At 50.3% G+C, this 57,671-nt stretch carries 53 protein-coding genes and 1 pseudogene (1 of these 54 running past the window's edge); 17 read left to right on the top strand and 37 right to left on the bottom strand.

What is annotated here, in order from left to right; all coding sequences use genetic code 11:
• A protein-coding gene (locus RCO25_RS04900) for an IclR family transcriptional regulator (RefSeq protein ID WP_308995016.1) crosses the window boundary here: on the bottom strand, nucleotides 1–49 show its 5' portion. The gene continues 695 nt to the left of window position 1, outside the view; 49 of the gene's 744 nt are visible here — the first part of the coding sequence; its start codon is at nucleotides 47–49; its stop codon lies beyond the left edge, outside the window.
• A gap of 264 nt (nucleotides 50–313) precedes the next feature.
• On the opposite strand from RCO25_RS04900, the gene RCO25_RS04895 reads away from it, so the two are divergent.
• A complete protein-coding gene (locus RCO25_RS04895) occupies nucleotides 314–1,369 on the top strand; it encodes an alpha/beta hydrolase (RefSeq protein ID WP_308995015.1) in 1,056 nt (351 codons plus the stop codon).
• Between the two features lie 81 nt (nucleotides 1,370–1,450).
• Nucleotides 1,451–2,536, top strand: coding sequence for a Fe-Mn family superoxide dismutase (locus tag RCO25_RS04890; RefSeq protein ID WP_308995014.1), 1,086 nt, complete (start codon nucleotides 1,451–1,453; stop codon nucleotides 2,534–2,536).
• Between the two features lie 166 nt (nucleotides 2,537–2,702).
• Here RCO25_RS04890 and folE read toward each other — a convergent pair whose 3' ends face one another.
• The 8 genes from folE to RCO25_RS04850 form a co-directional block, all read right to left on the bottom strand.
• Nucleotides 2,703–3,296 carry a GTP cyclohydrolase I FolE gene (gene folE, locus RCO25_RS04885; RefSeq protein ID WP_308995013.1) on the bottom strand — a complete coding sequence of 198 codons (594 nt, stop codon included), beginning with the start codon at nucleotides 3,294–3,296 and terminating at the stop codon, nucleotides 2,703–2,705.
• 38 nt (nucleotides 3,297–3,334) lie between these two features.
• On the bottom strand, nucleotides 3,335–3,556 hold the full coding sequence (locus RCO25_RS04880; RefSeq protein ID WP_169085972.1) for a YneF family protein: 222 nt from the start codon (nucleotides 3,554–3,556) through the stop codon (nucleotides 3,335–3,337).
• A 130-nt stretch (nucleotides 3,557–3,686) separates the two neighbouring features.
• Nucleotides 3,687–4,217, bottom strand: a complete 531-nt coding sequence (locus RCO25_RS04875) for a methylated-DNA--[protein]-cysteine S-methyltransferase (protein ID WP_308995012.1) — start codon at nucleotides 4,215–4,217, stop codon at nucleotides 3,687–3,689.
• Nucleotides 4,210–5,397, bottom strand: a complete 1,188-nt coding sequence (gene queG, locus RCO25_RS04870; RefSeq protein ID WP_308995011.1) for a tRNA epoxyqueuosine(34) reductase QueG — start codon at nucleotides 5,395–5,397, stop codon at nucleotides 4,210–4,212. The genes RCO25_RS04875 and queG overlap by 8 nt, the downstream gene beginning before the upstream one ends.
• Nucleotides 5,398–5,400: 3 nt before the next feature.
• Nucleotides 5,401–5,835, bottom strand: coding sequence for a ribonuclease HI (gene rnhA, locus RCO25_RS04865; RefSeq protein WP_308995010.1), 435 nt, complete (start codon nucleotides 5,833–5,835; stop codon nucleotides 5,401–5,403).
• Between the two features lie 13 nt (nucleotides 5,836–5,848).
• Nucleotides 5,849–6,466: a signal peptidase I gene (gene lepB / locus RCO25_RS04860; RefSeq protein WP_308995009.1), complete on the bottom strand. Its 618-nt coding sequence runs from the start codon at nucleotides 6,464–6,466 to the stop codon at nucleotides 5,849–5,851.
• Nucleotides 6,463–7,020 carry a DUF402 domain-containing protein gene (locus RCO25_RS04855; protein WP_308995008.1) on the bottom strand — a complete coding sequence of 186 codons (558 nt, stop codon included), beginning with the start codon at nucleotides 7,018–7,020 and terminating at the stop codon, nucleotides 6,463–6,465. Before RCO25_RS04855 ends, lepB begins: the two co-directional genes overlap by 4 nt.
• Nucleotides 7,021–7,130: 110 nt before the next feature.
• Nucleotides 7,131–7,553: a GNAT family N-acetyltransferase gene (locus RCO25_RS04850; protein WP_308995007.1), complete on the bottom strand. Its 423-nt coding sequence runs from the start codon at nucleotides 7,551–7,553 to the stop codon at nucleotides 7,131–7,133.
• A gap of 459 nt (nucleotides 7,554–8,012) precedes the next feature.
• On the opposite strand from RCO25_RS04850, the gene RCO25_RS04845 reads away from it, so the two are divergent.
• Together RCO25_RS04845 and RCO25_RS04840 are read left to right on the top strand one after the other, a co-directional pair.
• Complete coding sequence (locus tag RCO25_RS04845; protein ID WP_308995006.1) at nucleotides 8,013–8,624, top strand: superoxide dismutase; 612 nt, start codon at nucleotides 8,013–8,015, stop codon at nucleotides 8,622–8,624.
• A 168-nt stretch (nucleotides 8,625–8,792) separates the two neighbouring features.
• Nucleotides 8,793–9,740, top strand: a complete 948-nt coding sequence (locus RCO25_RS04840) for a hypothetical protein (protein ID WP_308995005.1) — start codon at nucleotides 8,793–8,795, stop codon at nucleotides 9,738–9,740.
• Nucleotides 9,741–9,849: 109 nt separating this feature from the next.
• On the opposite strand, the gene RCO25_RS04835 is transcribed toward RCO25_RS04840, so the two are convergent.
• The 8 genes from RCO25_RS04835 to RCO25_RS04800 all read right to left on the bottom strand — a co-directional run bounded on the left by RCO25_RS04835 (nucleotide 9,850) and on the right by RCO25_RS04800 (nucleotide 19,460).
• On the bottom strand, nucleotides 9,850–10,968 hold the full coding sequence (locus tag RCO25_RS04835) for a S1C family serine protease (RefSeq protein ID WP_308995004.1): 1,119 nt from the start codon (nucleotides 10,966–10,968) through the stop codon (nucleotides 9,850–9,852).
• A gap of 12 nt (nucleotides 10,969–10,980) precedes the next feature.
• Nucleotides 10,981–12,234: an FxLYD domain-containing protein gene (locus RCO25_RS04830; protein WP_308995003.1), complete on the bottom strand. Its 1,254-nt coding sequence runs from the start codon at nucleotides 12,232–12,234 to the stop codon at nucleotides 10,981–10,983.
• Nucleotides 12,235–12,581: 347 nt separating this feature from the next.
• Nucleotides 12,582–14,252 carry a ribulokinase gene (locus RCO25_RS04825; protein WP_308995002.1) on the bottom strand — a complete coding sequence of 557 codons (1,671 nt, stop codon included), beginning with the start codon at nucleotides 14,250–14,252 and terminating at the stop codon, nucleotides 12,582–12,584.
• A 14-nt stretch (nucleotides 14,253–14,266) separates the two neighbouring features.
• Nucleotides 14,267–14,962: an L-ribulose-5-phosphate 4-epimerase gene (gene araD, locus RCO25_RS04820; RefSeq protein ID WP_308995001.1), complete on the bottom strand. Its 696-nt coding sequence runs from the start codon at nucleotides 14,960–14,962 to the stop codon at nucleotides 14,267–14,269.
• A 164-nt stretch (nucleotides 14,963–15,126) separates the two neighbouring features.
• Nucleotides 15,127–16,233 carry a GntR family transcriptional regulator gene (locus RCO25_RS04815; RefSeq protein ID WP_308995000.1) on the bottom strand — a complete coding sequence of 369 codons (1,107 nt, stop codon included), beginning with the start codon at nucleotides 16,231–16,233 and terminating at the stop codon, nucleotides 15,127–15,129.
• 165 nt (nucleotides 16,234–16,398) lie between these two features.
• Nucleotides 16,399–17,277 (bottom strand): UTP--glucose-1-phosphate uridylyltransferase GalU, encoded by an 879-nt coding sequence (gene galU, locus RCO25_RS04810; protein WP_308994999.1) that lies wholly within the window; start codon nucleotides 17,275–17,277, stop codon nucleotides 16,399–16,401.
• A gap of 120 nt (nucleotides 17,278–17,397) precedes the next feature.
• Nucleotides 17,398–18,789, bottom strand: a complete 1,392-nt coding sequence (locus RCO25_RS04805) for a sensor histidine kinase (protein ID WP_308994998.1) — start codon at nucleotides 18,787–18,789, stop codon at nucleotides 17,398–17,400.
• A complete protein-coding gene (locus RCO25_RS04800; protein WP_308994997.1) occupies nucleotides 18,786–19,460 on the bottom strand; it encodes a response regulator transcription factor in 675 nt (224 codons plus the stop codon). The genes RCO25_RS04805 and RCO25_RS04800 overlap by 4 nt, the downstream gene beginning before the upstream one ends.
• Before the next feature lie 158 nt (nucleotides 19,461–19,618).
• Here RCO25_RS04800 and trxB point away from each other — a divergent pair, with 158 nt between their 5' ends.
• The 3 genes from trxB (at nucleotide 19,619) to RCO25_RS04785 (ending at nucleotide 23,876) form a co-directional block, all read left to right on the top strand.
• On the top strand, nucleotides 19,619–20,563 hold the full coding sequence (gene trxB, locus RCO25_RS04795; protein ID WP_308994996.1) for a thioredoxin-disulfide reductase: 945 nt from the start codon (nucleotides 19,619–19,621) through the stop codon (nucleotides 20,561–20,563).
• Nucleotides 20,564–20,795: 232 nt separating this feature from the next.
• Nucleotides 20,796–22,760: a glycoside hydrolase family 13 protein gene (locus RCO25_RS04790; RefSeq protein ID WP_308994995.1), complete on the top strand. Its 1,965-nt coding sequence runs from the start codon at nucleotides 20,796–20,798 to the stop codon at nucleotides 22,758–22,760.
• Nucleotides 22,761–22,967: 207 nt separating this feature from the next.
• Entirely contained in the window at nucleotides 22,968–23,876 is a 909-nt protein-coding gene (locus RCO25_RS04785; protein ID WP_308994994.1) for an AraC family transcriptional regulator, read from the top strand.
• Between the two features lie 36 nt (nucleotides 23,877–23,912).
• Here RCO25_RS04785 and RCO25_RS04780 read toward each other — a convergent pair whose 3' ends face one another.
• Nucleotides 23,913–25,610, bottom strand: a complete 1,698-nt coding sequence (locus tag RCO25_RS04780; RefSeq protein WP_308994993.1) for a hypothetical protein — start codon at nucleotides 25,608–25,610, stop codon at nucleotides 23,913–23,915.
• Nucleotides 25,603–26,655, bottom strand: coding sequence for a glycoside hydrolase family 88/105 protein (locus RCO25_RS04775; RefSeq protein ID WP_374992062.1), 1,053 nt, complete (start codon nucleotides 26,653–26,655; stop codon nucleotides 25,603–25,605). The genes RCO25_RS04780 and RCO25_RS04775 overlap by 8 nt, the downstream gene beginning before the upstream one ends.
• A gap of 307 nt (nucleotides 26,656–26,962) precedes the next feature.
• On the opposite strand from RCO25_RS04775, the gene RCO25_RS04770 reads away from it, so the two are divergent.
• The gene (locus RCO25_RS04770; protein WP_308995157.1) at nucleotides 26,963–27,886 is read left to right on the top strand and encodes a LacI family DNA-binding transcriptional regulator; all 924 of its coding nucleotides are present in this window, start codon (nucleotides 26,963–26,965) and stop codon (nucleotides 27,884–27,886) included.
• A 206-nt stretch (nucleotides 27,887–28,092) separates the two neighbouring features.
• On the top strand, nucleotides 28,093–29,373 hold the full coding sequence (locus RCO25_RS04765) for an MFS transporter (RefSeq protein ID WP_308994991.1): 1,281 nt from the start codon (nucleotides 28,093–28,095) through the stop codon (nucleotides 29,371–29,373).
• A gap of 90 nt (nucleotides 29,374–29,463) precedes the next feature.
• Here the strand turns inward: RCO25_RS04765 and RCO25_RS04760 are convergent, their stop codons facing one another.
• Nucleotides 29,464–29,706 (bottom strand): ABC transporter permease family protein, encoded by a 243-nt coding sequence (locus RCO25_RS04760; protein WP_308994990.1) that lies wholly within the window; start codon nucleotides 29,704–29,706, stop codon nucleotides 29,464–29,466.
• 21 nt (nucleotides 29,707–29,727) lie between these two features.
• Nucleotides 29,728–29,946, bottom strand: a complete 219-nt coding sequence (locus tag RCO25_RS04755) for a hypothetical protein (RefSeq protein ID WP_308994989.1) — start codon at nucleotides 29,944–29,946, stop codon at nucleotides 29,728–29,730.
• On the opposite strand from RCO25_RS04755, the gene RCO25_RS04750 reads away from it, so the two are divergent.
• Nucleotides 29,936–30,115 (top strand): helix-turn-helix domain-containing protein, encoded by a 180-nt coding sequence (locus RCO25_RS04750; protein ID WP_374992061.1) that lies wholly within the window; start codon nucleotides 29,936–29,938, stop codon nucleotides 30,113–30,115. The two genes, RCO25_RS04755 and RCO25_RS04750, sit on opposite strands and share 11 nt — an antisense overlap.
• Nucleotides 30,116–30,170: 55 nt before the next feature.
• Here RCO25_RS04750 and RCO25_RS04745 read toward each other — a convergent pair whose 3' ends face one another.
• The 4 genes from RCO25_RS04745 to RCO25_RS04730 all read right to left on the bottom strand — a co-directional run bounded on the left by RCO25_RS04745 (nucleotide 30,171) and on the right by RCO25_RS04730 (nucleotide 35,438).
• Nucleotides 30,171–31,847, bottom strand: a complete 1,677-nt coding sequence (locus tag RCO25_RS04745; protein WP_308994988.1) for an alpha-amylase family glycosyl hydrolase — start codon at nucleotides 31,845–31,847, stop codon at nucleotides 30,171–30,173.
• A gap of 5 nt (nucleotides 31,848–31,852) precedes the next feature.
• Complete coding sequence (locus tag RCO25_RS04740) at nucleotides 31,853–32,692, bottom strand: sugar ABC transporter permease (RefSeq protein WP_308995155.1); 840 nt, start codon at nucleotides 32,690–32,692, stop codon at nucleotides 31,853–31,855.
• Between the two features lie 2 nt (nucleotides 32,693–32,694).
• On the bottom strand, nucleotides 32,695–34,008 hold the full coding sequence (locus tag RCO25_RS04735) for a carbohydrate ABC transporter permease (RefSeq protein WP_308994987.1): 1,314 nt from the start codon (nucleotides 34,006–34,008) through the stop codon (nucleotides 32,695–32,697).
• A gap of 104 nt (nucleotides 34,009–34,112) precedes the next feature.
• Nucleotides 34,113–35,438, bottom strand: coding sequence for a sugar ABC transporter substrate-binding protein (locus RCO25_RS04730; RefSeq protein WP_308994986.1), 1,326 nt, complete (start codon nucleotides 35,436–35,438; stop codon nucleotides 34,113–34,115).
• Nucleotides 35,439–35,931: 493 nt separating this feature from the next.
• On the opposite strand from RCO25_RS04730, the gene RCO25_RS04725 reads away from it, so the two are divergent.
• From RCO25_RS04725 to RCO25_RS04715, 3 genes and pseudogenes are all read left to right on the top strand, one after another.
• Nucleotides 35,932–36,960 carry a LacI family DNA-binding transcriptional regulator gene (locus RCO25_RS04725; RefSeq protein WP_308994985.1) on the top strand — a complete coding sequence of 343 codons (1,029 nt, stop codon included), beginning with the start codon at nucleotides 35,932–35,934 and terminating at the stop codon, nucleotides 36,958–36,960.
• Nucleotides 36,961–36,964: 4 nt separating this feature from the next.
• Nucleotides 36,965–38,944: a glycoside hydrolase family 15 protein gene (locus RCO25_RS04720; RefSeq protein WP_308994984.1), complete on the top strand. Its 1,980-nt coding sequence runs from the start codon at nucleotides 36,965–36,967 to the stop codon at nucleotides 38,942–38,944.
• A gap of 1,591 nt (nucleotides 38,945–40,535) precedes the next feature.
• A pseudogene (locus RCO25_RS04715) lies at nucleotides 40,536–40,721 on the top strand (Dps family protein); the annotation flags it as partial.
• Here RCO25_RS04715 and RCO25_RS04710 read toward each other — a convergent pair.
• The 6 genes from RCO25_RS04710 to RCO25_RS04685 form a co-directional block, all read right to left on the bottom strand.
• Nucleotides 40,655–42,229 carry an ABC transporter permease gene (locus RCO25_RS04710; protein ID WP_308995154.1) on the bottom strand — a complete coding sequence of 525 codons (1,575 nt, stop codon included), beginning with the start codon at nucleotides 42,227–42,229 and terminating at the stop codon, nucleotides 40,655–40,657. The pseudogene RCO25_RS04715 and the gene RCO25_RS04710 overlap by 67 nt on opposite strands.
• A gap of 809 nt (nucleotides 42,230–43,038) precedes the next feature.
• A complete protein-coding gene (locus tag RCO25_RS04705; RefSeq protein ID WP_308994983.1) occupies nucleotides 43,039–43,722 on the bottom strand; it encodes an ABC transporter ATP-binding protein in 684 nt (227 codons plus the stop codon).
• 96 nt (nucleotides 43,723–43,818) lie between these two features.
• Complete coding sequence (locus RCO25_RS04700) at nucleotides 43,819–45,135, bottom strand: sensor histidine kinase (protein ID WP_308994982.1); 1,317 nt, start codon at nucleotides 45,133–45,135, stop codon at nucleotides 43,819–43,821.
• Nucleotides 45,132–45,839, bottom strand: coding sequence for a response regulator transcription factor (locus tag RCO25_RS04695; protein ID WP_308994981.1), 708 nt, complete (start codon nucleotides 45,837–45,839; stop codon nucleotides 45,132–45,134). The genes RCO25_RS04700 and RCO25_RS04695 overlap by 4 nt, the downstream gene beginning before the upstream one ends.
• A 208-nt stretch (nucleotides 45,840–46,047) precedes the next feature.
• The gene (locus RCO25_RS04690) at nucleotides 46,048–46,680 is read right to left on the bottom strand and encodes a fumarylacetoacetate hydrolase family protein (protein WP_308994980.1); all 633 of its coding nucleotides are present in this window, start codon (nucleotides 46,678–46,680) and stop codon (nucleotides 46,048–46,050) included.
• 43 nt (nucleotides 46,681–46,723) lie between these two features.
• Nucleotides 46,724–48,658 carry an ABC-F family ATP-binding cassette domain-containing protein gene (locus tag RCO25_RS04685; protein WP_308994979.1) on the bottom strand — a complete coding sequence of 645 codons (1,935 nt, stop codon included), beginning with the start codon at nucleotides 48,656–48,658 and terminating at the stop codon, nucleotides 46,724–46,726.
• Nucleotides 48,659–48,839: 181 nt separating this feature from the next.
• Here RCO25_RS04685 and RCO25_RS04680 point away from each other — a divergent pair, with 181 nt between their 5' ends.
• A complete protein-coding gene (locus RCO25_RS04680) occupies nucleotides 48,840–49,403 on the top strand; it encodes a guanylate kinase (RefSeq protein WP_308994978.1) in 564 nt (187 codons plus the stop codon).
• Nucleotides 49,404–49,584: 181 nt separating this feature from the next.
• Here the strand turns inward: RCO25_RS04680 and fumC are convergent, their stop codons facing one another.
• The 4 genes from fumC to RCO25_RS04660 form a co-directional block, all read right to left on the bottom strand.
• Nucleotides 49,585–50,970 (bottom strand): class II fumarate hydratase, encoded by a 1,386-nt coding sequence (fumC, locus tag RCO25_RS04675; protein WP_308994977.1) that lies wholly within the window; start codon nucleotides 50,968–50,970, stop codon nucleotides 49,585–49,587.
• A 138-nt stretch (nucleotides 50,971–51,108) separates the two neighbouring features.
• Nucleotides 51,109–51,984, bottom strand: coding sequence for a glycoside hydrolase family 43 protein (locus RCO25_RS04670; protein WP_308994976.1), 876 nt, complete (start codon nucleotides 51,982–51,984; stop codon nucleotides 51,109–51,111).
• Between the two features lie 94 nt (nucleotides 51,985–52,078).
• A complete protein-coding gene (locus tag RCO25_RS04665) occupies nucleotides 52,079–52,747 on the bottom strand; it encodes a bifunctional 2-keto-4-hydroxyglutarate aldolase/2-keto-3-deoxy-6-phosphogluconate aldolase (protein ID WP_308994975.1) in 669 nt (222 codons plus the stop codon).
• A 98-nt stretch (nucleotides 52,748–52,845) separates the two neighbouring features.
• A complete protein-coding gene (locus tag RCO25_RS04660) occupies nucleotides 52,846–53,157 on the bottom strand; it encodes a Dabb family protein (RefSeq protein ID WP_308994974.1) in 312 nt (103 codons plus the stop codon).
• A gap of 196 nt (nucleotides 53,158–53,353) precedes the next feature.
• Here RCO25_RS04660 and RCO25_RS04655 point away from each other — a divergent pair, with 196 nt between their 5' ends.
• Together RCO25_RS04655 and RCO25_RS04650 are read left to right on the top strand one after the other, a co-directional pair.
• Nucleotides 53,354–54,256: a manganese catalase family protein gene (locus RCO25_RS04655; RefSeq protein WP_308994973.1), complete on the top strand. Its 903-nt coding sequence runs from the start codon at nucleotides 53,354–53,356 to the stop codon at nucleotides 54,254–54,256.
• 322 nt (nucleotides 54,257–54,578) lie between these two features.
• A complete protein-coding gene (locus RCO25_RS04650; protein WP_308994972.1) occupies nucleotides 54,579–55,247 on the top strand; it encodes a hypothetical protein in 669 nt (222 codons plus the stop codon).
• A gap of 687 nt (nucleotides 55,248–55,934) precedes the next feature.
• On the opposite strand, the gene RCO25_RS04645 is transcribed toward RCO25_RS04650, so the two are convergent.
• Nucleotides 55,935–56,144 carry a hypothetical protein gene (locus RCO25_RS04645; RefSeq protein ID WP_308994971.1) on the bottom strand — a complete coding sequence of 70 codons (210 nt, stop codon included), beginning with the start codon at nucleotides 56,142–56,144 and terminating at the stop codon, nucleotides 55,935–55,937.
• Nucleotides 56,145–56,908: 764 nt separating this feature from the next.
• A complete protein-coding gene (locus RCO25_RS04640; RefSeq protein ID WP_308994970.1) occupies nucleotides 56,909–57,112 on the bottom strand; it encodes a hypothetical protein in 204 nt (67 codons plus the stop codon).
• Between the two features lie 80 nt (nucleotides 57,113–57,192).
• On the opposite strand from RCO25_RS04640, the gene RCO25_RS04635 reads away from it, so the two are divergent.
• Nucleotides 57,193–57,671, top strand: a 479-nt coding sequence (locus tag RCO25_RS04635; protein ID WP_308994969.1) for a transposase, incomplete at its 3' end; no start/stop codon positions are given.

The raw sequence follows: 57,671 nt of genomic DNA, 5'->3' as shown, positions 1-57,671 counted from the left end.
TATCAAGCGCGCGATCCACTGCCCGCACCGTCGATTTTCCATCTTCCATGCAGCCGCACCTCCCACATTCTTATCATTCCAAAAAGTTTCATCCAATGAAACCGATTCTCATTCAGTATAACTCATCGCTTCCAATAAGGTAAAGAAGAGTTCTTTACATTACAGTAACATTACAGATGATTAACAATACCTCGACATCGATTGACAGGCTTATAGGACCGGACTACGATGAAAGTACTAGAAATAAAAAGCGCTTACAACCATTGGAAAAACGAGTCCAATAGACGTTTGCTTACAGAGGGAGGACAACGACATGAGCACGACCATTATGACACCATTGCCGCTTGAAGGCGGGTTTCCGCAAAGCCTTCAACCCTTCCCGCTGGGAGATTCCGATAATCCTTTCCTGCTGCGTAAAACCAGAAGCCGAGGCAAACATCTGCTGGTTGCTTCGGTCGCATCCCTTACGGCGATGTGTCTGCTTGCTGTTATTATTTTTCATGGCTATGTCGCTTGGATGCTTGCTTATCCTTACGTTGCTCCGCTTTCCTCTAATCCACAAGCGGCTATTGGCCTAGATTACGAAGATGTCATTTTCCCGAGTAAAAGCGGAAACACGACAGTCAGCGGCTGGTTTATCCCTGCTGATACCGATGCCATCGAGTCTGCTCCCTCAGCGCGGACGGTTGTGTTCAGCCATGGCTATGGCGCTAATCGCGAAGAATCATGGGTCCCGATGTATGAGCTGTCCAAGCTGCTGCACGGGCTGAATTATAATATATTGTTGTTTGATTACGGCTACGCCTCCAAAGAATATAAGGCGCCGGCTACTGGAGGACTTGAGGAATCGCAGCAGCTGCTTGCTGCCGTAGACTATGCCAAATCCCGCGGTGCCGAGGATATCGTCGTTTGGGGCTTCTCCATGGGTGCGGGAACAGCTTTGCAGGCTGCCTTGCAGACCGATGAGATTGATGCCATGATACTCGACAGCTTGTTCATTCCAAGTTCAGAGGCCTTGTTCGACAACTTGAATCAGTTTGTTTCCTTACCGCAATTTTCGCTGCCGCTTATCGAAACCATGATTCCGTTGTGGACAGGGACGAGCTTTGGCTCCATTCCGGCAAGCGAAGTCATATCCAATGTCTACGATATTCCGATGTTCATTATTCACGGCACAAACGATGTAAAAGCGCCTTACGAAACGGCTGAAGCGATTGCTGATGGACAAGGCAATGTCCTCTCCCGCTCCTGGATCGTGCAGGATGGCAAGCATGAGCTGCTGTTTCAAGTTCATCCGAGTGAATACATTCAGAGAGCCGCTCTATTTCTCAGCCAAGTCGACCAACAGCTCCAAGCAGAGCGAATATAATCAACAAGCACGACATAAGCCCGTTTCACAACGAATACATCTAACATAGATGCACTTGTTGCGACAAAGGAGGCGATGGTCGTGCTTTTTGTTTACGGAACGCTCATGCCCGTTCGCGTGATCGAGTTGATTCGTCATTGGAAGCTGCAGGAAAAAGAACATGCGGCTGTTATATTGCAAGCTTCCCCCGAAATGGAGCGTCAATATGTCCAGCTGCTCCAATCCTGGGAGCCCGTCTTCACGCAAACCGCCCACTATACGAATCAATGGTTGGAAGAATGGCTGCCTTACCCCACTCGTTTGCCTTCTTATGTGGAGCAAACGGTCGAAGCGCTTGTTGATGCTGCGCTGGAGCAGTCACGCACTTATGTGGACCAGCTGTCGCAGCTTATCGAGCGGACCGCTTCCATTTCTTCTCCCATCACAAAGACCGTCATCCTCCATTCCATCAGAGAATCGAATTACTATATCGGTTTAATGAGCGCTTACCGCCAGGCTGTGAACAGCCCTGGCAACAGCGAGCAGCGCGCTCCGCTCCAGCAAGTGCCGATAGGCGGGCATACGCTGCCTCCGCTGCCTTATCCATATGATGCGCTGGAGCCTTACATTGATGAGCAGACCATGCGGATACATCATGATATCCATCATCAATCCTATGTCGATGGCTTAAATAAAGCAGAGCTCCAGCTGCAAGAGGCGCGTGATACCGGCAGCTTTGATCTCGTGAAGCACTGGGAGCGAGAGCTTGCCTTTAACGGCGCAGGACATTATTTGCATACGCTGTTCTGGAGCGTTCTCTCGCCTTATGGCGGCGAAGAGCCTATCGGTCTGCTAAGTCAGCAGATCCGAAACGATTTTGGCAGCTTCACTGCCTTTAAGAAACAGTTTAGCGAAGCGGCCGTGAAGGTAGAAGGCGGCGGCTGGGCCATTCTCGTATGGGGCCCGCGCAGCAGGCGGCTTGAAATTTTGACGGCTGAGAAGCATCAAAACCTATCGCAATGGGATGTTATTCCGCTGCTTCCGCTCGACGTTTGGGAGCATGCCTATTATTTGAAGCATCAGAGCAGACGGGCGGACTATGTACAGGACTGGTGGAACGTGGTTATTTGGCCGTTTGTGAATGAACGGTTCGAGGAAGCACGCAAGCTCGTGTGGGCGCCATTCTAATTGACTGTACAAGCGTATATCGCTGTCGCCGTCTTTTGGCAACGAAAAAAGTCGTTTCGCGGAGATCTATAAGCGGATTTTTAATTGAAAACTTATAAACTCTGATCTATTAAAAAAAGTCGGACAGGAGGTTTCCCTTGTCCGACTTTCTACCGAGCATACCGGCTTATTGCTTCAATAATGTAAGAAACTCAGAACGAAGCGCTGAACTGGTGCGGAATTCGCCTCTTACGGCGGAGGTCACCGTCTTGCTGCCCGGCTTCTTCACACCGCGTGCGCACATGCATAAATGTTCGCCTTCGACAACGACCATCACGCCATGAGGCTCCAGCTCCTCAGCAAGAATATCTGCGATTTGCGATGTAATCCGCTCTTGTACCTGCAGTCGGCGTGTAACCGCCTCTACGAGTCTTGCAAGCTTGCTAAGCCCCGCGATTTTGCCGCTTGGGATATAACCGATATGCGCTTTCCCGAAGAACGGCGCCATATGATGCTCGCATTGGCTGTAATAAACAATGTCCTTCACGATAACGAGCTCCTCATGCTGCTCGTCAAACGTGACACCGAGCACCTCTCTCGGATCAACCTCGTAGCCTGCAAAAATTTCTTCGTACATGCGAGTTACGCGTGCAGGCGTTTCCAGCAGTCCTTCACGCTCTACATCTTCACCAACCAGCTTCAAAATTTCTCTTATATGATGTTCAATCTGCTCCCGGTTGCTCGTTACACTCGAATTGACGTAGTCTTTCCTACCCGCCATTTCTGAACTCTCCTTCCGGCTCCGCCTCGGGCTTATGTTTATCTGCGAGGCATTTTTTGATTTTTCATCATGTGCTGCGCTTTTTGCATTTGTTGTTTATTCAGGTTATAGCCCATTTGCTTAGCCATTTTCTGAATCATTTCCGGATCGTTTTGCATTTTCTCAAGCTGCTTCCGCAGATAGAATACGCCAACAAAAAAGCCCCCTACAGCTCCTGCTAGTAATGTTACGATTGGCACTACAATGTTTACCCAAGACATACCTGTCACCCGACCCTTTCTAAATCTCCTGCTGTGTATAATGTTCCCATGATAGCATGTTCGTCCCGTGTTCGCAATGAACGGTTTACCGCCCCGCGCAACCTTTTTGTGACAGCTTATATCGCTTGTCTCATGCTCTCTTCTCTAAGTCTAGCAGCGCTATTTTTATCGGCAAGCCGCCGCCATACCCGATCATTTGCCCGCTTGCGCCTATAACGCGGTGGCAGGGCACAATAATGGATAACGGATTGCGGTTATTCGCCCCGCCAACAGCACGCATCGCGCCTGGCTGGCCCAGCATAACGGCAATATCCTTATAGGTTCGCGTTTCCCCATATGGGATTTGCTGCAAGGCTGCCCACACTTTCTGCTGAAACGGCGTGCCGTACATTTGAACAGGGAGCTCGAACTGTTGAAGCTGTCCGTCAAAATAAAGCTTGAGCTGCCTATCCGCTTCCTTCAGCTGAGGATGGGCGGACGACTCGATGAGCGGAATTTCCGCGGCATGCGGACCAATATGACGTGCCGCCCACTGCTGAAGGCTATCCGAGACCGCATCATATGGAGCGAAATCTAAATGGCATAAGCCTTTATCGCTCGCCGTCAGCGTCATTGTCCCGATAGGTGAATCAATCAGAGCCGCATATAGCTGTTCAATCATTTGTTCCACCTGCTTCCGTATTCTGCCCATCGAAGTTAGCCGCGCGATTGATTTGTTCGAGCGCATTCGCAATCGCCTGCTGCGCTTCCTCATCGCTTTCTTTGTCTGCAGCCGCAAGCAATGCCGTCCTTGCTTGCTCGCCGCCAATACGCGCAAGCGACCAAGCAGCCGTCCCGCGCAGTACCGGCCGCGTATCCTGCTCAAGCACGCGAATCAGATCCGGCACGGCGCCCGCCTCCTTGAAGTTTCCAAGCGCGATGACCGCGTTGCGCTGAATCGGCTTCTTTCCGCGCCATGCCGAGGAGGTGCGCCCGTACCTTGCTTGAAACTCTTTGTTCCCGATTGTCAGCAGGGGAACCAGTAATGGCTTCACAAGCTCCATATCGGGCTGCAGCTCCTGCTGATGCGTCCAGTTTTTGCCCCGGTTAACCGGACATACGGTCTGGCATGTATCGCAGCCGTAAAGCCGATTACCGATTTTGCGCATAAACTCATCCGTTAGCATACCTTTAGTCTGCGTAACGAAAGAGATGCAGCGGCTGGAATTCAATTGACCAGGCCCAACCAGCGCATCAGTCGGACAAGCATCAATACATTTTGTGCAGCTCCCGCAGCTCTCGGTAACCGGCTCATCCGGCGTAAACGGCAGGTTGGTGATCATCTCGCCAAGGTAAATCCATGATCCTAGCTCAGGCGATATGATGGAGCAGTTTTTCGCGCTCCAGCCAATGCCTGCGCGCTCTGCCACGGCCCTATCCGACAAAGCGCCCGTATCTACCATGCTTTCTACTCGCAGCTCGGGCACCCGCTCCCTCAGCCAAGCCTCCAGCTTAGCTAATCGGTCACGCAATACCTTATGGTAATCGTCCCCCCAAGCCGAGCGGGACATAATGCCCCGTCTTGCCCCCGGCTCCGATTTTGGCGGGTCCTTCAGCTTCGCGGGATACGCCACCGCAATCGCGATGATCGACTGGGGATTATCGAATAATAGCGCTGGATTCGTCCGCTTCTCGATATCCGGCTCTTCGAAGCCGGATTCCCGTCCGAGCTCGCGATGCTTCAGCAAAATTTGCTTTAAGGATACGAACGGATCTGCGGAGGCGATTCCAATTTTATCTATGCCAAGGCTCTGTGCAGCCTCTTTCATCTCTGCCTTCAGCTTTTCCCATCTGTCTGTCATTCGCTATAACCTTTTTATTGCTTCACGAGCAAGCTCGTCACAGCGATTATTCCATTCATTGTCGCTATGGCCTTTTACCTTTACGTATTCTACTTTGTGCTTTTTCATGAGTTCCCAAAGCGCTTTCCACAGCTCTTGGTTCTCCACCGGCTCCTTCTTGCTGTTCTTCCATCCATTACGCAGCCAGCCGTTAATCCAGCCCTTCTGAAAGCAATTGACAACATACGCGGAATCGCTATATACCTTTACCTGACATGGCTCCTTCAACAGACTCAGACCCTCGATTACCGCCTGAATTTCCATGCGGTTATTCGTCGTGTGCTTCTCGCCGCCTGAGATTTCCTTCTGGTGAACGCCAAAAAAGAGCACCGCTCCCCAGCCGCCCGGTCCCGGGTTGCCGGAGCAGGCTCCGTCCGTATAGATCATAACGTCCTTCATTGTCGAATCCTCCTTAAAGCGCTCTTATCTCTTTGTAAGGCCATAAAATAAACTCGGCTCTGCCCCGAATCAGCTTTTCCGGAACCGCATGGAACGACCTGCTGTCAAGGCTCGCTCTCGCGTGACGGTTATCCCCCATGACAAAATAATGTCCTTCGTTAATGACCTCCGGTCCGTAGCTCATATCTTCTATGAGAGAATCCGTGTACGGCTCGTCCACCAGCTTGCCGTTTCGGTACAAGTGCTGATCATGAACCTCGATACGATCGCCCGGCAGGCCGACTATTCTTTTGACAAGAAACTTCTTCTCGCCTATACCACTGCCAGGTTCCTTCAAAATAACCACATCGCCGACTTTCGGCTTGCCAACTATATATATAATCTTGTTAACGAACAGCCACTCGTGCTCCGTTAAGGTCGGCTCCATGGAATGACCTTCGACTTTGGAGAGGTTAAAAACAAAAAAATGCAAAAGCAGCACCACGGCAAAAGCAAGCACGAATGTTTTGATCCAGTCCAGCAGCTCAACAAGCCAGATCGGACGATTGCTTGCGGCAGCAGTCAGCAACGGTTCAGCCTCATTCCCTGCGTTGTTATTCTCAAGCTTATGGTTCGGATCTATCTGGCTCATTTCTCCACCTCATCGCTGCGCTTCAGCCAAGCCTCGTAATAAGTCGTCACTAACTGATCATGGAAAGGAGTATGCCCTTGATCGATACGGAGCAATAGCGCCGCAAGACCCTCCTGCACCTTGTCGTCGACCATTTTCGGATAATGGTAGGCCGCTTTATGCATCTCATACTCATCTTGATCGACAACGAACCTTTCGCCTTCTACCGTACGGATGACATCCAAATCATAATCGATATAGGTGAGCACATCCCCTTGCAAATAAGGCGGTGAGGCAATATTACAGTAATAGCGCACGCCTCCCTCTTCTAATAAAGCAACAACGTTGAACCACTGCCCAGGTATAAAAAAGGAGACTGCGGGAACGCGGCTAACCCATATCTTACCGTCTGACTCTTGAATCGGCGTTTGGCTGTTTATGAGCACCTTTATCCCTTCCGTTTTATGCTCGCTCGCAAGCAGCTCTTCGGGAACAAGCCAATTCTGCTGCCATGTACGGTGAATGTGACCGTTATGTTTGAAGCTTTTGATGACACAGTGCCGATATGGTTCCATCCCGTTCTCCTTATAAAAGTATATAGTAATAAGAAAAGCATATCTCACCGCCAAAAGCAATGGCGATGCAGATATGCCCTGCGTACAACATACATGCAGTAAAGTTCGCGTTAACCGGCTACAATGCTCAGTTTCTGAAATGATCTGATAAAATCGTTGGCAACGTACCCCATCGATTCATACAGCGGCAAAACCGGCTCATTGTGCTCGTCCGCGGTAATTAGTATCTTTGTAACATGGCGCTGTTCGAAACGCTGGCGCAATGCCTGGATGAGCGTTTTACCGATTCCTTTCCGTTGGTGGAGAGGAGAGACGGCAATTCGATAATAATAACCTTTGTTATTATCAATCGTACCGATAATCATTCCCACAATTTCGGAATTTTCGACAGCGACTAGAACTAAATCACTATCCCATGACAACTGGCGGGCAAAAGCTTCCATCGTTTGTTCGTAGCACTCTTCGGTAAGAACATCCTCAAGCAGTGCTGTAATTGGTCGGTAATCGGACAACTGGAAGGAACGAACATTCATTTAAATTACACCTTCTATACCATGTCATAGTACTGCATTTAGAATATATTACGACAAAATTTAACGAAATCCTGCTTGTATCTTTAATATTCCTTAAAAAAATTAAACAAATCATCGATTATCTCTTGAAAACGCTTTATATTAAGCGCTTACACTCATTTAATCGTTTTTTTTGTTAATGAAGCCCTTCCATACTCCTAGTTCGTATAATTTCGATAGGACGGAGATACCCTATTGCAGTGTAAAAGGATTTATAAGTTTTCGCTTATAAATGTTCTTCTATATCGCCACATAGCGACTGCTTTCGCAGCAGAGGACGGCGGCGGCACTCGCCTCAAAATTAAGTTAGGTTTGCCCCTTTGCCTCCTTTCGACTTTTGAAACAATAATGTTGATTTATTCGATCGGATAAGGGATAATGGACTTGGATAACTACATATAATTAGGAGGCTGTAAAAAAATGGCACATCAACTACCAGCTTTGCCTTACGCGCACAACGCACTTGAGCCGCATATCGATGCGACAACAATGGAAATTCACCACGGCCGTCACCATAATGCTTACGTGACAAACCTTAACGTTGCATTGGAGTCTGCTCCAGAATTGCAAAGCAAATCGATCGACGAATTGATCGCTGACCTTGCAAGCGTTCCTGAAGGTATCCGTACTGCTGTTCGCAACAATGGCGGCGGACACGCAAACCACAGCTTGTTCTGGGAAACAATCGCTCCAAACGCTGGCGGAGCACCAACTGGCGCTCTTGCAGCAGCAATCGAAAGCGAGCTTGGCGGCTTTGAAGCTTTCAAAGCAGACTTCGCAAAAGCTGCAACAACTCGTTTCGGCAGCGGCTGGGCATTCCTTGCAGTGGCTAACGGCAAATTGAAAGTATACAGCTTGCCTAACCAAGACAGCCCGATCATGGAAGGCGAAACGCCAATCCTTGGTCTTGATGTATGGGAGCACGCTTACTACCTGAACTACCAAAACAAACGCCCTGATTATATCGCAGCGTTCTGGAACGTAGTAAACTGGGATGAAGTTAGCAAACGTTACGAAGCAGCTGTAAAATAATAGGTTATAAGTACGGCGCTTGCCTCATTTATGGGGCGGCGCCGTTTTTGCGTCTTAAGGCACGATTTATTTCATCCTCCTGCATCAGTACACCGGATAGGCATCTGCCGCATACGATACATAAGGATAGATGCCTAATCTGTTTCGTAAAGGAGTATGAGTGCTTGCATGGATTATACTTACAATAACGAGCAACAATTTTACGCGAATGCGCGGCAAGCGGTTCAAGCAGGCAGTGACTGCGGCTGTGGCGGACCGCGTACCATCATGCCACCGCCTCCGCCTGGCGGCTTCGGACCGGGCGGACCGGGTGGACCAGGGATGTTCCCTCCTGGACCAGGGCTGTTCCCTCCCGGACCAGGGCCGTTCCCTCCCGGACCAGGGCCGTTCCCTCCCGGATCAGGGCCGTTCCCTCCCGGACCAGGGCCGTTCCCTCCCGGACCAGGGCCGTTCCCTCCCGGACCAGGGCCGTTCCCTCCCGGACCAGGGCCGTTCCCTCCCGGACCAGGGCCGTTCCCTCCTGGACCAGGACCGTTTCCTCCTGGACCAGGGCCGTTCCCTCCCGGACCAGGGCCGTTTCCTCCTGGACCAGGGCCGTTCCCTCCTGGACCAGGGCCGTTCCCTCCTGGACCCGGACCGTTCCCTCCTGGACCAGGGCCGTTTCCTCCTGGACCCGGGCCGTTCCCTCCTGGACCATGGCCGTTCCCGTTTCCGTTCCCTTTTCCATTCCCGATTCCTTTCCCGTTCCCTCCAGGGCCGCAAAATACGGTTACGGTTGTCATTAACGGCGGAAGGACGTTCCCTAACGTTACGCAAGCCTACCGTGTGCGTTTCCGTCCCGGCTTGACGATCTATCAAGCGCTTGCGGAAACAGGCGTCGTGCGCTTTAATTTTAGAGGCCAAATCATTTCCGTCAGCGGCGTTCCGATCGGCGGCAATATCAGCTATCAGCTTCAGCTTAACGGACGCGTCATTCCTGCATCGCTGCTTAACTTCCCGGTTCAACGAAATGACTCCGTCGCTCTTCAGCTTATTTATAATCCTTTTCAACGCGAGGATGAAGCCGATGAATTCATAGAAGAAACGGAAACCTCCGACTCTGCGATTGAATACTAAAACAAAAAAGCAATCCGATCACAAAAAAGAGCTAGAGAAAGCCGTCCCCCCTGGACGATTTTTTCTAGCTCTTTCTTTTTTATGAGCTTCAACGTAACCTGCACAGCCTTTATTTTATGGCTTTGCCTTTACCATTAATCAGCTTTAATTGGTCGTTTTCATAGCCTACCTCGTAGGTTACCTGATACTTGCTTAACACATATTTCCCGTCAACACGCTCGTCTACAGAAATAACAGCGATAACCGTTGCCCTATCTTCTTTGCTGTCCTTCACATGCATATCATCGATAACGACATTTAGCGTCCCTAAATAGCCTTCACGGAATTTCTCGTAGCTGGTTCCTTCCTTCCAATTGCCTCCGAGCAGCGAGTAAGCATAAACGTAATCCGCGTTATTTAGACTGTCATAGAAATGCGTTACCAGATATCCGGCGAACTCTTCTACCTCAGCATCTTCCTCTAGACTGGCAGACCCGTCGGCAATCTCCAGCTCAGGCAGCTCTTTCATCGGCTCTTCTGACCAGTCTTCCGCAATCTCGATAACGTTCGAAATCGGAATACTGAAGCCGATCGAGCCTTGCTCATAGCCCGCCGAGTTAATGCCGAGCACGGCGCCAGACGTCTGATCGACAAGCGGTCCTCCGCTGTTGCCAGGCGCAATCGGCGCCGAAATTTGATACAAATCGGAATATAAATACGGTTCGATCTCGAAGCTTCTGCCTATGCCGCTGATGATGCCGGTCGTAACCGTATTTTGAAAGCCGAGCGGACTGCCTACAGCCAGCACCTCATCGCCGACCTCCGCTTTCCCGTCACGCACCACCTGCAGCGGCTCGGTGCCAGCCAAGGCTTCGACTCGGACGACGGCGATATCCGTCTCCGTGCTGATGCCGATAACCTCGCCGTCCAGCTCGCGTGCGTCGGCCGTTTTAATTTTCACCTTTTTGGCGCCTGCGACAACATGCGCATTCGTGATCAGATCACCTTCTTTATTATAAAGAAAGCCGGAGCCTTGGGAGCCGTCCTCCGTTTCAATCATGACGACCAGCTTCTGCGTTTCAAAAATAATATCCTTCAGTGTCTTCTTCTTTCCGATTTCCGCAACGGCTAACAGCGGCTTCCCCTGCAGCTTGCCGGGCATCTCGGAATGAATGGCTAACGCGGCAGCCATTCCTCCACAAGCAATAAGGGTGGATGCGATGGCGCTGATCCATGCTCGTTTACTCATCTCATCGCCCCCTTAATCCAAATACCAAGTCGCATGGTCAACGACGACGGTTGTATTCTCTACATAAACACCGTATACGGTGCTGTTAAAGATTATTTTCTCGCCGGGCTGGGCATAATCAGGCGCGGCCGTTGCCGTGCCCGAGCCTACCTCGTTGCCACCCGCATCATAGACAATAAATTTCACAGTGATCGAATAGATCGGACGCGTAGCCGCGTTTTTAAGCTCGCCTGCGATATTCAAATCACCGAATTCATCAAGCGTGGAATCGATATGTACAACCTCAACAGCTGCCGTTTGGTTCTTTAAATCCTCGGCCGCCGCTTGCTGCATCGCTTGCTCCAACCGCTGCTGCTCGTCCTTCTCGTAATCTGCCTGGGCCTCCGTAATTTGTTTCTCCAGCTTCGTTAATTTCTCATTATCCTTAGCGTAGGTCAGCCCCTTCGCGGTAACCTCCAGTGCGCCCGAATAGCTTTTCTTCTTAAGAAGCGATTCCGCTTCCTTCAAGCTGATATCTACGATTTTCGCTACGATCTGCTCCTGAACCGCAGCTGCTTCTTCACCCTCTAAATGATTAGCGACATTAAGCTTTGCCGCTAGCTCATCCACTGTTTTCAGATCGGCGAGCTCTTCGGTCAGCTTCATTACGCCAAGCTTCACCGTAAAGGTGTTCAACTGCTCCTTAACCATCGTAAAGATGGGCTCGGTATGACCGTTCAGCTCATTTCCCGCTTTCTCCAGCGTCTTCTCCGCTTCGGCAAGCTTCTGCTCCTCCAGCTGCTTGCCCGCGGCAGTAACCGAGCTCGACAAAACACCTGCAAGAGCGACGATCTCTGCATCCTTCTGCACTGCAGCAAATGAAGGACGCGCATCTGCAGCCTCTTGGAGCAGCGCCTGCGCTTCCTCATACCTGCCTGCCAGCGCCGCCGACTTCGCTTTCGCCTGAAGCTTGATCACTCTATCATTAATTCCTGCTTGATATATATAGTAGCTAAAGACAGAACCCGCCGTAACGAGTGCTAGAATAATAGGCATCAGCCATGCCCACAGCGATCCCCTAGCGCCACGCTTCCGAGCGATAATTGGTATAGCTGTCTGTCTGTTTCCCCGATCTGTCTCTATAGAAGCGGCAGTCTCCAAAATGACTAACGTCCGTTCAGCGCTTCCCTTTGCTGCGGCGTCCTCATCATCTGCAAGCAATCTTCCGCACTGACTGCAATAAACCGCATCATCTGTCCGCTTCTTTCCGCAATGATGGCAATACACTTCCGTTCATCCCCCAGCCCATGATTCTCTCTATACACATTTATCTATTCTATCTCAAAAAGTAAATGATCTCCATTTTTTATTAAAGGAATTTTTTGGGCAATATCACCAACTTACTTCCAATCCAAATCGTTTTCTTTTACGCTAACCGTTTACACAAGCGTAAACGGCTGACGCCGTCCTTGCGGCAAAAGCTCGTTTCGCGGTGAAATATAAGCATCGTATAAGATTGAAATTTATACTCTCTTATATTTAAAAAAAAGACAGGGCTTCCTCACAAGCAGCGTCACTGCTTGGAGGAAAGTCCTGTCTTTGGCCGAGTAGGCCGAACGCTCTATAGGAAAAGCTTACGCCTGCTCTTCTTTGATTGCTTTAAGGCGTTTCATAACATCGTTTGAACCACGGCCATAATAGTCATGAAGCAGATTGTATTCCGCATACAGCTTCTCGTAAACCGCCACGTTCTCCGGAATCGGCTTGAACGTCTCTTCACGTACGCGAGCCATGCTTTGAGCCGCTTCAACGATGCTGTCAAAGCCGCCCTTCTCAGCGCCTGCCGCTACTGCACCGAACATTGCCGCGCCTAGCGCCGGCGTTTGCTTCGAAGCCGCAACCTTGATCTCGCGATTCGTTACGTCCGCATAAATTTGCATAAGCAGCGCGTTTTTCTGCGGCAATCCGCCGCACGCATACAATTCGTTGACCTCTACGCCGTTGCTGTGGAAAGCGTCGACGATTTTGCGTGTACCGAAAGCTGTTGCTTCAAGCAGGGAACGATAGATTTCCCAAGGCTTCGTGAGCAACGTCAAGCCAACGATCGTGCCTGTCAGATCCGTGTCTACCAATACGGAACGGTTGCCGTTCCACCAATCCAGCGCAAGCAGACCGGATTCGCCGACCTTCAGCTCATTCGCTTTGCGAGTCAAAAAAACATGTACGTTCTCTCCGGCTTTTTCTGCTTCTTCCAATACGTAGGCAGGAACCGATTCCTCTACGAACCATTCAAAAATATCGCCAACCGCGGATTGACCCGCTTCATAGCCGAAGTAGCCTGGGATAATGCCGTCTTCTACGACGCCGCACATGCCTTCAACTTCCTTCTCCTCCGTGCCGAGCAGCATGTGGCAAATCGATGTGCCCATCGCCATAACCAGCTTGCCCGGCGTCACGACGCCAACGCCAGGTACAGCCGCGTGCGCATCTACGTTGCCGACAGCAATCGCCGTGCCTGGCGCCAGTCCAATGCGGGCAGCAAGCTCAGGCAGCAAGTCGCCGGCCTTTGATCCGAGCGGCACAACCTCGCCGCGCAGCTTCGTTTCCGTCAAATTCTCAAGGCGCGGATCAAGCGCTTTGAAGAAGTCCTTGCTCGGATAACCTTCTTGTTTATGCCACATGCCCTTGTACCCGGCTGTACAGCTGTTGCGAACGATATTGCCTGTCAGCTGGCCGATAACCCAGTCGGTTGCTTCCACGAATTTATCAGCCGTTTCATAGATCTCAGGCGCTTCGTTCAAAATTTGCCATGCCTTTGCCATCATCCATTCGGATGAAATTTTCCCGCCGTAACGCGGTACCCATTTCTCTCCGCGCTGAGCTGCCATCTCATTGATAAGATTAGCCTCATCCTGGGCTGCGTGATGCTTCCACAGCTTCACCCAGCTATGCGGATTATCCTTGTAGGCATCCTGCACGCAAAGCGGTTCTCCCTTTTCATCGATCGGAAGCATGGTGCATGCCGTGAAGTCAATGCCGAGTCCGATGACATCGGCAGGATCGATTCCCGATTCCTTCATTACAGCGGGAACGGACTGTTCAAGCACTTCGATATAATCAAGCGGATGCTGCAGCGCCCAGTCATGCTCAAGCTTAATGCCGGAGACAGGAAGCTTCTCGTCGATAACATGATGCGTATATGGCGTAACGTGCTCCGCTACCTCAGCACCGTTAGACAAATCAATAAGTACGGCGCGACCCGATTGCGTACCGTAATCTACACCGATTGCGAATTTTTTGCTCATTATCCGAATCCCCCTTATTTTTGGCCGTAGTAGGCGTTTGCTCCATGCTTGCGTAAATAGTGACGATCTAACAAAGCTTGATCCATCGGCTGCACATTCGGATTAAGCTGGAACGTATGCAAGGCCATTTTTGCGCATTCCTCAAGCACGACTGCGTTATGAACCGCATTATGAGGGTCCTTGCCCCAGCAAAACGGCGCATGACTGTTAACAAGCACAGAAGGCACTTGATTCGGATCAATATTGTTTTTCGTGAAGGTTTCGACGATTACATTGCCGGTCTCCAGCTCGTATGCGCCAGTAATTTCGGCTTCCGTCATCGCCCGGGTGCAAGGTACCTCGCCGTAAAAATAATCGCCATGCGTCGTGCCAAGCGCCGGAAGCGAACGTCCCGCTTGTGCCCAGCTCGTCGCCCATGGCGAATGCGTATGCACAATCCCGCCAATCGTTGGAAATGCTTTATAGAGCAGCACATGTGTCGCCGTATCCGAAGACGGGCGCAGATTACCTTCAACCACATTGCCATCGAGATCCACAACGACCATTTGCTCCGCTTTCAGTTCCTCATAAGGTACGCCGCTCGGCTTAATGACCGCATAGCCGGACTCCCTGTCGATACCGCTGACATTACCCCAAGTAAATGTAACTAGTCCGTATTTCGGAAGATCCATATTCGCTTCCCATACCGCATGCTTTAACGCCTCTAACATGTTGATTATTCTCTCCCTTCAAGCTTGCATTCCAATGTTCGCCCGCTTTCACTTATACGGACATCATCTTAAATCTATTTGTCATTATTATAAGTTGTACGTACAAGTGTGTCACGCTTTTTTTGTTCATTGATCCGCCTTATCCTTGACGGCCTTTGAAAACCCTAGTTTTTGGGCGACCTCGTCGAATCGCGGATAACGAGCTGCGGATCATAGACCTTGTCCATCGTCTGACGGCGTGTCCGCTCAACCATGCCAAGCAGCAGCTCTACCGCGTCCGCTCCCATCTCGGTTTTGGGGTGAGCGACGGTAGTAAGCTTCACTTCGGTCGCCGTTGCCAGATTGGCATCGTCAAAGCCGACGATCGAGAGATCCTCAGGCACTGCTAGTCCAATCTGTCTCACAATATCGAGCATCCTGACGGCAAGCTCATCGTTATAGCAAATAATAGCCGTCGGGCGCTGCTCTTGCTCACGCTGCAGCATTGCGAACAACGCTTCGGCAGGCTTGTTCTGCTTCTCCTCGGTCGAATACCGCAGCAAATAGTCGGACGGAACCGTAAGTCCCTGCTCCCGGTGGGCGCGAAGAAAACCTCGCATCCGGTGAACGCCTTGAAAGTCATCGGTTTTGAATAATCCTGCGATCCGTGTGTGGCCCAGCTTAATTAAGTGCTCCGCCGCACGGTATCCGCCCAGCTCATCATCCACCCGCAAGCATGGCGCATCGACATCGCTGTAGCGTTCATTCAGCATGATATACGGAATTTTCAGCGCATCCAGCGCCAAAAAATAATTAAAATTCGGATTTCCCTCGGCGCTTTTCGTCGGCTCGATAATGAGTCCGGTCAACGGCTCGCGAAGCATCGACTCCAAACTGTCCTTTTCCTTATCCTTCTCATTATCGGTGCTTGCGAGCAATAGCCTGGCCCCAACCGCGCGCAGACTCGATTCAACCCCTCTGACAATCGTCGGAAAAATATAATCCGATATATGCGTCGTAATCATTCCGATGGTCATTCCTTGCGATGAGTTCTTCCGCTCCGGCGCCGACTGGTCGGATACAAAGGTCCCTTTTCCCTGGGCGCGATAGAGCCAGCCCTCCTGCTCCAAATCTCCTAACGCCTGGCGTACGGTTTGGCGGCTCATTTCGAACTGCTTGCCGATTTCATTTTCCGAAGGCAGCTTATCATGCGGCTTGAACTGCGCCGTGACGATCCAGGATAAAATTTGCTGCTTTAATTGCATATATTTGGGCGTTTGCTGTTCCTTCACTTCACACCTCAGCTCCGTTAGTTGTATGCCTAGTAGTATAGCATACGCAAAACTTGTACGTACATGATCTTGTCCGTATAGGAACTAGGAATATGCTTCCTATCGTCGCTTAGCTATAAAAAAAGAACCGCCGCCGGCGGTCCTTGATTCCCCCTATGAATGAGCCTATGCCTTCGTTTCCTTCAGCCTCTCCAGCAGGTACCTTCTAACCTCATCGCCAAGATCCGCGCGTTCAAGCGCAAAATCAATGGTCGCCTGGACGAAGCCAAGCTTATCGCCCACATCATGTCTGCGGCCGTCAAAGCGAAAAGCGGTTAACGACGCCATGCGGTTTAATTGCTGCAGGCTGTCGGTCAGCTGGATCTCACCCGCTTTGCCCGGCGCTGCTTTCTCCAGCAGGCCAAATATCGCAGGATCCAGAACGTAGCGGCCGACAACCGCATAATTGGAAGGGGCTTGTCCCGGCGCCGGCTTCTCAATGATATCGCGGACGCGGGCAATCTGCCTGCCTGGTTCAATGTCGACGATACCGTACTTATGGGTCTGATCCCACGGCACCTCCATAACGGCAACGACCGATGACTGCTCCTGCTCATAAATGTCGATCATTTGGCGCAGGCACGGCGGATCGGATTTCAGAATATCATCTCCGAGCAATACGGCAAAAGGCTCGTCCGCAATGAAGCGGCGCGCGCATAGTACGGCATGTCCGAGCCCCAGCGGCTCCTTCTGCCTTACGTAATAGATGTCAGCCAGCTGCGATATTTTTTGCACCATCTCCAGCATTTCCTCGTTATGGCGCGCTTCAAGCTCCATTTCAAGCTCAGCGGATTTATCAAAATGATCCTCGATGGCCCGTTTGTTGCGACCGCTGACGATCACGATGCTTTCGATGCCGGATTGGACCGCCTCTTCTACAATATATTGAATGGCAGGCTTGTCTATGATCGGGAGCATTTCTTTCGGCTGTGCTTTGGTTGCCGGCAAAAACCTTGTCCCGAGTCCTCCTGCGGGTATGATCGCTTTGCGTATCCACTTCTCCATTCGAGCTTCTCCCCCAGAACGTTGCATGAATTGTATAGACTGCCTCCATCATAACCGCTCTATTCTTGATTAGCCATGTTTTCATGCCTCTATGCTCCCGTCCTGCAAGATTGCCGTCCATTATTGCGCCGGAGGCGTAAATGGGAGCCTTATAATAAAGCTTGCGCCCTTTAGTTGATCGGCGCCGGGATCAAGCATGATGCTGCCGCCATGGATATGGGCAATGGTTTGCGCAATGGACAACCCGAGACCGCTGCCTCCCTGGCTTCGGTCACGCGATACGTCTCCTTTATAAAACCGTTCAAATACACGCTCCCGATCCTCCTCGCTGATGCCGATCCCCGTATCAGAAATCCGGACCACGGCGAAGCCGTCCTGCCCGGTCAGCGAAAAAGAGATTTTACCGTCCTCGGGCGTGAATTTCATGCTGTTCGCCAATAGATTCATCCATACCTGGTTAAGCTGATCGCGGTCTGCGGTAATGACCGTTTCCTCCATTAAAAGCTCAACCGTTTGCCGTTTGGCTATCCACTGCGGTTCGCAGGCGAGCACGACATCGCGCAGCTGGCGGTCGAGTCGATAAGGCTGTGGGTGAAACGGATGCTGCTGCGAATCCAGCGATGCCAGGTTAAGCAAGTTTTCGCTCAGACGCGAAAGCCGCATGCTCTCCTGCTTAATGATGCTGATATAGCGGTCCCGCTCGGCTTCCGTCACTTCCTCGCTGCGGAGCGCCTCGGCAAAGCCTCCGATAGAGGTGAGCGGTGACTGGATTTCATGGGAAACGTTCGATACGAAATCCTGACGCATCATTTCAAGCTGCGACAAGCTAAGCGCCATTTTGTTCATGCCCTCAGCGAGCTCGCCGAGCTCATCTCCCCGTCTTGCAGGCAACCGCACGCTGAAATCGCCCTCCGACATTCTTTTCGCCGCGTTGGTCATCATCTTTAACGGTCTCACGAGATAACGGGCCGCAACCAAAATAAGCACGCATCCGACGACGAGCAAGGTTACGAGCAGCGTCACGGCTGTCCATATAAAGTTGCTATTTTGCGGAAAACGATCCGGCTGGACAAATAAAGCCCAATTTTCGCTGCCGAATTGCACCAGCTTGCCTATGGCAGGCGGCATCGGCGGGTCTCCCGCCTCCCGATTGAACACTTCCATGCGCACGGTGCTGCCGCTAAATATGCTTGCCAGCTGCTGATATGTGAGCCTCTCCACCATGATGTCGCTTCTCTCGCCAACCGTCACAAGGCGGTTGGCTCTGCTGACTGCGATAATGGACATTCCCTGCTGGTTCGACATCTCCTCCAAAAACTCTTTCATTGATGCCGGCTCAGAAACCGCATAGAGCTGCTCGATGCGGTCGATGGCCCCCTCCATCTGGTTGGGAAGCTGGCCGCGTGCATCCCGTTTGAACATTTGATTCGTGAATAGGAAAGCTACGCCAATGCTAATAAGTACAATAATGAGAAAGGTAACCGTTATGCGAACATATAGACTGCGGATCATGACCATTCCTCCAGCCTATACCCGAGTCCACGGATCGTTACGATTCGGAAACGGTACAGCTCCTCGGGAAACCGGTCGCGCAGCCTTTTGATATGTACATCGACCGTCCGCTCGTCACCCTCGTAATCCATGCCCCAGATCTGTTCAATGAGCTGATCGCGAGCAAAGGTTTTTCCCGGGTAGCTGGCCAGCTTGAACAGCAGCTCGAATTCCTTGGGCGGCAGGGTAACCTTCTCTCCGCCCGCGGACATATGAAAGTCGGTTTGGTTCATCATAACGTCGCCGAACTCGACCGTCTGCGACGCGGTGATCCGGTATCTTTTGAGCAAAGCCTTGACCCGTACGACCAGCTCCGGCGGATCGAACGGCTTGACCATATAGTCATCCGCTCCCAGCTCAAAGCCCTTCACCTTCTGCGTCGTTTCTCCTTTAGCCGTCAGCATGAGCAGTGGAATATCATAGCTGGCGCGCAGTGCGGCGCAAAGCGCAAAGCCGTCCATGCGCGGCATCATGACATCGATAATCGCCAGATCAGGGCGAACCGCCTCCAGCTTCTCTAATGCGTCTACGCCATCTATAGCTTCAATAACCTGGCAGCCTTCTCTTTTCAAGAAAAGACTGACCAGCTCGCGGATGTTCGGATCATCATCTACAACTACAATTTTGGGCATTTCATTCGTCCTCCAGTCTGGCTTATGCAATCGCTCAAATCAGCATACAATACGAACATGAACGTTACATGAACGATATTGACTTTAGCTCTAGATTGTAATAATTTTAATGTAGTATTTATTATCTGAAAAAGCATCCGAAACGGAGGAGATTATAGATGACTTACAAAACCATTATTATCGGTACAGGTCCTGCCGGTTTGACGGCTGCTATTTATTTGGCTCGCGCGAACATGGAGCCGCTCGTTATTGAAGGGTGGCAGCCTGGCGGCCAGCTTACAACGACAACAGAGGTAGAAAATTTCCCGGGATTTCCCGATGGGATTTTGGGCAGCGAGCTCATGTCCAATATGCGTAAGCAAGCGCAGCGCTTCGGCGCGAAATTCAAAACAGGCTCCGTCAAAAGCGTCGACTTCAGCAAGCGTCCTTACACGCTCGACGTGGAAGGCATTGGCGAGCTGCAAGCCGATTCGATCATCATCTCAACCGGCGCTTCGGCCAAATACCTTGGCATCCCGGGCGAGCAAGAAAATATCGGACGCGGCGTAAGCACCTGCGCGACCTGTGACGGCTTCTTCTTCCGCGGCAAAAAAATTATTGTTGTCGGCGGCGGCGACTCGGCGATGGAAGAAGCCGTGTTCCTTACCCGCTTCGCGTCGGAGGTTAGACTCGTGCACCGCCGCGATGAGCTTCGCGCTTCAAAAATCATGCAGGACCGCGCCCGCGCCAATGACAAAATCGTATGGAGCTTAAACCGCACGCCGCTTGAAGTCGCTGCGACTGGCATGGGTTTGCAAGGGTTGAAGGTACGCAATAATGAAACAGGCGAAGAAGAACTGCTGGAGTCTGACGGTCTGTTTGTAACCATCGGACATACGCCGAATACCGGCTTCCTAGGCGGACAAATCGATACCGACGAGCAAGGCTATATTATCGTGAAGCCCGGCACATCGGAGACGAATATACCAGGCGTATACGCATGCGGCGACGTGCAGGACCGCAACTACCGTCAAGCGATTACGGCAGCAGGCAGCGGATGCATGGCAGCGCTGGACTGCGAACGCTTCTTGGAATCGCAAGCGCATGAAGCGGTTCACGCGTAATTTTTTTTCACAAACGTACTAGTACAAAACGTGCAAATTATGTATAATAAATGTGTTGAGAGTTACAATAGAAAGGCAATGCTACCGCAACCATTTGTTCGCAATATGCTTCGCGTGAGCGGCGCCTGAACGTTTGATGGGAAAAGGTACAACCTCGGCTTTTATGAGCAGAGGTTGTACCTTTTTTCGCGTTTTCACCCTTTATTTATATCATCCATAAGGAGCGATTATCATGTTATTAGAAGCTGTATATCACAGGCCGAAGCAAAACTGGGCCTACGCCTACGACGGAAAAACGCTGCACCTTCGCTTGCGTACCAAGAAAGACGATGTGGCCGCGGTTGAAGCGATTGTCGGCGACAAGTATGCCTGGGAGCAAACGACCACAACGGTTCCGATGCGCATTTTGTCCTCGGATGCACGATTCGATTATTGGGAAACGGCTGTCATCCCTCCTTTCCGCCGTCTGCGTTATGCCTTCCGTTTAACCAGCGGTTCCGAGAGCATACTGCTTACCGATAAAGGCTTCGAACTGCTGCTGCCGAATAATCCGAATTCTTTTTTCGACTTCCCTTATATTAATCCCATCGACGTGTTCGAGCCGCCGGCTTGGGTGAAGGACGCTGTCTTCTATCAAATATTTCCGGAGCGCTTCGCGAACGGCGATCCATCGCTAGATCCCGCGAATGTACTGCCTTGGGGCGGCGAGCCGACTCCTTATAATTTCTTTGGCGGCGATTTGCAGGGCGTAATCGATCATTTGGACCACATTTCCGCGCTTGGCATAAATGCCGTTTATTTCACGCCGCTGTTCGAAGCGACGACGAATCATAAATATGATACACAGGATTATATGAAGGTTGATCCCCAGTTCGGAACCAACGAGAAGCTGAAGGAGCTGGTTGATGCTTGCCACGCCCGCGGCATTCGCGTCCTGCTTGATGCCGTATTCAACCACTCGGGCAAAACATTTCCTCCGTTTGTGGATGCGCAGGTAAACGGACAGCAATCGAAATACGCGGACTGGTTCTACGTGCGGGAATGGCCGCTGCAGGTGGTTGACGGCGTTCCTTCTTACGAGACGTTTGCTTTTGAGCCGCTCATGCCAAAGCTGAACACCGAGCATCCCGAGGTGAAGCAATATCTGTTCGAGGTTGCGCGATACTGGATCGAGGAAATCGGAATCGACGGCTGGCGGCTTGACGTTGCCAATGAGGTGGACCACCAATTTTGGCGCGAATTCCGTCAGACCGTGAAAAGGGTCAATCCGGAAGCCTACATCCTGGGCGAGATTTGGCATGATTCGATGATGTGGCTGCAGGGCGATCAGTTCGATGCGGTCATGAACTACCCGTTCACGAACGCGGTGCTTGATTTCTTTGCTTACCAGACCATCGATGCCGCTGACTTCGCAAATGCCATTGGCTCGCAGCTTGCCGCTTATCCGCAGCAAGTAACCGAGGCCGCCTTCAATTTGTTAGATAGTCACGATACGCCTCGTTTGCTAACGATTTGCGGGGACAACACGGAGACCATGAAGCTTTCATCGTTATTCCAGCTGACATACCCTGGGACCCCATGTATTTATTACGGCGATGAGGTAGGGATAAACGGCGCGGGCGATCCCGGCTGCCGCAAATGCATGGTGTGGGACCCGGCTGAGCAAAATAGCGAGCTCCTCGCCTTCTATACGGCGGCGATTGGGCTCCGCCACAAATACAGCGCGCTTCGCAGCGCGGATATTTCCTTCGTGCATGTCGGTCAAGCAGACGGCACTTTGGTGTATGAGCGCCGCGACGGCGATCAGCGCCTGCTTATCGCTCTGAATGCGCGCGGCGAGGCTGCTGATCTTAGCTTCGCGATTGCTGCCGCGCCAGTAAATCAAGGCGCGCAGCAGCATGAGATCGCGTTTACCGGGTTCTCCGGCAAAGCGGAGTTGGATGTTTCGGTTTCTAAAGACGGCGCGGCAGTAATCGAGGCTGCTGTCAGCGGCCGGCCGAAAGGCGCAGACAGCGCGGATTCAACAGCAAACACAGAAGATGTGAACGTGCTCAGCGAATCAGCATGGTCGACGCTCCTCGCAAGCGAGGGCGAGAGCGCCACTCGACTTTCCAAGACAACTAGCACGGTTGATGGCAAACTTCAGTTTACGCTGCCGGCCTACGGCTATGTTATCCTAGAGCAAACAGCATTGTAGAAGCATTACAAGCTTAATCGGCTACCGATGCCCTCTGTGGCAAAAGCAGCCGCTTCATAGAGAGATATAAAGGGGAATGTTTAAGCAGGCCACCCGGCCGCAAACATTCCCTTTTTTGATTTGGCTGATCAGGCCCATCCCGAATCGTTGGAACAAATGCTATGATTAATTAAGAAACATCCATCATTTCGCCCGGGAGGAAGCCGCATGACAAGCGAACGATTCGAACAACCGGTCAGCACTGTCCTTGACGAGTTCACGAACCTGTTTTTGGCTGAATATCCGGTTCATTGCGAGCTTCGGACGGGACCGCTTGGCCGCAAGGCGCTGCACCATCACGATGGCTATGAAATTTATCTATGCTTACGCGGTACCGGCTCCTATATTGTGGAGGAGAATCTTTACCCGCTGCATGCAGGAACGCTCACTATCATCGCTCCGCATGTGCTGCATCATCCGTTTTCCAAGCCGGGACAGGATTTTGACCGTTACGTGCTGTCCGTAAGCGACTCGTACTTGAATCGCCTCGACCAATCCTGTCCGGCCATGAAGGAAGGAATCGGCAGCCTCCTGACAGGCGGAGTGTCCGGCAGCCACTATTTCCTTCCGGCTCCGCAATTCGAGCAAGCACGTCTGCTGCTTGAGGAGCTCAGCGCTTCGCTCGCCTCGACGCAGCCTTGGCGAGAGCTCTCGATGCTGCGCTGCATGTCGGAGCTTGCGCTGCTCATAATAAGAAAGCATGAGGAACCGCTTGCGCAGCGGGAAATAATCTCCCCCGACGAGAGGCTCATCGGAGACGTTGTCGCTTATCTCGTAGCCGCATACCGCGATGAGCTGCATATTGACGACCTGCTTCGTAAATTTCCTGTGTCGCGCTCCCGCCTGTTTCGTTTGTTTAAGGAAACAACCGGTTATTCGATCAAGCGTTTCTTGAATGAATACCGGCTGAACAAAGCAAAAGGACTGCTCGCCCAGACCTCCTTGCCCATGATAGATGTTGCCGGACAAACCGGCTTTGGAGATCTTTCGCATTTTTTTCACCAATTCCGCACTTCGACTGGAATGACACCGATGTCTTATCGGCGGCAGGCCGCGCTTGGCAGAACGCAAGGATAAACGATTATCGCGGCTGCCTCCTAAAGCGGTTAAAGTCTACACCTGATTAGGATGAAGCCGAGCAGCCGGAAGCTTTACCTCGTTGGTCCGGTATCGCTCTGCTGTTTGTCCCGGGGTGATGGACAGCGCGACCGAAATTGTTTCGCCATCCATCTCGGCCGAAGCCTTGACAAGGTCCCCTTCCTGGCAGATCTGCGCGGCCGGCAGCTGCCCGGACTCATTCAGCGCGAGCTGGAACAGCCACACCGATTCCTGAACCGCATGAAAATCGAATTCGCGCTCATCACCGCTATACAATACATAATCCGCATGAATCGCGTCATCCGTACGTTCGCAGCGCAGCCCCAGCTCCCCGTAATCGGAACGCTCATGAAGCAGCTTAACCGCCAGACTAACCTCTCCAAGCCGCAGCTGCCATGCTTTGCCTTCATGTACCTCCGGCAACTCCAGCCCAGTCGTCACGCCGCCGATTTTCAAACGAATCCTTAGATCGCTTGCCCGGAATCTGCCGTTGATTTGATCCAGATCCGAGTGCCAAGCTCCGTTATCCGTCAGTAAATTAAAACCGAACAGCACGTTCGTGCGCGCTTGTACGCCTGCAAACATCGCCGAACAGAAATCACCGCCGTCCTTCAAAAATTGCAGCTGAACGTATACCGGCTCTCCTTCGACATTCACATAAGCGAGCATGTTCCGCCGCTGATTCCACATGACGCCTTTGCTGAATGTGCCCAGAGACAAGCGTTTATTCTGGAATAACGTCGCATAGACCTGATAGCCGGTGTCCGCCTCCATCAGTGTGGCTTCCGTCAGATAGCGGGTTTGAGCCGTTTGAAATAATCCGCGGTACGCCTTCGGACAACGGATGTTTTCTCCGAATTCGAACCTTTCCTCGAGAAGTGCTTCGTACAGAAACTTGCGGTCATCCGGCTGCAGCAGCGTGCTGTAAGTCCGGCTGTGCGGCCCGCTCCACTCTCCCGTGCCGGCATGAAAATGCTCACCGGCCATTTTCCAAGCGAGCTCGATCAGCTCATTCGCGTAAGCAACTGCCTCGGAAGACGCCGAGCAGACAGCAATGCTGTGCAGCTCGCGGATCGCAATCGGCGTATAGCAAGGGCTGTTATATTCCGAAAACGTGCCGATTCCGAACGTAAAATCATAAAAACGTTTCATGCGTGCTAAGCCGTACTCTTTATATTCATCTACCTGCAAAAGCTCGCCGCCAACCAGCGTGACGAACGCGCCCATGATCGCAATATTCGTGTAATGCGGACCGACGTTGCGTATAATGATCGCCCGGCATGCATGGGAAATCGCCGCTTCGATCTGCTCCGCCAGCTCCGCCCGCAGACGCTCCCTATGCTTCATCAATATAAGGATAAGCCGTTTGCCGTGAAAATCAGCCATGTTCCAGTCGGGCCGATCCATTTGATCAAGCGGCTCCTCGAAGAAATACGGCCAGATCCCATAGGTGTCGGAGGACGGATTCTGATCCTGCAGCGGGACCACCCGCTCTAAAATCCCATTGGCTCTCGCAATATGCTCGGCCTCCCCCGATTCAAGCAAGTCGTACGCGTAGCCGGCTGCTGCAAGCAACGCGTATACCTCGGGGTGTTCGCTGCTCTTCAGCGCCGTATGGTAGGTAGCCGTAAGCGGCGTTCGAATGAGCTGCAGCTTCTCGTCATACGCTGCCGTTTTTCTCCGAATGCTTTCATCCAGCTGTTCTCTATTCATGAGACGATTCCCCTCTCCAGAGTGCTTCCGATAGAAGCATCAGCACTAATCCTTGCCCATAAAGCGTTGCATAGGTTGGTATGGCATTATACGCCTCAACGCTCACCATCACCGGTGTTCCTCCAGATACGCCGGCCACGATGCCGTCTTCGCCAATATTATCAATAATCGCCTTCAGCGCACGGCGAGCGGCTGTCTCGTAGCGCTGCTCCGGCAGCAGCCAGCCGCCATCGCCCGCCTTCCATAGCCCGTATGCGATGCCTGCGCTTCCGGACACTTCGCGGTAATAATCCGGCTGATCAAGTACCGTACTCCACAAGCCGTCCTCGCGCTGAAACCGAACAAGTCCGTCCATCAAGCGGCGGTAACGCGCCAACAGCTCCTCCGACACCTGCACGAGCGGCGCGATTTCCTTCAATATCATCGGCACGCCAGCAGCAATCCAGGCATTCGCCCTCGTCCAGCGTGCTGCGGACATATGGTCCGCGGTACTGCAGTTCCAGCCGTGGAACAGGACGCCGCTCTCTCTGTCTTCAAGCAGAGTCAGGTGAAGAAGCATCTGCTTCTGCGCTTCCTGTGCATAGGCTTCATTTTTGAGCAAAGACGCCGTTCTCGCTAAAAAAAGCACAGCCATAAATACCGTATCCGCCCATACCTGCTCGGAGAATTCCACATTCTCGGTCACTGTATGTTCGAATGCTTGCTCTCTCGTCCGCGGCGCTTCCTCCATCAGCCACTTGGCGACACGCGCAGCCTCGTCCTTGAATCCGATATCGCCCGACTCCCGGTACAAGGCTGGGAAAATTGCAAACGGGGCAATCGCGTTAATGACGAGCTCTGCCTCCGTTGTCATTTTGTTGCGCGCCGCCCATTCGGCCAAAAAACCTATAATAGCCGGATCGCCGGTCGTTTCGTAATAGTCCAGCAACCCAATGACGCCTACGCCCGGAACCCAATCCCACTTGTGAATGTCCATTCCCCAATTACCGGTATAATCCCGCTTCATCTCGTTCCATACGTTCTCTGCATGTTGTTTTAACGACAATGCCCTCACGCCTTTCCCTTGATAATACGGTTATATTACCACTCTAATAGGGCTCAGCTCTTGGGCATGCGTCTTAAAAAAAGTGGGAAAAAGTCCAGCTATACTAACTGTCTCATACTGGGCTCGGTTGACTCTTCGCCTGATTTTCCCGAAGCTCCGATTGCCCCTAGACAAAGGAGCCTGTCCTATGTGATAATAACTTAAACGTTTAAGTCATTGATTGCGCTTTTGACAGCAGTGGCTGCTGCTCTTGGATGGCACTGTTAGCTTACTAGGCCGCATCGATTGATGAAGGAGCTGTTTTCACATTAAAAAAGCTACGCTTAAGGATATTGCAAAGCTTTCAGACGTTTCTGTCGCAACAGTCAGCTACGTACTCAATAACGTCGCCAAGCAAACCATTCCCGACGAGACTAGATCTCGCGTGCTCGACGCCGCGAAGCAATTAAATTATGTGCCTAATTTGGCCGCCAGATCGCTGGTAAAGCAGAAATCCGGCTTGATCGGCATTCTGATCAACCGCGCAGAAAACGAAGGATTTTGGAGACAGTTCCGTTACTCGCAATTTATAAACCGGCTGGAGCAGCTGCTCTCGGGCTACGGCTACCATGTCGTATTATTTGGCCTCGATGCCGCAAGTCCAAAGCTCGATATCATCTCGGAACGCAAGCTTGACGGCGTCTTTGTAGTCGATGTCAAAACGGAAAATTTCCACCTGATTTCAAGTCATTTTTCAGTTGGCGTACCGCTCATCGTGGTAGACAGCATCATCGACGATGCCTTATTTTATAAGGTTAACTATGATTACCTAGATGCTTTCGAAACGATGCAGGCCACCACCTCCGTTCAATACGAGTATGTGATCATTGATAATTTCAATAACAAAGAGCTCCTGGAGCATATTGCCTTTGCTTCGAAATTGGGGCCCGATTCTATTCATATTATGCAGAATGACCAAGCACTAGAGCTGTTTCTGAGAAAGCACGAACATAAAAAAGGGATTATCCTGAACGAATTTGCAGCCATTTCGGCAGCCAAATATGTGGACCCTGCGAATTTAACGGTCATTTGCTCAGCAGGCTGTCCGGAGATCCTACCTCTCTCCGCTGGCCGCTTCACTTTTGGAGATCGCAAGCCCGAAGCTGCTTTTCAGCTTATGCTGCAGCTGCTGGACAATTCAATGAAAGGGCCTGATAGCAGCTATATTCATGTAAAAGCCGATAATAATTAATGACGTTACAAATTTTCAGTTGATGTCGATGATGGTTTTCTATTAGCAGATTTCGATCTGCTTTTTCTACGACAACTTAAACGTTTAAGTTGATAGTTGATGGTTGTTGGTCGATAAGTGCCGGTTTAAGGGAAACTACCAACGGAGTTGGTTAGCCAGGATTAATTAATTTATTTGTTCCATACTTTCATTAAGGAGGCTGAACCATGCTTGAATTAGCTAAAGAATCCAAAAGCGAGACGCCGAAATCGGTCCGTCAGCCTGGCAGTCATGCGGTGTCCTTATGGCGAAACCGGACATTTCTAGCCGTTTTCTCCAGCTATAGCTTATCGCTGCTTGGCAATACGTTTCACAGCATTGCCTTAAACCTTTGGGTGCTGCAAACAACCGGGAGCGCCAAACTCATGTCGGTCGTCCTTATCACTCATCTTGTCATCAGCATGCTCTTCGGCTCGTTCGCAGGCACTGTTGCGGATCGCGTGGACCGTCGCACCCTTATGTGGATAACGGATATTATCCGTTTCGTGCTTGTAGGGGCGATTGCCTTACTCATTTTTTTGCCTCATATTCCGTTTGTCTTTATTGTCCTGCTAACTGCGCTCGTCGCATTTACCGGTGTGTTTCGAACGCCCGCTTTCCAAGCCTCGCTCATCGAAATCGTTGGTAAAGAACAGCTGACAAAAGCGGTAGGGGCAATCAGCATCTCAGACAACATCATTCGCATTTCCGGCTTTGCGTTAGGCGGCATTGCCGTCGCTGCATTCGGCGGTGCTTTTGCAATAGCGATCGACGCTGCAACCTTCCTGCTCTCCGGCTTGCTTCTGCTCTTTGCGGGCAAATTCCCCTATAAAGCATCCAGGGACACGGCAGTATCCAAAAATTCCTTCAAGGAGGATCTCGCAGCCGGTTTCCGCTACGTGTGGAATGAACCGTTCGCCAAAGCCGCCGTTATGCTGCTTCCGCTTGTCATGTTCTTCTTTCTATCCACCTTCATGCTCATTCAGGTGATGGCCGTACAGGTATGGCAGGCTAAACCTTTCATTTTCGGGCTTATGGAAGCCTGTATTCCGCTAGGCTACGTGATCGGCTCCATTCTGATTATGAGACTGGATACAAAGCTGAAAAGCAGAGGAAAATGGATCATAGGGAGTATGATCCTGATGGGGCCGTTATTCATCGCCATTTCGTTCATGACTGCGGCCGCCGCCGCGCTGCCGCTTATCCTGCTTGTGGGCTTCCTCTTCTCCTTCAGTACGACGATCATTTTTATCGTGCTGAGGGTAGCGATCGAACCATCCATGCAGGGCAGAGTGTTCGGACTAGTTGGCTCTTTAACGAGCGTTGCCCCGCCAGTCGGCTTAGCCGTCTTCTCGACGCTGTCCGATCTTTACGGCCCGGCCGTCATTATTGCAGCAAGCGGCGCAGCTATGCTCTTGATGGGGATGATCGCCTACAATCAATTGAAAGCGATCCGCGACTTCGACTAATTGAAATCTAACCCTTCAATGAGCCTGCAAGAGCGCCGGATATGAAATAACGCTGGAGGAAAATAAACAACGCGATCATCGGCAGCGCCGTCACCACGACTCCGGCAAGCAGCACGGGGTAGTCCGTAATATATTCGCCGCGGAATTGCAGCATGGCGAGCGGTCAAACAGCGCCTTAAAGTTGTGGAACGACAAGGATTCCGGCAGCCCCAGCGGATTCGCATAAAACTGCGGCGTTGTCTTTAATGACGTAAATAACACGATCAGCAGCGGGACGAGAATAACGGCTGCGAAGAGCAGCAGCATGGACCTGCCTAACCATTTTAGAACCACACGAATTCACCTGCCTGCATACTAGTAGGATACGCGATCCGTCCGAAGCGCGCGGAATTGAAGAAAGGTTATGAACGAAATGAGCACAAGGAAATACACGGATGCCGTTGACGCTTTGCCAAACGTATAATTCATGAATGCTGAGTTATAAATCACAATCGAAAGCGTAGCGGAATACGTCGGCATTGACCGTACCCATTTTTCCAAAACCTTCAACAAAGCCTTTAGTTTGTCGCCCATGAAATTCGTGCAGCAGCTGCGGATGAACGAAGCGGCACTGCTGATGAAGCAAACGGATTACAAGCTGGCGGAAATCGCACAATCCGTCGGTTATCCCGATTTATTCTCCTTCTCCAAAGCATTTAAAAAGCAGCTTGGCGTATCGCCGAACACCTACCGCAAGCAGTAGGAGCCCAAAACAAAAAGAGGGAACTGCACCTATTGTGCAATTCCCTCTTTCGTTATTACTTTATAATCACGGTGCTGTAAGGAGGCAGCGTCAGCTTTCCGCCATCAAGCTTCGCCCCGCTGCCCGTTGAGCGAGTGAGCTCCTCGAAGCTGCCGAACACTTCTGATGGCTGCAGATCCGTTGTTTGCTCCTCGCCTGATAAATTGTGTACGACGAGTACTCTTTCCTTGGCGATAGCCCGAACATATACGCTAAGCTTCTGGTTAGCAAGCTCCAGCTTAAACTCCGCTATGCCGCCATCTCTTAAAGCAGCTTCCTCGTTCCGCCATTTAATCAGCTCGCGATAATGATTCAGCATCGACTGCTCATCCTGCGTCTGAGCTTCGACGGAAACGGCCCCCGGATCGGGATTATAGCGCGGCTTTTCCCAAGTCGTCTGGCCCTCTCCCCCGTCTTGAGAACCGTACCACGGCATCGGTTCCCGAATATATTCATCCGGCTTTGCGCCTTTCAAGCCAAGCTCCTCGCCGTAATAAAGATAAGGCGTGCCCGGAAGCGTCAGCAGCATCGCCGCCGCCATTTTTGCATGGTCGAGATTGCCGTTTAGTACAGTCATCACGCGATTTTGGTCGTGGTTGCTAAGGAAAGGCGCATCTACGAACGTTCCGCCGGAAGACTTCTCGTAAACACCGTAAGCGCGTCCGAGCGAAAACGCAAGATCCGCATCTTGCTCTTTATCCGCTGCGCTGAGCAAGCGTCCGGCAATATCGAAGTGAAACGCCGAATTCAGCGCTTGATCAAAGTAAGGCGCAATCACGGTCAGCGAATCCCAAACCTCACCAATCAAATAGGCATCCGGCTTCACCTTGGTCATGCCCGCGCGGAACTCCTGCCACCAAGCTTTGTTCTTTGCCTGGATTTCCGGCGTGATTGCCGTAGAAGCGAAATCGCCGTAAATATGCTTAGCCGCATCCAGCCGGAAGCCGTCCAGCCCCTGCTCCAGCCAATATTGACCGATTTTGATCATTTCCTCCCGAACCTTTGGCTCGTCAAAATTAAGGTCCGGCATGCCTTCCCAGAATACGCCCAGATAGTTGAGGCTGCCATAGCTATGCCACGGATCGCCGCCCACTGCGCCGTCCGCTCTCACCTTTTCATCAGGGTTAGCAAAAGTATACCAGCTGCGGTAAGGGCTTTTCTCGTCCGCCAGCGCTTCCTTAAACCAAGGATGCTCTTTGCTCGTGTGATTCACGACGAGATCCATTATGATTTTGATATCACGCTTATGCGCTTCCTCTAGCAGCTTCTTTAAGTCATCCAGCGTGCCGTACTCCGGATTGACGGCGTAATAGTCCGTCGTGTCGTAGCCATGGTAGCTGGGTGAAGCATTAATCGGCATCAGCCAAATTCCGCCGATACCCAGCTCCTTTAAATAATCGAGCTTGGCGGTTACGCCGTTCAAATCGCCGATTCCGTCTCCATTCGTATCGTAGAAGGAACGGACAAAGATCTCATAATACACCTTACCCGGCTGCTCATCTACCGCATAAGAAGCAGCTGCAGGCTCGCCGCCCGCACTGTTTTCCACATCCTCGACGATGGTTTCATTGTTTGGTTTATTGGCCGATTTCTCGCCATCATTCCCGTTCTGGGATGAGCAAGCTGCGAGTATGGCAAGCAGCAATGAGCATAATAGAATAGCTCCCGCATGGCGCAAACGTTTGTCCTTCATTTCTTTTACCCTTTCGATGCGCCGGACATCAATCCTTGCACTAGGAAGCGCTGCAGGAAGACGAACAGCAAAGTAATCGGAATGGCAATCAAGACCGCACCGGCGGCAAATAGCGTAAAGTTACTATTTTGATAAGAGTTGACCAGGTCCCACATCCCGACGGCAAGCGTCCAGTTGTCTTTGCTGCGCAGCACCAATCTGGCAAAAATAAAATCAACCCAGGAGCCCGCAAACGTCGTCAGCGCCACATACGTCAGCATCGGACGCGACAGCGGAAGCATGATTTTCACAAAAACCTGCAAATGCGAAGCGCCGTCGATTCGAGCCGCTTCATCCAAGCTCCGCGGAATCGTATCGTAGAAGCCTTTGACGACAAATCCGCCCAGCACCGCACCTGCGGAATATACGATAATTAAGGCTGCGTGCGTATCCAGTAGGTTTAGCTGCAGTAAGAAAATGAAGATCGCGATCATGCTCATAAAGCCCGGGAACATGCCAAGGACGAGCATTATCGTCAATGTCATCTTACGTCCGCGGAAGCGGAAACGCGATAAGGCATACATACTGAGCGTGACAAGTATCGTGGAGAAAATCATCGTTAACGTCGCGATTTTCAGCGTATTCATGTACCAAACCCCATAGCGGAAGCTTGGGCTGTTGAACAACTCCTTGTAATGTACAATAGTGAAGGAGTCCGGAATAAGACTCTCGCTAAATAGAGCCGTACCCGGGCGGAGTGATGATAGCAGCACCCAAAGAGCAGGATAGATAGCGCAGACGGCGATCACGATCAGAACGAAATAGCTCAGCGTCAGTCGAACAAAGTTAGCGGTTTTGCGGCCCATTTTCATTGAATCATATCCTCCTCTTTGAATGACCGCGAGCGGCGATAGTTATAAATGGAGAACGATGCCACGATCAAGAAAATAATGATCCCGATCGCTGATGCCATATTGAATTGGCTATTGTTAAGCGTCAGTTTATACAGCCAGGTTACAAGCAAGTCCGTGCTGCCTGCAAATTGATAGTCCCCTTTAACCGGGTCGCCGTTCGTAAGCAAGAAAATAACGTTAAAGTTGTTCATGTTGCCGGCGAATTGCGTAATCAAAATCGGCGCAGTCGAGAACAAGACAAATGGTAAAGTAATGATTCGGAATTTCTGGATGCCAGTCGCCCCGTCTACGTCGGCCGCTTCATACAGGTCTTTAGGAATAGCCGTCAATACACCGAGAATAAGTACCATCGACACCGGAATACCAATCCACATATTAACCACGATAACCGTTACCTTAGCCCAAAAAGGATCTGTCAGCCAAGGCAGCTTGCCCATGCCGAAGTAGCCTAAATATTGATTGACCGGACCGAATTGCCCGTTAAACAGATTTTTCATAACCAGCAAGGAAATAAGCTGAGGAATCGCGTATGGAATAATGAAAATCGTACGCCATAATTTTTTGAAGCGAATCCCCTTCTGCTCGATGAGCAAAGCGACCAGCAAGCCGCCGAAATACGTCGTTACCGTCGCGATAACCGCCCAAACAATCGTCCAAGTAAATACGCCTACGAATGTATGGCTCCACGTCTTGAGCGTCAACAGATTAGCAAACGTTTGAAAACCTACCCAGTCAACCAGTTTAGCCGGCGGAATATGATCAGGCGACGCATAGTTAGTGAAAGCAAGCATGACCATGAAGATGATCGGCATTATGGTTAGGAACAATACTCCTAGTGCCGGCAGCGTCAGCATTAAGTGTGGAAAACTACGATCCATCACATAAGCTAATGTTTGCTTGAAGCTTGTTGGCTTAATCCCTTCATCTCTTCGGTTGCCCCCCCGATGTGCATCGCGGATATTCATAATATAGATTACGATAAAAAGCGCGAATAACAATAATGTAATCAAACCGCTAATCAACAGAAAGATCGAATGATCCCCTTCTACACGAACACTGATTTTACCAATTTTCTCTAGTCCTTGTGTTTTATCGCCTAGTGTTACGACACCCCAAATGGCTCTGCCTAAATTCGGAATGAAATACATAAGTGCCGCCGCTTCGACAGCGAGCATAATGATGCCCTTTATAAATTGACGGTTATACAATTGTCCAAGACCCATTACGAGCAGTGACAATAAAGCCGCGGTGTTGCGATGACGATTCATCCCGCCTGACTCCCTTCCTTTCATATAAAAAACATCTTGCTCTGGATGATAAACATCGGTTCACCCGCCGAATCGATTCGGCGGGTGAACCCGATGAGTTGATACTATTTCGCTGCCGCGGCGCCGTTGTTAGCGTCTTTGATTTGTTGAACGGCATTGTCAAGCGCTTCTTTCGCATCCTTGCCTGAATTCCATACGTCAGCGAAGGCTGCACCGATTGGACTCCAAACGTTGCCCATCTCAGGGATGGATGGCATTGGCGTTGATTGGTTGAACTGCTCAAGGAAGCCTTTAACGATTTCATTTCCTTGCACGGCAGGATCCGCAGCAGCTTCATTGTTAGCAGGAATTGCGCCCGTCAGCTCAAAGTTTTTCAGCTGTGCTTCTTTAGTCGATGCAAAGTAAGAGAATAGACGAGCAGCATTCGGGTATTTCGAGAATGAGTTTACATACCAAGCTTTAATACCCGAGAAGGAAGAAGCAGGTTGGCCGTTAATGCTCGGCAATGGCGCTACGCCGAAATCGATTCCTGCGTTTTTGTAATCGCCAATTGTCCAAGGACCGTTAATATCCATTGCCAGTGTACCGCCAGTGAACAAGCCTTTTTTAATATCGTAGTTGATATCGCCGGAGTTCAAAGGCAAAATGCTGTCTTTCAGGGAACCGTAGTATTTCAGGCCGTTAATGGCGCCTTCTGTGTTCAAACCGATATCATCTTTGTTCTGGCCGTTATCGCCGTAAACATAGCCGCCTGTCGAGATGAACGGATAGCTGAAGTAGAAGTTACCAACATCCCACATCAAACCGTATTTGTTATTTTTCGTGTCATTGAATGTCTTCGAAAACTCAACAACCTCTTCAAACGTTTTTGGAGCTTCTTTGATTAGAGCTTTGTTATAAAATAGTGCATAGGTTTCAACCGAACGCGGATATCCATAAAGCACACCGTCATAAGTTACCGCATTTACGGCGATTTCCGAGTTTGCGCTTTTGGATTGCTCTTCGTAATAATCATTTGGCAAAACCAATCCTGCCGTAACCGCTTTACCAAGGTTATCATGCGGGAACAGTACAACGTCTGCGCCAAGACCGGCAGGGCCGTCTGTAACCAGCTTGTTAACTTGATCTCCTGCGCCGATTTCCTCGAATTTAATTTCGATTCCGTATTTTTCAGTAAATTCCTTCGCGATTGCTTCGACAAAAGGACGCTCTTCTTTACTTTCCCATACAAGCAAGGATGCGCCTTCCTCTGGAGTTATCTCTTCGGAAGCTGCTGCTCCTTCATTTGCATTCCCCGCTGTGTTGTTCGTGTTCGCAGGAGCATTTGTTGCGTCAGCCGCATTTTCCGTTTTCCCACCGTTGTTCGAGCCGCCGCATGCGGATACGATAAATAAGGCAACAATTAATGACATTACAAACCACTTTTTCATGCTAGGTGATCCCCCTCCATAATGTGTTCCATGCCTTTACTGAATCGGCGCCGTTCAAACGGTTCTTCATGATCCTTTACAGCAGAATTCCTCGTACAATCCATTTGATTATCGCTCGCAGCCGCTTGTTCCCATTAGAAACAGCTCTTTTCATGCGTTGCGCAAACGTTTGTACAACCTGTTGTAAAAAATGCTCCGCAATCAGCATTTTTGCCGTTTTTCGCGATGCATGTCAGAAGGAACTGCTTTGAAAGCGTTCTATTCGTGGCTTCATCATACAACAAGGCAGTGCATTTGTTAAAACGTTTGCACAGTTCAATATTCGGAATAAATATTCGGTTATCTCCTCTTTTCTTCGCTTTTCTCTCTCTCATTCAGTTTTTTATCATTTGTGAAACGCTTAACTAACATATATATTTACTTTTAGGCAACAATTGCATTAGGATGAAGCATATAAAGCACGCATGATTGCGCAATGGGGGAAGGGCTTACTATGGTAACCATTAAAGATATTGCTAAAGCTGCCGGAGTGTCGCCTTCTACGGTTTCCAGGGTCGTTTCTAATCACCCTCGCATAAGTAAGGCTACAACGCAGAAGGTCAAACGGTTTATGGAGGAAATGGGCTATCATCCAAACGTGATGGCGAAGAGCCTTGTCTCAAAAACAACCCAAACGCTGGCTATAATGCTGCCCCGCCCTGCCGAAGAGCTCTTTCAGGATTTTTTCTTCGGTGAATTGCTGCGCGGCATACTGACACAATCGACAAGAGCAGGCTACGATATGCTGCTTGCGGCTGCAACTTCTCCTAGCGATGAAATGGAAACGGTATCTCGCCTTGTGTTCGGACGCCGGGTAGACGGCGTAATTTTGTTATCGTCACGGGTAAATGATCCTTTAATCGACCTGCTGAATAAACATAGCTTCCCTACCGTATTGATTGGCCGGACCGAGGATCGTCCTAATATATTATCCGTCGACAATGACAATGAGTTGGCCGCCTATGATGCGACTCAGCATTTAATTTTACAGGGCCATGAAAGAATCGGCTTCGTCAGCGGACCGCCAGCGCTTACGGTTGCGCATGATCGGATGGAGGGTTACCGACGGGCGATGCATGAAGCCGGCTTGCCGGTCCGATCGGAATGGATTGTGGAGGGCGAATTTCTTCAACAAAGCGGCTATCGCGCCATGTCCTTCATGATGAGCTTGCCTGAGCGGCCAAGCGGCCTCGTCGTCATCGATGATGTTGTCGGATTCGGCGTACTGCGCGGCCTGACGGAGCTAGGTTATAAGGTTCCGGAAGATTTGAGCATTGTCAGCTTCAATAATATTGCCCTATCAGAACTGGCTACGCCTCCGATCAGCTCCATTGACATCGGAACCTATCAGCTTGGCTATACGGCATCGCAAATGCTGATCCGTTTCATCCAAGAAGAGAGTGTGCATCAAAACCGAATGATTATTCCGCACAGACTAATTGTTCGCGATTCATCCATACAGAACATATCCAAAAGGAGCTGACCCCATGTCAGATAAAAAACCTTATTTAGTAGACGCTATTATCGGCAATTCCAAGTTTCTTGCATCGTTTGGCCGCACAGGAAAAATGTACCGCCTGTGGTGGCCGAATATTGATCTGCCTCAGCATGTTGACGCCATTCGCACCGGTATTCAATTCGAGCAATCATCTGTTTCTTGGTTTGATGAAGAGGCAGATGGCTGGCAGCATACGGCTGAATATGTGGCCAAAACGAATATTTTCCGCGTTAAAGCCCGTTCTGAACAGCAGCCTCTTCACGTAAGCAGCCTGCATCTCGCGGTTCCCGGTCAAGATACGATTGTACGCGAGTATACCTTTACGAATTCAAGCGATCAACCCGTTTCTTTCTCGTTTATCGTTCATTCCTCCTTCCTCGTCAGCGAAAATCAGCTGTACAACACAACGTTGTTCGCTGCCGCTGACGACGCTTTGGTTCATTTTCGTCATAAGTATTATTTTGCGCTTTCGAGTGCAAACGTATGCACAGGTTACCAAGCAGGTCTTACTTGGGACTCCGCGCAGAGCGGCCAATTGAATGGAAATAACATAGATATGAAGCCCGACGGGGCTTTAAAATGGCAGATTGACTCGCTTGCAGCAGGTGCATCCGTAACCGTTCCCGTATACTTGACAGCCGGGCATGACGAACAAAGCGCATTGCAGCAAATGCGGGCAGCGAAAGAAAAGGAAAGCGCGCAATGGATCGCGGAAACCACGGCTTATTGGCTTGATTTTTTGGCAGCGGCTGCTCCTTGCCCATTTGAAGATACTGAGATTTCAGAGCTGTATGACCGTTCCCTGCTTATGTTTAAACTCATGTCCGACGAGCAAACCGGCAGCATTATCGCTGCGCCGGAATTTGATGAAAATTTTGTCCGCTGTGGCGGATATTCGTTCTGTTGGGGCCGAGATGCCGCATTCATTACAACTGCGCTTGATAGAGCAGGTCTTGGAGCCTTGTCCGACAGCTTCTATGCATGGACGCTCACAGCGCAGTCGCCTGACGGCTCATGGCAGCAGCGCCACTATCACGACGGCAGCCTTGCTCCGTCATGGGGACTTCAAATCGACGAGGGTTCGTCGATTATATGGGGAATGTGGCAGCATTACTTAGAGAACAAGGACGGGAAGTTCGCGGAGCAGGTTTGGCCCGCAGTCGAGAAAGGTGCTTCCTTCCTCATTAGCTTCATCAACTCGGAGAACGGCCTGCCTAAGCCAAGCATTGATTTATGGGAGGAACGCGAAGCTTCGCATACTTACTCCTCCGCCGCTGTATACGGCGGTTTGACGGCGGCTGCCAGCTTTGCCGAGCTTGCTGGAAAGCCTGAGCTCGCTGCCGAATGGACGGCTGCGGCAGAACGGATTTCTGCTGCCATTAAAGAGCTGTGCTGGAATGAAGCCGGCGGAAGCTTCTACCGCGGCGTAGAACTCACCGTTCATTCAAGCAAATACGTGCAGGCCCTTGCGGACGGCGCAACCGGTTATGTGACTGAAGGCAACAAAGGCTACCAAAAACACATCATCAACCATGACGACGTACTCGATATCAGCCTGCTCGGCATCTCCGTTCCGTTTGGCGCCGTACCTGCAGATCACCCATATATGCGCAGTACGGCCGACGCAGTTGAGGCTGCATTAACTGTTCCAGGCGTGGGCGGAATTAAGCGTTATGAGGATGACATCTATATCGGCGGCAATCCGTGGATTCTCACGACGTTGTGGCTCGCACACTATCGTATTCAAACGGGAATCCTTGACGAAGCAAAGCAATTGCTCAAATGGGCAATCGATCATCGCACCGAAACCGGCCTGCTGCCTGAGCAAGTAGACAAAAATACCGGCGAAACCGCATGGGTCGTGCCGCTCACTTGGTCACATGCGATGTTTATTCTCACGATCTTTATGCTCGCAGACGCGGAAGCGGCAGCCTCCCTTGAAGCAGCAGCGAACCATTCGCAAGTATAAACTTAGCTGCTGATCTGAGAATCGCATGCCCCAGCACAGTCCCGATCAGCTCTCAGCTTGGGCGTACAGTGTATAGAATACAACAGAAGCTTTTTCCCAACCGCCAATTCATAGCCTACATTGCAGTTTATGCAGCCTAATAGACCCTTGAGCGCCGAATGCGCCTTAGAAGAGTCAAACTACTGCACAAACTGCAACGTAGCTAGGGAAGGCTTGGCTAACATTCGATTCTGTAGTACAAACTACAATGTAGCTTTACGTGCGGCATTATTAGAACTGGAACAAACCATTTATTAGCCTGATCCAAATCAGCCGTTCTGTGTTAAGTACAACAGAAGCTTGGCGCATGGCATTACCGGGACAAACCATTTATGACATTGTCCCAACTCCAACACGTACAGTGTATAAAATACAACAGAAACCTTGCCGACTCTCCAATCCATCGCCTACATTGCAGTTTATGCAGCCTAATCGGCCCTTTGAGCGCCGAATGCGCCTTAAAAGCGCCAAACCACTGCATAAACTGCATCGTAGCTAGCGAAGGCTTGGCTAATACTCGATTCTGTTGCACAAACTACAATGTAGCTTTACGTGTGGCATTTCGGGAATAAACAATTACGAATCAGATCCAACTAAGCCGTACAGTGTATAAAATACAACAGAAACCTTGCCGACTCTCCAATTCATTGCCTACACTGCAGTTTATGCAGCCTAATCGGCCCTTTGAGCGCCGAATGCGCCTTAGAAGAGCCAAACTACTGCACAAACTGCATCGTAGCTAGGGAAGGCTTGGCTAAAATTGATTCTGTTGTACAAACTACAATGTAGCTTTACGTGTGGCCTTTCGGGAATAAACCAATTACGAACCAGATACAACTAAGCCGTACAGTGTATAAAGTACCACAAGCCTGGCGCGTGGCATTACCGGAACAAACCATTTATGACCTTGTCTTAACTCCGACACGTACAGTGTATTAAATACAACAGAAACCTTGCCGACTCTCCAATTCATCGTGTACACTGCAGTTAATGCAGCCTAATCAGCCCTTTGGCGCCGAATGCGCCTTCGAAGAGTCAAACTACTGCATAAACTGCATCGTAGCTAGTAAAAACCCGGATAACATTCGATTCTGTTGCACAAACTACAATGTAACTTGGCGCGCGGCACTGACTTTTGCTCTGATTAACAAGCTTAGCTTAAGCTCATTCAGCGTTTGGGCAGGCAAATCCGAGGAATTGTTAATCCGATAAATAGTTAATAGCATGACTGTATATAAAAAAGCGCACCGGCTGAGTCAGCCGATGCGCTTTTCCCTTTCCGCTCGAGCACCAATGGCTCCCTTCAATTCATCCGTACCCTACCCATCTGCTGCTTCGCCTCCACTCCATAAACCTTTTTTTTCCACATCATATGTTCGGCTGCCTGATTCACTTCGTGATTATGAGTGTATTAGTATTGACAGGAAACATGTAATTTGTAATAATTATAAATAAGGAATTGATCTAAATCAAATCCATCGTATTTATCCTTATTCATTTCGTATTCACTTCCTGTTAATAGCGCAAACTACCCTCAGAAAGGATGATCAATATGACTACAGCAATAACGGCAAAATCGACAACCGTACAAGAGCACCTGAACCATCAAATCGCCAACTGGAGCTTGCTTTACATCAAACTCCATAACTATCACTGGTATGTGAAAGGCTCTCAGTTTTTCACTTTGCATGTTAAGTTCCAAGAGCTATATGAGGAGGCTGCGCTCCACGTTGAAGATGAGTTTTTCAAGTAAGGAACGGTAAAGGTCAGGACACCTTGAATGGCGAACCTTTCTTCCAGCGACTGCGCGAGCAGCACATCCTTATAATCAAATTTGAACAAAACAAAACCAAGATCATCTTGTCCTGGCCATTTATGTCCAAAAGGACGAAGCTCCTCCGCAACTGCCTTGTGCATAAAGGTAGCGCCATAGAAGTCCATGAGCAGCGGGGCTGCGTCATTGGGCACAAAGCCGGCAACAATAAACTCGCGCTTCTCAGCCGGTTCCCAAGCGTCCTGATTCGTTCTAAGCTTACTTTCGTAAATGGGAAGCGTAACGGTGTCTCCAGCTTTTAAAAGAGTGATATCCCCAAAAGACAAAGGATCCTTCATCATATAAAAATGAGGAAGAATAATAAATTTAGGGTCATTTAATACCGCTTCCCAAGCGGCTTCATCACTCGAAAAGGCCGGCGACCTGCCTAGCAGGCGAACATGATTATCACGCAGAAGCTCCTCAGTAACCGGAACAACGGCTTGTGCCATTCCGCGCTCCATCATCGTCAACATATAGGGCTCAATGTTCAGCGATCCCTTTAGATGCTCCTGAATAAACGGATCCTTTGCAGCCGCTGTCTCAATTTCCGCCTTTTCCTGCGCAGTCCTGTACGAAGCATAGCCCCCAAAACCAAATAGGGTTTGGTTAGTCCGATCCACATTGCCATTCGCGAGAATCAACTGCATGATGCAAACGACAAAGGTGATCGTCATCATAACTAGCGCAAACAAAAGCGCAGCCGTATATGTTCTCCCGCTATGCCGACGCGGATATTTGATCGCCATCATCAACGATAAAGGAGGTATGCCGATCAGACGCAGCAGCTTTTGCAAAGGGATCGCTAGCTTGTCTAGTGCTGACAGAACAATAAAAAGCACGAAACAACAAGCTATTAGCCAGGTCGTTGCTATGAGGAGTAAATTTCCGCCATCTAGAGCAGGAGTTTGAACGAAAGCAAAAATAAAATGAATGCATGAAGCTGCCAGTCCTATCATGAAAATAATAGAGATTCTCTTTCGTCTGCCGCCTTTGGCCCGTTCTCCCCCCTCCCCTTCTGAAGGTCCGCGCAATGCTGCTGCAATAGAAAATCTGCTTACTTTACGTGCCGTAAAGACAGAAATCATGCTGAGAAAAAAGAGCGTTGCCGCGAAAACGGCTGCCACGCTTCCCAGCGATACATAAGGATGAACCGGCATTGGGCTGCCTGCCATACGTGCCAGTTCAGCTGCATATGCCCCATAAAATAATCGAACAAGGCCGTAGCCGCCTGCAATCCCGATAATCGTCCCAAGCAGCGCACTGGCAAGAGAGAGCAAAATCGCTTCCACTGTAAACATCGCTGCTATGTTTCCTTTAGTAAAACCAATCGTCCGCAGGATGCCGTACATTTGTTGTCTAGACTCGCCAATCATCACCAGCACCTGGCGCATGAACAGCATGCAGGAAACGATCGCAACGATACTGATCATGCCGATAATGAACGAATAATTCATCTGCTTGACCTTACTTTTGAAATCATGCTTTAAGTACTCAATCTTGTAAGGGTAATCCGGATCGATATACATTCCTTGCAAGTCTACTGATGGATCCGTGGCTCCTGCCAAAATGGCTGCATAACCATCGCCCGTTTGACCGGACAGCTCCCGAACAGCATGCTCCGTGCCAATAACCGTACCGGCGAATGCACCGGATTCCTGATAGCCCGTCAAGCCCCGCTGCTGCACCACGGCATGAATTCGAAATAGCCGATCTCGTTTGGAAGTCGTTACGGATAAGACATCGCCGACATCGACGCCGAGCAATCTGGCCATTTTCCGATTGATAATCAGCTCGTCATCAGCGAGGCCTTCTTTCCAAAGCTCCGCGTCAGCAGGATCCAACCTCGCCGCATCCTCCATGGGAAACCCCATGAACAGGATGTTTTTCAATGCTGCTTCCTCACCCGTATTCACCGTCGTCGTAAATAAAGCAGCTTCCGTCTTCACATAGGGCAGCAAGATAAAGCCGTCATTTACCCTACGGGCATTCTCCAGCAAATGAGTGACTTCCTGCCCTGTAAAATCGCTGCCATCAAGCGTTTTCGGTGTCAGCTTCCAATGGATAGGACCGAGATGCGTCTCGATCCATACTTCTCCGCTGCGCTGTATGGATTCATAGTTTACCACGCTGATAGCAATCAGCATGGCTCCGATAGCTCCCGCCATTATCGTGATCAGCGTCTGCTTCCATTGTTTTTTCAAATGCCCAAGCGCCATCCGCCAGACAATCCCGGATATAATCATTGAAGACCGCCTCCGTCATGGACGACACGGCCATTCTGCAAGCGAATCGAACGAGAGGCCCGATTAGCAACCAGCGGATCATGGGTGACCATGACGATGGTCGTTCCATGATGACGATTCAGCATTTCCAGCATCCCGATAATTTGTTCAGACGTTTCGGTATCCAGCGCCCCAGTTGGCTCGTCCGCCCAAAGGATTGCCGGCTTTCCTACAATGGCGCGGGCAATGGCTACCCGTTGGTTTTGACCGCCTGATAGAGCACCTGGGTATTGTTTGGCTTTTCCCTCGAGGCCAACCTCTTTGAGCGCTTCAAGCGCTCTCGTTTTGGCCTTATTCGCCGGGACGCCCGATGCGATCAGCGGAAGCGCCGTATTTTCCCAGGCGTTTAATACCGGTACGAGATGATATGCTTGAAAAACAAACCCCATTTTCGCAAGCCTCAGCTTTGCTATTTTCCGATCATCCCACTGATGAATGGGCGCGTCGCCAATCCAAATCTCGCCGCTGTCACAGGATTCAATGCCTGCCAAAACATGCAGCAGCGTCGATTTCCCTCCGCCGGAGGGACCTGTAATGGAAACCATTTCACCGCTGTTGATCGTAAATGTAACGTCGCGCAGCGCCCTGGCTGCTGCTTCTCCTTTGCCATACGTCTTCGTTAAACCTTTTACCGTAATCATTGGTCGATCTTCACCTCTTGTTCCATCGAATGCTTTCACTCTAGCAAATCGATATGCACTCATCATGGAGCAAATATGCAGAACTTGTGCAGATTTCTAGCCTTCTATAATCGGCAGGCATAACGTAAATGCGGCCCCTGCTCCATACTGGCTTGACACGCTTAGCCTTCCGCCATGCGCGAGTGTGAATTGCTTAGCTATCGCAAGCCCTAAACCAAGGCCAACCCCGCGCTTGCTCGCTTTGAGCTGGTCCCCGCCTCGATAAAAGCGTTCAAACACAAAGGCAAGCTCCTCCGCTTCGATCCCGAGACCATCATCAGCAATCGTCAGCTCAGCCTGTCCGTCCTTTAATCGAAGCTCTATTCGCAGCTCATCGCGCGCATGCTGGAGCCCATTGCCGAGCAGATTGATAATAATTTGGCGGACCCGGGCCTCATCCGCATAAACCCGAATATCCTGATCCATGGCGATGCTCGTATGTATGTCTTTCTCCTCCGTCCCGACAGCCAGTGTCTCGGCAACATCCGCAGTAAGCTTCGATAATGAAAACCAGCTTTTGCTCAGAGGCAGATGACCCGATTCAGCGAGTGACAGCTCCTGCAGATCACGAACATGCTTCGTGAGTCTTAGCGTCTCATCATGAAGCGGCACGATTCGCTCGAGGGGCAGCGGCTTCCCCTCTTGAATGGCATGATCCAGCTGCGCCCGCATAACCGCAATCGGCGTTCGAAGCTCATGGGCGATATCCGCCACCATGGTGCGCCTCACGGTTTCCAGCCGTTCAACCCTTCGCGCCAGCTGATCCACTTGTTCCAACACACGATTTAGAGAATCTTCGCGATGATACGCATGCTTCTCGCCCGTTAGATCTGCCCGCTCCGCTATCGCAGCAGCTATGCGCTGCTCCGTTTGCCTCGCTTCTCGCTGCGAGCGGCGAATCGCCCAAGCACCGATAACATAGGCAAGCAACAGGGACACAAGCGGCGGAATAACAATGCGAATAGCGGCTGATTTAGGGGTCTCAACCATTGCCTGCGTATAACCGACAATTTTGCCATTCGAAAGAATGGCTATTTTGCGCGCCTGAAGATTGTCATTCTTATTGGCATTCCATCCTGCTATAGCAGATTTTCCGTCAAGGCCATAGGCTCTGAGTATTAGAGACTTATTGGAATCAACCATATAACGATCGGATTGAAGTCGTTCTTCAAATCCAGTCCAGCTCCCCGTTTTCTCATAAAATAATTTGGCATACCCGTTCCAAAAAAGCGCCAGCTTCTCTTGCTCTGCCCGATCGGCGCAAAACGACAGCCATAGTGAGCAAGCAAGCGTCAGCAAAGCAGCTCCTGCGCTTATGAGAACTAACGAGCGCTTCTCTCGCCGCGAAAACCCTGCGTGACTCCCGCTCCTCATTTGAACACCTCCGTAAAGCGGTAGCCAACACCGTATACCGTTTGAATAAGCTCAAGCCTTTCATCTCCGCTTTCCAGCTTCCGCCGCAAATTACGAATATGAGAGTCCAGCGTCCTCTCATAGCCTAGAAAACCGTCGCCAAGCGCTTCATCCATTAGATGCGTGCGGGTAAATACCCTTCCAGGATTGGCCGCCAGCTTCCAGAGCAGCAGAAATTCCGTGCGGGTCAAATCAAGCCTTTGCTCTCCGAGCTCGGCCGCGAAGCGCTGCCGATCCAGCATGAGCGGACCCTGATGAATAACGGCAGCTTCCGCCGCAGGCAAAGAAGCCTCCCCCGGCTTGCCTGCTCTGCGCATTACCGCTTTTATTCGCGCGCTTAGCTCACGAAGCCCAAACGGCTTCGTTAAATAATCATCCGCGCCGAGCTCAAGCGCCAGTACCTTATCGAATTCATCCCCCTTCGCCGTAACCATAATGAAGGGCAGCTGCCACTCTTTTTCATTCCGCTTGCATATCTCTATTCCGCTCACTGCGCCAGGAAGCATCCAATCGACCAGCAGTAAATCCGGACGCACCTGCGGAATAAGACGCTCAGCTTCCATGAGTGAAGAAGCACCATGCACCTCTACCGATTCCTTGCTCAAATAATCAGCGCATTCCTGCAGCAGCTGTTTCTCATCCTCAATCCATACCACTTTCAACATCCACTCACGCTCCCCTATGCAAATTGTTACACAAGTGTAAACAGTTGTCACTGTTCTATGGCAGCAAAAGCTCGTTTCGCGGTGAAATATAAGCATCGTATAACATTAAAATTTATACTTTCTTATATCTCAAAAAAAGACAGCTCTTCCAAGTAAGGAAGAACTGTCTTCTTGCACACATTATTTTGACTTGAAGCTTTTCCTAAATTTATACAAACGTTACGCTGCATCTGCCCACAGGCTTGCCCGCCCACAGGGCTTGCAGCTGATCGCCTTCATGCAAAGCCGCAACGCCGGCCGGCGTTCCCGTATACAGAATATCGCCTTCGCCCAGCCCGTAATTCTCGCCTACGTATTGAATCAGCTCAGCAACACCGAACAGCATATCGCTTGCTTTGCCAAGCTGCGCTTCTTCTCCATTGCGCAAAAGCACGAATTCAGTCTCCGCAAGCGCAGCCGCACCCGGATATGGCAGCCATTCTCCTAGCGGAGCGGAGCCCTTAAAGCCTTTTGCCGCAAGCCACGGTTGGCCCTTTGCCTTCAGCTTAGACTGTACATCGCGAAGTGTTAAGTCAAGGCCCAGCGCCATGCCGTCAACGCATTGCTCTATATCGATACCCGGCTCGTAAGCCCGGCCGATACGCAGCACGATCTCCAGTTCAAAATGCACCTCGCCCACATTCGCCGGAAGCGAAACGACATTGCCGGCCATCGGGACAATGGCGTGAGACGGCTTCGTGAACACAAGCGGCTCATCTGGAACCTCGTTGCCCAGCTCCAAAGCGTGGAGCCTATAATTGCGGCCAATACAATAAATATTACGAACCTCGTTATTGCTCATGAACAATGCCGCCCCTCTGTCCTATATGTTATCTTGCAGCAGCTTATTTCTGAGCTGCGATCTGCTCTGCCAATTCGTTCAGCTCTGCCCAGCGGTCCATTAGCTTCTCCAGCTTCTCTTCCAGCTGCTGCTGCTCAGCAGCAAGCTCCTGCAAACGTGAAGAGTCGCTGCTTGCCGCTTCCATGCGTCCTGCGATTTCAGTGATTTCGTTTTCCGCGGCTTCAATCCAGCCGTCGATTTGTTCGAAATCCTTCTGGTCCTTGTAGGACATTTTGAGCGTACGTTCTTTGCCTGCCGCTTTCGCAGGAGCTTCCGTGCTGCTCGGGACAACAGCCGCAGCCGTTTTCGGAGCGGCAGTTGCAGCCGGCGCAGCTGCGCCGTGCTTCGCGACAAACTCCTGATAGTCCGAATAATTGCCGGTGTGATGCGTAATCACGCCATCGCCTTCGAACGCGACTATTTTATCGACCGTACGATCGAGGAAGTAGCGGTCATGGGAAACCACGAACACGACTCCCGGAAAATCATCCAAATAATCCTCAAGCACCGTAAGCGTCGAAATATCGAGATCATTCGTCGGCTCATCCAGCAGCAGCACATTCGGCGCGTTCATTAGCACGCGCAAAAGCTGCAAACGGCGTTTCTCGCCGCCGGACAGCTTGGAAATCGGCGTCCACTGCATAGTCGGCGAGAACAGAAAACGTTCCAGCATTTGGCCCGCCGATATCGTCGTTCCATCTGCCGTTTTCACCTGCTCCGCAGCTTCGCGAATATATTCAATCACGCGCAGAGATTGATCCATTTCCTCGTGCTCCTGCGAGAACCAGCCCAGCTTAACCGTTGCGCCAAGATCAACCGTGCCCTCATCCGGCGTTAATTGTCCGGTTATCAGCTTTAGCAGCGTCGATTTTCCGCTGCCGTTGCGGCCGACGATGCCGACCCGATCCTCGGGAACCGCAATATAGCTGAAATCACGAATCAGCGTCCGGTCACCGAAGCGCTTCGTTACGGCTTCGATTTCAACGATTTTCCGCCCCAGTCTAGTAGACGCCACCGATACGTCCATCTTCCCGCCCGCTTGCTTCGGCGCATCCGCCTTAAGCGCTTCAAACCGATCGATACGCGCTTTTTGCTTCGTCGATCGCGCCTTTGCGCCTCGTCTAATCCATGCAAGCTCGTTACGCAGCAGATTCTGACGCTTCGATTCCGTTGAAGCTTCCCGTTCTTCACGGTCCAGCTTCAGCTCCAGAAAGCGGCTGTAGTTCGCTTGATAGAAATGGGCTTGCCCTTTATCCAGCTCGATCACTCTATTGCTGACACGATCAAGGAAATAACGGTCATGCGTAATCATGAGCAGCGCGCCTCTGCGCTTTTGCAGCATACCCTCCAACCAGGCGACGGAGTCATTATCAATATGGTTCGTAGGCTCATCGAGAATAAGCACATCGGATGGAAGCAAGAGCGCGGCCGCCATAGCGACACGCTTGCGCTGACCGCCCGATAAGGTCTCTACCTTCGCCTCAAAATCATAAATGCCCAGCTTGGATAATGCCATCTTCGCGTCGCTCTCCAGCTGCCACGCATCAAACTCATCCATGAGCTGGTTGGCTTTGATGAGCTGCTCCTGAAGTGCGGCATCGCTAGGCTTTAGCTCAATGGCTTCCATTGCCGCTGCATAGGCCTGTACTGCTCTAAGCTGCGGGGTATCACCGCCTAGCACATGCTCGAGCGTTGTTTCATTCGGTGCAAAAACCGGATCCTGCGACAGCATTCTGACCGTTACCCGGTTACCGATGGATATCGTGCCCGAATCTGCCGGCTCGAGGCCCGCAATCACCTTAAGGAAGGTCGACTTCCCCGTCCCGTTCACGCCAATGATGCCGACTTTATCGCCATCCTCTACGCCGAACGTGACATTTTCGAACAACAGCTTCTCGCCATAGCTCTTCGTTATATGTTCTACAGACAATGAATGCATAAGGCAAACCTACTTTTTTGAAATAGTATAGCTGCAAAAGCAGCCACTCGTATCATACCACAAAAAGGTTTTATCTTCACTTTACGCAAGCCTTGGCAGCCCCATCTCCCCTTGCAAAATACTAATCAATATTCCCACGGTTAATGTCGATATAATAAGTAAGAGGAAGGAGTGATCCCGAATGGGTAAGCCCTATTTATTTCTATTTACCGGCACAAGCGGTTCCGGCCGCAAGACCGCGGCGCATAAAGCCTTGCAAGGCTCCGGTATCCTGCATATCCCCTCCTGCACCGACCGGCCGCCACGTGATAGAGAACGTCCTGATATGGATTACCGATATGTCAGCAAGGAGCAATTCGATCAATTGGCAGCGGACGGTTTCTTCACCGAACTGGTCAAAATCGATCAGCACCGCTATGGAATCGGCCGGCGCTATCTCGATTTGGCGCTTCAAGCCGGCAACAGCGTCTATCTTATTCTCAACCGCGAGGGCGCGGATACGATTCGCAAGCTGTACGGTGAGCGAGCCATCCGGATTTTCCTCTACGTGGATAAGAAAACGGTGTACGAGCGGCTGGAAAGCAAAGGCACGAGCTATGAGATTATTGACAGCTACCTCAGCCATTATTCCGAAGAAGTCACTTACCGCAAATCCTGCGAGCATATTATCGAGAACCTGTCGCTGGAGCGGACTGCTCAGCAAATCCGAGCCATTATAAACAGCTATCTAAAACCAAGCGAATAGAAAACTTATTGATTAGGCAAGCGCAAGCGGCTTTCGCCGTCCTCTGCGGCAAATGGCAAAACAGACGTTTCACGGAGATATATAAGCACATTTATAATGTGTAAACGTATAAACTCTTATATATAAAAAAAGGGCCTGCACTTCGTCTTCAAAAGACGGTGCAGGCCCTTTCAGCTATAAATTAACGTTTGCCGATCATGTTCTCAGGTCGTACAAACTCGTCGAATTGCTCGGAAGTAAGCAAGCCGCTTGCAATAGCTGACTCTTTTAAAGTAAGACCTTTTTTATGGGCGTTTTTCGCGATTGCAGCCGCATTCTCGTAACCGATGTGCGGGTTAAGTGCCGTAACGAGCATAAGCGATTGATCGAGATTGCGCTTGATTGCCGCTTCGTTCGGCTCAATGCCAACCGCGCAATTATCGTTGAACGATACCATGCCGTCAGCAAGCAGCGCTACCGATTGCAGGAAGTTATAGATGATAACAGGCTTGAATACGTTAAGCTCGAAGTTACCTTGGCTTGCCGCCATCGAAATCGCCGTATCGTTACCGATGACTTGGCAAACCGCCATCGTCAAGGCTTCGCTTTGGGTCGGATTCACTTTACCTGGCATAATCGAGCTGCCCGGCTCGTTCTCAGGAATCGAAATTTCGCCGATACCGCAGCGAGGTCCGCTTGCGAGCCATCTCACATCATTTGCGATTTTCATCAAATCCGCTGCCAACGCTTTAACCGCGCCATGCGTGTACACGATTTGATCATGGCTTGTCAGCGAGTGGAATTTGTTCTCAGCCGTCACGAAGGTTTTGCCCGTAAGCGCCGTTACTTCCTCTGCTACCGCGACTGCAAAGTCAGGATGTGCGTTAAGGCCCGTACCAACCGCTGTACCGCCGAGCGCTAGATCACGCATAGTTTCCACGCTTTGAACAAGCATGGCACGCGTTCTGTCCAGCATCGAGTACCAGCCGCTAATTTCTTGACCGAGCGTGATTGGCGTAGCATCTTGCAGATGCGTCCGGCCGATTTTCACTAGATCGTTAAACTTCTCCGCTTTCGCGCGGAGCGTACCGTTAAGCAGGTCAAGCGATGGAAGCAAACGATCCTCCAGCGCGATAACGCCAGCGATGTGCATCGCTGCAGGGAAGGTATCGTTCGAGCTTTGCGAGCGGTTTACATCATCGTTCGGGTGAATGCGTACATCGCTTCCGCGTTCAGCAAGCAAACCGTTCGCACGGTTAGCGATGACCTCGTTTACGTTCATGTTCGTTTGCGTGCCGCTTCCTGTTTGCCAAACTACTAGTGGAAAATGGTCATCCCATTTGCCTGCAACGATTTCATCTACGGCCTCGCCGATAATGGCTGATTTTGCCGCATCCAGCACACCAAGCTTCTCGTTGGCTTGCGCTGATGCTTTTTTGATATAAGCCATAGCATATACGACTTCGATCGGCATGCGCTCGCCACTGATTTTAAAGTTTTGCAGGCTTCTTTGCGTTTGAGCGCCCCACAGCTTGTCTGCAGGAACCTGAATTTCACCCATCGTGTCCTTCTCAATCCGATAATCCATTAATTGAACGACTCCTTTAATCAATTGGTTTGTCTCTAATGACCCTGTTTCTGTTATAACGCTATTCCCGCTCAGAATCAAGCAATGCTGCATAATCTGCTTGAACTAACAGCAATCGAGGAGCGATGTAAGCTTCATTCAGGATTTTCTTTGCAGCGTTCCATTTGTTTCGATGACTTCAATAAAGACAGCCCGTTCCTCCGGCTGATTGTTTGGCGTATGCATAGCCAGCATTAGGCTTCCCTCCAAGGATCGGAACAGCATGCCGTGTCCGCCGTCCTCAGGAAACAGCGTCTCTTCATCCTGCTTCCAAGGTCCTTCTACCTTACCGCTCTCCGAGCGCGCGATACCAATCGCATAACCGTTCTTCGATCCGCTTGACCACAACATGAGCAGTTCACCCGCCTGATTTCTGAACAGGAACGGTCCATCCGTTACATAGACATCCTTGTCATCCCCGCCAGCTACCGCCCAAGGTGCTTCCGAAGCAGCGAACAACGTGATCGGCTCTCCTGCTGCTTCGCTCAGATCCGAAGTGAGCGGAATGGCGCACATTTTCCCATCCCTCACCTGCACCCACTCATGGCAAAATACCATCCAAGGCGTACCATCCTCGTCAATGTGCAGCGTTCCGTCTAAACATTCCCATTCGGCCGGCGTAACCGGCTCTTTGATGAGCGGTTCAAAGGGGCCTACAGGGCTTTCGGCTATCAATACTTGCGTTGCCCGGCGCTTGTCGTCCGACTTAAAGGAGGCAAACATATAATAGCTGTCTTTATAAAAATACACCTCAGGCGCCCAGAAGTGATGATCCGCCCAAAAGCCAGGCTCCGGTCTAAACGCCGGGAAAGGACCCTCCCACTGCCCCAGATCCGTGCTGCGATATGTATTAAAGCCTGTTCCCGGACCAGACCACACGGTCTCGTCTGTCGTACCGTAAAGGTAATAACAGCCTGCCTGCTCATCAACAAGAATATATGGATCCCGAATGCGAATATCTTCACGTTTTATCATTAGCTCATGTCTCCCCCAGTGAATTGATGTTTTTGCGTACGCACTTGAAAAAAATACCCTGACAGAGGTTAAGCTTCTCTATCAGGGTATTAGGCTACAGCCCTTTCGCTTCGCGATAAGCTGTGATATAAGCAGCCGCCTTCTTCTCGATGAGTGAGAAATCGCCGGTTTTCACAGCATCCTTCGTCAGATCGGAGCCAATACCGACCGCAACTGCGCCTGCCTTGATCCAGTCCTTCAAATTGTCGAGCGATACGCCGCCTGTCGGCATAACGTTCGCCTGGGGCAGCGGTCCTTTTATAGAAGGAATCACGCTCGGAGAGTAAAGGTTGCCCGGGAATAGCTTCACGATATCAACACCAAGCTCCAATGCGGTTTGAATTTCGTGAATCGTCATGGTGCCTGGCAAAATCGGAATCGCATAGCGGTTACAAAGCTTGATTGTATCCGGGTTAAGAGCTGGAGATACGACATATTCAGCACCGGCCAAAATAGCCGCGCGCGCCGTTTCCGGATCAAGCACGGTCCCCACGCCGATAATGGCAAAGTTATCCGCATCTGGTGATACGGAGCTAGAATATTCCTTCGATAATTGCTCGATCGCGCGAAGCGCGAAAGGTACCGTCATCGTAATCTCGATGGCTTTGATTCCGCCCTTGATCGCGCGGCGCGACATTTCCACAACTTCCTCTGGCGAGTCTGCGCGAAGCACAGCTACAACGCCGGCATCCGTCAGCTGCTGCAGCACTCTAAGCTTTTTCATCCGTTTGTCCCTCTTCCCATTATGTTCGTATTTGTTCGAAAATGTGCTATCCCTAACGCTCATTATATGCTGTTTTAAACAATTCTTCAATCATTGTCCTACTTCACGTAATCAATCTCTAAAAACTTTTCGACTTCGGTTACCCAGCGTTCATTCACAAATTGCACATGGAGCGGATGTTCGTTGTACGCATCATAATCAGCCTGGTTCGCAAATTCCATGGCAAAGCCGTGACGGAAGTCATTTTTACCGCTTACCTGCTTATAAACTTGAAAGTTCGTTACCGTCGGGATCGAAGTTAAAATCCGCTCGCCGTCCTCCAAAAACTGACGCTCCGCCTCCGAGCCCTGCTCATGCTTTAAGTTGAAAATAACCGAATGCAAGATCCACTCTTTTGTTTGCGCTGACATCCAGATCGCTCCCTTTGTTTAATGAAATGAAATGATTCCTTTAAAAGTAACATAAACAAGCTGTTTAGTGGAACGTTTTCATTCAATAATCGCTTTAAGGCAATCGGCTGTGCCAGCATGCTGCTGTTTAACCAACGCAGGATATGTTTAACTATTCGGGGTATGACTAGGTAAATATTGGAATGTTGATAAACGAATGTTTACACGTATGGATGAGATTATAATCGAGATCCCGAATGTTGAAAAACCGGACCCTAACGCTGCGGCTGCCGTACAAGAGCTGCTTGGCGGTAAGTTTGGAGAGATGTCGACGTTAAACCATTACCTGTATCAATCTTTTAACTTCCGTTCAAAAGATAAACTTAAGCCATTCTATGACTTGGTGATGAGCATCACAACGGAAGAGCTTGGCCATGTCGAGCTTGTATCGCATGCTATCAACAAATGCTTGAGAGGCTCAACTGACTATAAAGAGCCAGACAAAACGCCGCTTGGCTCCGTTCAAGACGCACGCTTGTCCTATCACTTCCTTTCCGGCGCGCAAGGCGCTATGCCATTTGACTCGATGGGGAATCCATGGACCGGCTCCAACGTGTTTAACAGCGGAAATCTGGTTGAGGATTTGCTGCATAACTTCTTCCTCGAATGCGGGGCTAGAACGCATAAAATGAAGGTATACGAAATGACGGACCACCCCGCTGCGCGCGCAGTCGTAGGTTTTCTCCTCGTTCGGGGCGGCGTTCACGTCGTTGCATATGCCAAGGCGCTGGAAATTGCGACAGGCGTTAATGTAACGAAATTAGTGCCGATTCCTTCCTTGAGCAACAAATCATTTAACGAGGCTAGGAAATACGAAGAAAAAGGCGTGCACACGAAGCTTTACACTTGGAGCGATACTGACTTTTCCACGATCGATCAAATTTGGAAGGGAACGCATCCCGAGGATGCTCTCCCGCTTGAGGTTATTCAAGGTTCGCCAAAAGGTTTCCCGATTCCTGAAGCCCCTTCTGTAGAAGAGGAGTTCGCACCTGGAATCTCCGCAGAGGACTTTAAAGCGGTCGCCAAACGGCTTAAGCAGGAAGGTAATATTAAAGAGTAACGATAAAGATAAAAGTCTCTAGGTTGAGCCGATTGCTAACTCCACACGTCGGATATTCAGCGCGTCAGCAGCAGCTGCGCGCTTTTACAACTAACTACTAGGCATCTATTCTGTTTAGATGACAATAAGGTTGGAAGTTCTGACCTGTCGCGTTGGAAATGAGAAATATGATCAGCTAGCTGGACAGCTTCATCTATCTTTATTAGATATGCTTGGTCCTTAACCATATGAATGATATACTTGCAGCAGACGAAGAACGTCCTAAAGCCATTCTGTTGGCATTAGGGCGTTTTTTTTTATTTTCAGAAGGGGGCCTGTTGCAATGAGTGACTTTGAGCAATCCTATTGTGATTTTTTAGAGCAGCATGAGCGAAAAAGATCCGGGGAACGCAAAGGAAGGTTGGTAAGAGGACATGGTTATGCGGAGAAGCTGCTGCTCCAAAACGTATGGTGGCCGCTTTTCGGTAATTTCCATAACCTGCATCCCGAATACGAGATTTATGATTGGAACCGCAAGTCGCAATTTCTTGATTTTGCTTTTCTTCCTGAGTTTGGTCAGTTTGGGCTGGAATGCGACGGTTTTCAGAGCCACATTAAAGATATGGACAGAGAAAAGCACAGCTATGCCGTGAATCGTGATAACTTTTTAACCGCAATGGGCTGGAAGATGTTCCATTTCACTTTTGATGATGTACAGAAGCGCCCTGAAATATGCCGCATGCTGCTTCAAATGTCCCTTGCTCCTCATCTAATACGCAGCAGCTCCAGTACACCAATGAACCTGAAAGAGCGAGAAGTCCTTAAATTAGCTTGGTCATTAGGCCGCAAAATACGCCCCAAGGATGTCCAGAATCATCTGAATTTGAATTTTCGCACAGCCAGAATTAGACTACATTCGCTAGTCGAGAAAAAACTGCTTCGTCCTATAGTCAACGGCAGAGACATACGTTTCTATGAACTCGCCGAAGGCGCCTTGGAATCTTTGTTGTAGATCCAGCAAAGACCCGTTTAGGCTAAAACGCTATTAGATTTTTGTTTGGCCCATGTTTAGTCCTTTGTTTTACTTTAATCGGCCCTTTGTTCGGCCCTTTGATTGGTCTTTGTTTGGTCTTTGTTTGGTCTTTGTTTGGTCTTTGTTTGGTCTTTGTTTGGTCTTTGTTTGGTCTTTGTTCGTTCCTGTGTTTACCTGGTGCTACGTTGCAGTTTATACACTCTAATCGGCTCTTAAGTAACAACGCTCTTGCTACACTGCAGTTTTTGCAGCAGAATCAGTCCATTCAACCCCTTTAGTCCCTTATCAGGCTGATTCTGCTGTACTTTCTGCAGCGTAGCCCATCCTGCGCTATGCATATGCGTTTTCTGTTGTACAAAGTGCAATGTACGCAGCGATTGGTTAGTTGTGAACACAGCAGCAGGAGCAGTAGGATCAATACCAGCACTATCAGCATTAGCAGCACATTCCTAACACTAACCCGTGCTACGTTGCAGTTTATACACTCTAATCGTCTGTTAAGTAACCACGCTCTTGCTACACTGCAGTTTTTGCAGCAGAATCAGTTCGTTCAGCCACTTTAGTCCCTTATCAGGCTGATTCTGCTGTACTTTCTGCAGCGTAGCCCATCCTGCGCTATGCATATGCGTTTTCTGTTGTACAAAGTGCAATGTACGCAGCGATTGGTTAGTTCTGTTCGATATTCAGCAGTATGAGCATTATCAGCACTCTCAGCACTTTCAACATTACCATCACTACCTGCACTACCTGCATTACCAGCACTACCATCACTACCTGCACTACCTGCATTACCAGCACTACCAGCACTACCAGCACTACCAGCACTACCAGCACTACCAGCACTACCAGCACTACCAGCACTACCAGCACTTTCAATACTATCAATACTATTAATACTAGCAATACTAGTAACACTAGCAATACTAGTAACACTAGCAACACATTCCTAACACTAACCTGTGCTACATTGCAGTTTGTACACTCTAATCGTCTGTTAAGTAACAACGCTCTTGCTACACTGCAGTTTTTGCAGCAGAATCAGTCCATTCAACCCCTTTAGTCCCTTATCAGGCTGATTCTGCTGTACTTTCTGCAGCGTAGCCCATCCTGCGCTCCGCATATGCGTTTTCTGTTGTACAAAGTGCAGTGTACGCAGCGATTGGTTAGTTCTGTTCGATATTCAGCAGTATGAGCATTATCAGCACTCTCAGCACTCTCAGCACTTTCAACATTACCATCACTACCTGCACTACCTGCATTACCAGCACTACCAGCACTACCAGCACTACCATCACTACCTGCACTACCTGCATTACCAGCACTACCAGCACTTTCAATACTATCAATACTATTAATACTTTCAATACTATCAATACTAGTAACACTAGCAATACTAGTAGCACTAACAACAAATTCCTAACACTAACCTGTGCTACGTTGCAGTTTGTACACTCTAATCGTCTGTTAAGTAACCACGCTCTTGCTACACTGCAGTTTCTGCAGCAGAATCCGACCATTGAGACTCTTTAGTCCCTTAACAGGCTGTTTCTGCTGTACTTTCTGCAGCGTAGCCACTCGTTCGCTCCGCATTTGCGTTTTCTGTTGTACAAAGTGCAGTGTACGCAGCGATTGGTTAGTTGTTACCGATATTCAGTAGTATGAGCATTACCAGTAGTATGAGCATTATCAGCAGTATGAGCATTACCAGCAGTATGAGCATTATCAGCAGTATGAGCATTACCATCAGTATGAGCATTACCAGCAGTATGAGCATTACCAGTAGTATGAGCATTATCAGCAGTATGAGCATTACCAGCAGTATGAGCATTACCAATACGGAGCAAGGGGTCCCCCTGTGTCAGAATAGTTGTCGCCCCCCTCAAAAGAACGTATAGTGAGGAAAAAGAGGCCGAGGTGGAGGACAATGAACCAAGTGAACAAGGAATTGAAGCAGAGCATCTTGCAACGCATGATGCCGCCAAATAACGAGCCTGTCAGTCAGATAGCCAGAGAAACCGGACTATCGGAAACGACACTGTACAAGTGGAAGAAGGCAGCCAAAGCGCAAGGAATGATCATGCCTGATGGCGCACAACCGGCAGAGCGATGGAGTACGCGAGATAAGTTTGCCATCGTGGTGGAAACAGCTGCGTTAAGTGAGATTGAGTTGTCGGAATACTGTCGTGCCAGAGGGCTGTTCGTCGAGCAGGTAGAGGCTTGGCGCGATGCTTGCATGCAAGCAAATGGCGGGATAGCCGAGCAAGCGAGCAATCTGCAAAAGGATCTTCGAACGAAAGAACAAGAGGTTAAAGCCTTGACCCGAGAACTTCAACGGAAAGAATCAGCTTTAGCGGAAACTGCCGCACTACTGGTATTACGAAAAAAGGCCCAAGCGATCTGGGG

Source organism: Paenibacillus sp. LHD-38 (assembly GCF_031157315.1).
Taxonomy (GTDB): domain Bacteria; phylum Bacillota; class Bacilli; order Paenibacillales; family Paenibacillaceae; genus Pristimantibacillus.
This window is presented reverse-complemented; position numbering and strand designations above follow the sequence as displayed.

What these genes read in the sequence shown, in the direction of transcription:
- RCO25_RS04735 (WP_308994987.1), bottom strand. Translation starts at nt 34,008, where the DNA reads ATGAATCGTCATCGCAACACCGCGGCTTTATTGTCACTGCTCGTAATG.
- RCO25_RS04745 (WP_308994988.1), bottom strand. Translation starts at nt 31,847, where the DNA reads ATGAAGGACAAACGTTTGCGCCATGCGGGAGCTATTCTATTATGCTCA.
- lepB (WP_308995009.1), bottom strand. Translation starts at nt 6,466, where the DNA reads ATGAGCCAGATAGATCCGAACCATAAGCTTGAGAATAACAACGCAGGG.
- RCO25_RS04895 (WP_308995015.1), top strand. Translation starts at nt 314, where the DNA reads ATGAGCACGACCATTATGACACCATTGCCGCTTGAAGGCGGGTTTCCG.
- RCO25_RS04765 (WP_308994991.1), top strand. Translation starts at nt 28,093, where the DNA reads ATGCTTGAATTAGCTAAAGAATCCAAAAGCGAGACGCCGAAATCGGTC.
- galU (WP_308994999.1), bottom strand. Translation starts at nt 17,277, where the DNA reads ATGGAGAAGTGGATACGCAAAGCGATCATACCCGCAGGAGGACTCGGG.
- RCO25_RS04695 (WP_308994981.1), bottom strand. Translation starts at nt 45,839, where the DNA reads ATGTTGAAAGTGGTATGGATTGAGGATGAGAAACAGCTGCTGCAGGAA.
- RCO25_RS04725 (WP_308994985.1), top strand. Translation starts at nt 35,932, where the DNA reads ATGGTAACCATTAAAGATATTGCTAAAGCTGCCGGAGTGTCGCCTTCT.
- RCO25_RS04835 (WP_308995004.1), bottom strand. Translation starts at nt 10,968, where the DNA reads ATGAGTAAACGAGCATGGATCAGCGCCATCGCATCCACCCTTATTGCT.
- trxB (WP_308994996.1), top strand. Translation starts at nt 19,619, where the DNA reads ATGACTTACAAAACCATTATTATCGGTACAGGTCCTGCCGGTTTGACG.
- RCO25_RS04730 (WP_308994986.1), bottom strand. Translation starts at nt 35,438, where the DNA reads ATGAAAAAGTGGTTTGTAATGTCATTAATTGTTGCCTTATTTATCGTA.
- RCO25_RS04685 (WP_308994979.1), bottom strand. Translation starts at nt 48,658, where the DNA reads ATGCATTCATTGTCTGTAGAACATATAACGAAGAGCTATGGCGAGAAG.
- RCO25_RS04850 (WP_308995007.1), bottom strand. Translation starts at nt 7,553, where the DNA reads ATGAATGTTCGTTCCTTCCAGTTGTCCGATTACCGACCAATTACAGCA.
- queG (WP_308995011.1), bottom strand. Translation starts at nt 5,397, where the DNA reads ATGACAGACAGATGGGAAAAGCTGAAGGCAGAGATGAAAGAGGCTGCA.
- RCO25_RS04665 (WP_308994975.1), bottom strand. Translation starts at nt 52,747, where the DNA reads ATGAAAAAGCTTAGAGTGCTGCAGCAGCTGACGGATGCCGGCGTTGTA.
- araD (WP_308995001.1), bottom strand. Translation starts at nt 14,962, where the DNA reads ATGTTAGAGGCGTTAAAGCATGCGGTATGGGAAGCGAATATGGATCTT.
- RCO25_RS04800 (WP_308994997.1), bottom strand. Translation starts at nt 19,460, where the DNA reads ATGCCCAAAATTGTAGTTGTAGATGATGATCCGAACATCCGCGAGCTG.
- rnhA (WP_308995010.1), bottom strand. Translation starts at nt 5,835, where the DNA reads ATGAAGGACGTTATGATCTATACGGACGGAGCCTGCTCCGGCAACCCG.
- RCO25_RS04875 (WP_308995012.1), bottom strand. Translation starts at nt 4,217, where the DNA reads ATGATTGAACAGCTATATGCGGCTCTGATTGATTCACCTATCGGGACA.
- RCO25_RS04855 (WP_308995008.1), bottom strand. Translation starts at nt 7,020, where the DNA reads ATGGAACCATATCGGCACTGTGTCATCAAAAGCTTCAAACATAACGGT.
- RCO25_RS04650 (WP_308994972.1), top strand. Translation starts at nt 54,579, where the DNA reads ATGAGTGACTTTGAGCAATCCTATTGTGATTTTTTAGAGCAGCATGAG.
- RCO25_RS04840 (WP_308995005.1), top strand. Translation starts at nt 8,793, where the DNA reads ATGGATTATACTTACAATAACGAGCAACAATTTTACGCGAATGCGCGG.
- RCO25_RS04825 (WP_308995002.1), bottom strand. Translation starts at nt 14,252, where the DNA reads ATGAGCAAAAAATTCGCAATCGGTGTAGATTACGGTACGCAATCGGGT.
- RCO25_RS04805 (WP_308994998.1), bottom strand. Translation starts at nt 18,789, where the DNA reads ATGATCCGCAGTCTATATGTTCGCATAACGGTTACCTTTCTCATTATT.
- RCO25_RS04660 (WP_308994974.1), bottom strand. Translation starts at nt 53,157, where the DNA reads ATGTCAGCGCAAACAAAAGAGTGGATCTTGCATTCGGTTATTTTCAAC.
- RCO25_RS04740 (WP_308995155.1), bottom strand. Translation starts at nt 32,692, where the DNA reads ATGGGCCGCAAAACCGCTAACTTTGTTCGACTGACGCTGAGCTATTTC.
- RCO25_RS04720 (WP_308994984.1), top strand. Translation starts at nt 36,965, where the DNA reads ATGTCAGATAAAAAACCTTATTTAGTAGACGCTATTATCGGCAATTCC.
- RCO25_RS04705 (WP_308994983.1), bottom strand. Translation starts at nt 43,722, where the DNA reads ATGATTACGGTAAAAGGTTTAACGAAGACGTATGGCAAAGGAGAAGCA.
- RCO25_RS04790 (WP_308994995.1), top strand. Translation starts at nt 20,796, where the DNA reads ATGTTATTAGAAGCTGTATATCACAGGCCGAAGCAAAACTGGGCCTAC.
- RCO25_RS04680 (WP_308994978.1), top strand. Translation starts at nt 48,840, where the DNA reads ATGGGTAAGCCCTATTTATTTCTATTTACCGGCACAAGCGGTTCCGGC.
- RCO25_RS04780 (WP_308994993.1), bottom strand. Translation starts at nt 25,610, where the DNA reads ATGAATAGAGAACAGCTGGATGAAAGCATTCGGAGAAAAACGGCAGCG.
- RCO25_RS04690 (WP_308994980.1), bottom strand. Translation starts at nt 46,680, where the DNA reads ATGAGCAATAACGAGGTTCGTAATATTTATTGTATTGGCCGCAATTAT.
- RCO25_RS04670 (WP_308994976.1), bottom strand. Translation starts at nt 51,984, where the DNA reads ATGATAAAACGTGAAGATATTCGCATTCGGGATCCATATATTCTTGTT.
- RCO25_RS04710 (WP_308995154.1), bottom strand. Translation starts at nt 42,229, where the DNA reads ATGATCAGTATCGTTGCGATCGTTTCCTGCATGCTGTTCATGCGCCAG.
- RCO25_RS04700 (WP_308994982.1), bottom strand. Translation starts at nt 45,135, where the DNA reads ATGAGGAGCGGGAGTCACGCAGGGTTTTCGCGGCGAGAGAAGCGCTCG.
- RCO25_RS04755 (WP_308994989.1), bottom strand. Translation starts at nt 29,946, where the DNA reads ATGGGCGACAAACTAAAGGCTTTGTTGAAGGTTTTGGAAAAATGGGTA.
- RCO25_RS04845 (WP_308995006.1), top strand. Translation starts at nt 8,013, where the DNA reads ATGGCACATCAACTACCAGCTTTGCCTTACGCGCACAACGCACTTGAG.
- RCO25_RS04785 (WP_308994994.1), top strand. Translation starts at nt 22,968, where the DNA reads ATGACAAGCGAACGATTCGAACAACCGGTCAGCACTGTCCTTGACGAG.
- RCO25_RS04880 (WP_169085972.1), bottom strand. Translation starts at nt 3,556, where the DNA reads ATGTCTTGGGTAAACATTGTAGTGCCAATCGTAACATTACTAGCAGGA.
- RCO25_RS04655 (WP_308994973.1), top strand. Translation starts at nt 53,354, where the DNA reads ATGTTTACACGTATGGATGAGATTATAATCGAGATCCCGAATGTTGAA.
- folE (WP_308995013.1), bottom strand. Translation starts at nt 3,296, where the DNA reads ATGGCGGGTAGGAAAGACTACGTCAATTCGAGTGTAACGAGCAACCGG.
- fumC (WP_308994977.1), bottom strand. Translation starts at nt 50,970, where the DNA reads ATGGATTATCGGATTGAGAAGGACACGATGGGTGAAATTCAGGTTCCT.